This window comes from Allobosea sp. BE125, from assembly GCF_031456075.1.
Lineage (GTDB): Bacteria > Pseudomonadota > Alphaproteobacteria > Rhizobiales > Beijerinckiaceae > Allobosea.
The window spans coordinates 279493-336878 of sequence record NZ_JAVDTY010000007.1; the positions used below are offsets into that span (position 1 = coordinate 279493).

The 57386-nt window shown below is 66.2% G+C and carries 45 protein-coding genes and 2 pseudogenes (2 of these 47 only partly in view); 30 read left to right on the forward strand and 17 right to left on the reverse strand.

The annotated features are described in order from the left end of the window. The 3 genes in view from J2Y55_RS17700 to J2Y55_RS17710 are tightly spaced (at most 28 nt apart) and all read left to right on the forward strand, a layout consistent with a single transcriptional unit that may run on beyond the window. Positions 1–1290 carry the 3' portion of a CpaF family protein gene (locus J2Y55_RS17700; protein WP_310156094.1) on the forward strand. 162 nt of this gene lie to the left of the window's left edge, so only the last 1290 of its 1452 coding nucleotides appear in the window; its start codon lies beyond the left edge, outside the window; the stop codon is at positions 1288–1290. Between the two features lie 28 nt (positions 1291–1318). Continuing rightward, complete coding sequence (locus J2Y55_RS17705) at positions 1319–2296, forward strand: type II secretion system F family protein (protein ID WP_103721174.1); 978 nt, start codon at positions 1319–1321, stop codon at positions 2294–2296. 10 nt (positions 2297–2306) lie between these two features. Next, positions 2307–3284, forward strand: a complete 978-nt coding sequence (locus tag J2Y55_RS17710; RefSeq protein ID WP_103721175.1) for a type II secretion system F family protein — start codon at positions 2307–2309, stop codon at positions 3282–3284. Positions 3285–3373: 89 nt separating this feature from the next. On the opposite strand, the gene J2Y55_RS17715 is transcribed toward J2Y55_RS17710, so the two are convergent. Further along, positions 3374–4243, reverse strand: a complete 870-nt coding sequence (locus J2Y55_RS17715; protein WP_310156104.1) for a tetratricopeptide repeat protein — start codon at positions 4241–4243, stop codon at positions 3374–3376. 126 nt (positions 4244–4369) lie between these two features. Here J2Y55_RS17715 and J2Y55_RS17720 point away from each other — a divergent pair, with 126 nt between their 5' ends. The 3 genes from J2Y55_RS17720 (at position 4370) to J2Y55_RS17730 (ending at position 7111) form a co-directional block, all read left to right on the forward strand. After that, positions 4370–5755: a leucyl aminopeptidase family protein gene (locus tag J2Y55_RS17720; protein WP_310156107.1), complete on the forward strand. Its 1386-nt coding sequence runs from the start codon at positions 4370–4372 to the stop codon at positions 5753–5755. A gap of 98 nt (positions 5756–5853) precedes the next feature. Next, positions 5854–6207, forward strand: coding sequence for a MarR family transcriptional regulator (locus J2Y55_RS17725; RefSeq protein ID WP_310156110.1), 354 nt, complete (start codon positions 5854–5856; stop codon positions 6205–6207). A gap of 46 nt (positions 6208–6253) precedes the next feature. Next, the gene (locus J2Y55_RS17730) at positions 6254–7111 is read left to right on the forward strand and encodes a C40 family peptidase (protein WP_310156112.1); all 858 of its coding nucleotides are present in this window, start codon (positions 6254–6256) and stop codon (positions 7109–7111) included. A gap of 3 nt (positions 7112–7114) precedes the next feature. On the opposite strand, the gene mutS is transcribed toward J2Y55_RS17730, so the two are convergent. Next, complete coding sequence (gene mutS, locus J2Y55_RS17735) at positions 7115–9859, reverse strand: DNA mismatch repair protein MutS (RefSeq protein ID WP_310156116.1); 2745 nt, start codon at positions 9857–9859, stop codon at positions 7115–7117. A gap of 192 nt (positions 9860–10051) precedes the next feature. On the opposite strand from mutS, the gene J2Y55_RS17740 reads away from it, so the two are divergent. Then, on the forward strand, positions 10052–11887 hold the full coding sequence (locus J2Y55_RS17740) for a methyl-accepting chemotaxis protein (RefSeq protein WP_310156120.1): 1836 nt from the start codon (positions 10052–10054) through the stop codon (positions 11885–11887). A 135-nt stretch (positions 11888–12022) separates the two neighbouring features. Next, positions 12023–14308 (forward strand): NADP-dependent malic enzyme, encoded by a 2286-nt coding sequence (locus J2Y55_RS17745; protein WP_310156122.1) that lies wholly within the window; start codon positions 12023–12025, stop codon positions 14306–14308. 91 nt (positions 14309–14399) lie between these two features. Here the strand turns inward: J2Y55_RS17745 and J2Y55_RS17750 are convergent, their stop codons facing one another. The 6 genes from J2Y55_RS17750 to J2Y55_RS17775 all read right to left on the reverse strand — a co-directional run bounded on the left by J2Y55_RS17750 (position 14400) and on the right by J2Y55_RS17775 (position 21241). After that, entirely contained in the window at positions 14400–14606 is a 207-nt protein-coding gene (locus tag J2Y55_RS17750; protein WP_310156125.1) for a hypothetical protein, read from the reverse strand. 138 nt (positions 14607–14744) lie between these two features. Next, a complete protein-coding gene (locus tag J2Y55_RS17755) occupies positions 14745–15809 on the reverse strand; it encodes an HlyD family secretion protein (RefSeq protein ID WP_310156127.1) in 1065 nt (354 codons plus the stop codon). A 119-nt stretch (positions 15810–15928) separates the two neighbouring features. Then, positions 15929–17569 (reverse strand): MFS transporter, encoded by a 1641-nt coding sequence (locus J2Y55_RS17760; RefSeq protein WP_310156130.1) that lies wholly within the window; start codon positions 17567–17569, stop codon positions 15929–15931. Then, positions 17566–18027, reverse strand: coding sequence for a MarR family winged helix-turn-helix transcriptional regulator (locus tag J2Y55_RS17765; protein WP_310156134.1), 462 nt, complete (start codon positions 18025–18027; stop codon positions 17566–17568). The genes J2Y55_RS17760 and J2Y55_RS17765 overlap by 4 nt, the downstream gene beginning before the upstream one ends. 110 nt (positions 18028–18137) lie before the next feature. Then, positions 18138–19715, reverse strand: coding sequence for an ABC transporter substrate-binding protein (locus J2Y55_RS17770; RefSeq protein ID WP_310156137.1), 1578 nt, complete (start codon positions 19713–19715; stop codon positions 18138–18140). After that, positions 19712–21241, reverse strand: coding sequence for a serine hydrolase domain-containing protein (locus J2Y55_RS17775; protein ID WP_310156140.1), 1530 nt, complete (start codon positions 21239–21241; stop codon positions 19712–19714). The genes J2Y55_RS17770 and J2Y55_RS17775 overlap by 4 nt, the downstream gene beginning before the upstream one ends. 265 nt (positions 21242–21506) lie before the next feature. On the opposite strand from J2Y55_RS17775, the gene dctP reads away from it, so the two are divergent. The 8 genes and pseudogenes from dctP (at position 21507) to J2Y55_RS17815 (ending at position 29943) form a co-directional block, all read left to right on the forward strand. Beyond that, positions 21507–22532 (forward strand): TRAP transporter substrate-binding protein DctP, encoded by a 1026-nt coding sequence (dctP, locus tag J2Y55_RS17780; RefSeq protein ID WP_310156143.1) that lies wholly within the window; start codon positions 21507–21509, stop codon positions 22530–22532. A gap of 1 nt (position 22533) precedes the next feature. After that, a pseudogene (locus J2Y55_RS17785) lies at positions 22534–23046 on the forward strand (TRAP transporter small permease); the annotation flags it as partial. Between the two features lie 66 nt (positions 23047–23112). Next, the gene (locus tag J2Y55_RS17790; protein ID WP_244546504.1) at positions 23113–24492 is read left to right on the forward strand and encodes a TRAP transporter large permease; all 1380 of its coding nucleotides are present in this window, start codon (positions 23113–23115) and stop codon (positions 24490–24492) included. 81 nt (positions 24493–24573) lie between these two features. Then, a complete protein-coding gene (locus J2Y55_RS17795; RefSeq protein ID WP_310156146.1) occupies positions 24574–25554 on the forward strand; it encodes a ketopantoate reductase family protein in 981 nt (326 codons plus the stop codon). Positions 25555–25673: 119 nt separating this feature from the next. Continuing rightward, a complete protein-coding gene (locus J2Y55_RS17800; RefSeq protein WP_310156148.1) occupies positions 25674–26615 on the forward strand; it encodes an ABC transporter permease in 942 nt (313 codons plus the stop codon). Further along, positions 26612–27502 (forward strand): ABC transporter permease, encoded by an 891-nt coding sequence (locus J2Y55_RS17805; protein ID WP_310156152.1) that lies wholly within the window; start codon positions 26612–26614, stop codon positions 27500–27502. Before J2Y55_RS17800 ends, J2Y55_RS17805 begins: the two co-directional genes overlap by 4 nt. Before the next feature lie 10 nt (positions 27503–27512). Then, positions 27513–28292 (forward strand): glycerophosphodiester phosphodiesterase, encoded by a 780-nt coding sequence (locus J2Y55_RS17810; RefSeq protein ID WP_310156157.1) that lies wholly within the window; start codon positions 27513–27515, stop codon positions 28290–28292. A gap of 88 nt (positions 28293–28380) precedes the next feature. Continuing rightward, complete coding sequence (locus J2Y55_RS17815; protein ID WP_310156160.1) at positions 28381–29943, forward strand: ABC transporter substrate-binding protein; 1563 nt, start codon at positions 28381–28383, stop codon at positions 29941–29943. Between the two features lie 26 nt (positions 29944–29969). On the opposite strand, the gene J2Y55_RS17820 is transcribed toward J2Y55_RS17815, so the two are convergent. The 3 genes from J2Y55_RS17820 to J2Y55_RS17830 are packed head-to-tail and all read right to left on the reverse strand — an operon-like array spanning position 29970 to position 33584. Beyond that, complete coding sequence (locus tag J2Y55_RS17820) at positions 29970–31442, reverse strand: alkaline phosphatase family protein (RefSeq protein ID WP_310156163.1); 1473 nt, start codon at positions 31440–31442, stop codon at positions 29970–29972. A gap of 40 nt (positions 31443–31482) precedes the next feature. Continuing rightward, positions 31483–32472, reverse strand: coding sequence for an ABC transporter ATP-binding protein (locus J2Y55_RS17825; RefSeq protein ID WP_310156167.1), 990 nt, complete (start codon positions 32470–32472; stop codon positions 31483–31485). Continuing rightward, positions 32469–33584, reverse strand: coding sequence for an ABC transporter ATP-binding protein (locus J2Y55_RS17830; RefSeq protein WP_310156170.1), 1116 nt, complete (start codon positions 33582–33584; stop codon positions 32469–32471). Before J2Y55_RS17830 ends, J2Y55_RS17825 begins: the two co-directional genes overlap by 4 nt. A gap of 403 nt (positions 33585–33987) precedes the next feature. Between J2Y55_RS17830 and J2Y55_RS17835 the strand changes: the two genes are divergently transcribed. Beyond that, positions 33988–35988, forward strand: coding sequence for a methyl-accepting chemotaxis protein (locus tag J2Y55_RS17835; RefSeq protein ID WP_310156174.1), 2001 nt, complete (start codon positions 33988–33990; stop codon positions 35986–35988). A 142-nt stretch (positions 35989–36130) separates the two neighbouring features. Here J2Y55_RS17835 and J2Y55_RS17840 read toward each other — a convergent pair whose 3' ends face one another. The 4 genes from J2Y55_RS17840 to J2Y55_RS17855 form a co-directional block, all read right to left on the reverse strand. Continuing rightward, complete coding sequence (locus J2Y55_RS17840) at positions 36131–37663, reverse strand: SpoVR family protein (RefSeq protein ID WP_310156175.1); 1533 nt, start codon at positions 37661–37663, stop codon at positions 36131–36133. Between the two features lie 11 nt (positions 37664–37674). After that, positions 37675–38949 (reverse strand): YeaH/YhbH family protein, encoded by a 1275-nt coding sequence (locus tag J2Y55_RS17845; protein ID WP_310156178.1) that lies wholly within the window; start codon positions 38947–38949, stop codon positions 37675–37677. 19 nt (positions 38950–38968) lie between these two features. Beyond that, positions 38969–40912: a PrkA family serine protein kinase gene (locus tag J2Y55_RS17850; protein WP_310156181.1), complete on the reverse strand. Its 1944-nt coding sequence runs from the start codon at positions 40910–40912 to the stop codon at positions 38969–38971. A gap of 372 nt (positions 40913–41284) precedes the next feature. Beyond that, positions 41285–42196, reverse strand: coding sequence for a LysR family transcriptional regulator (locus tag J2Y55_RS17855; RefSeq protein WP_310156184.1), 912 nt, complete (start codon positions 42194–42196; stop codon positions 41285–41287). An 87-nt stretch (positions 42197–42283) separates the two neighbouring features. On the opposite strand from J2Y55_RS17855, the gene J2Y55_RS17860 reads away from it, so the two are divergent. The 11 genes and pseudogenes from J2Y55_RS17860 (at position 42284) to J2Y55_RS17910 (ending at position 54918) form a co-directional block, all read left to right on the forward strand. Then, positions 42284–43630 (forward strand): acyclic terpene utilization AtuA family protein, encoded by a 1347-nt coding sequence (locus tag J2Y55_RS17860; protein ID WP_310156186.1) that lies wholly within the window; start codon positions 42284–42286, stop codon positions 43628–43630. 1 nt (position 43631) lies between these two features. Further along, positions 43632–43979: an AtuA-related protein gene (locus J2Y55_RS17865; RefSeq protein ID WP_310156188.1), complete on the forward strand. Its 348-nt coding sequence runs from the start codon at positions 43632–43634 to the stop codon at positions 43977–43979. A 19-nt stretch (positions 43980–43998) separates the two neighbouring features. Next, positions 43999–44970 (forward strand): Bug family tripartite tricarboxylate transporter substrate binding protein, encoded by a 972-nt coding sequence (locus J2Y55_RS17870; RefSeq protein WP_310156191.1) that lies wholly within the window; start codon positions 43999–44001, stop codon positions 44968–44970. Positions 44971–45098: 128 nt separating this feature from the next. Next, complete coding sequence (locus J2Y55_RS17875; RefSeq protein ID WP_310156194.1) at positions 45099–45872, forward strand: ABC transporter ATP-binding protein; 774 nt, start codon at positions 45099–45101, stop codon at positions 45870–45872. Then, positions 45865–46566, forward strand: coding sequence for an ABC transporter ATP-binding protein (locus tag J2Y55_RS17880; RefSeq protein ID WP_310156199.1), 702 nt, complete (start codon positions 45865–45867; stop codon positions 46564–46566). Before J2Y55_RS17875 ends, J2Y55_RS17880 begins: the two co-directional genes overlap by 8 nt. Positions 46567–46594: 28 nt before the next feature. Then, positions 46595–47470 (forward strand): annotated as a pseudogene (locus J2Y55_RS17885) (branched-chain amino acid ABC transporter permease); the annotation flags it as partial. A gap of 141 nt (positions 47471–47611) precedes the next feature. Next, positions 47612–48508: a branched-chain amino acid ABC transporter permease gene (locus J2Y55_RS17890; RefSeq protein WP_310156322.1), complete on the forward strand. Its 897-nt coding sequence runs from the start codon at positions 47612–47614 to the stop codon at positions 48506–48508. A gap of 98 nt (positions 48509–48606) precedes the next feature. Continuing rightward, a complete protein-coding gene (locus tag J2Y55_RS17895; RefSeq protein ID WP_310156201.1) occupies positions 48607–49836 on the forward strand; it encodes an ABC transporter substrate-binding protein in 1230 nt (409 codons plus the stop codon). Between the two features lie 69 nt (positions 49837–49905). Continuing rightward, positions 49906–50586, forward strand: a complete 681-nt coding sequence (locus tag J2Y55_RS17900; protein ID WP_310156204.1) for a helix-turn-helix domain-containing protein — start codon at positions 49906–49908, stop codon at positions 50584–50586. 7 nt (positions 50587–50593) lie between these two features. Next, a complete protein-coding gene (lhpI, locus tag J2Y55_RS17905; protein ID WP_310156209.1) occupies positions 50594–51574 on the forward strand; it encodes a bifunctional Delta(1)-pyrroline-2-carboxylate/Delta(1)-piperideine-2-carboxylate reductase in 981 nt (326 codons plus the stop codon). Between the two features lie 26 nt (positions 51575–51600). Next, a complete protein-coding gene (locus J2Y55_RS17910) occupies positions 51601–54918 on the forward strand; it encodes a molybdopterin-dependent oxidoreductase (protein WP_310156212.1) in 3318 nt (1105 codons plus the stop codon). Positions 54919–54941: 23 nt separating this feature from the next. Here J2Y55_RS17910 and J2Y55_RS17915 read toward each other — a convergent pair whose 3' ends face one another. After that, positions 54942–55679: an alpha/beta fold hydrolase gene (locus tag J2Y55_RS17915; RefSeq protein WP_310156215.1), complete on the reverse strand. Its 738-nt coding sequence runs from the start codon at positions 55677–55679 to the stop codon at positions 54942–54944. Between the two features lie 235 nt (positions 55680–55914). On the opposite strand from J2Y55_RS17915, the gene J2Y55_RS17920 reads away from it, so the two are divergent. After that, positions 55915–56511 (forward strand): PadR family transcriptional regulator, encoded by a 597-nt coding sequence (locus tag J2Y55_RS17920; RefSeq protein WP_310156217.1) that lies wholly within the window; start codon positions 55915–55917, stop codon positions 56509–56511. Between the two features lie 40 nt (positions 56512–56551). Further along, positions 56552–56869, forward strand: a complete 318-nt coding sequence (locus J2Y55_RS17925) for a DUF2218 domain-containing protein (RefSeq protein WP_310156220.1) — start codon at positions 56552–56554, stop codon at positions 56867–56869. 57 nt (positions 56870–56926) lie between these two features. Here J2Y55_RS17925 and J2Y55_RS17930 read toward each other — a convergent pair whose 3' ends face one another. Next, positions 56927–57386, reverse strand: the 3' portion of a protein-coding gene (locus J2Y55_RS17930) for an O-methyltransferase (protein ID WP_310156223.1). Its footprint extends 161 nt past the window's final position; the window shows 460 of its 621 coding nt (coding positions 162–621); the start codon falls outside the window, past its right edge; it ends in the stop codon at positions 56927–56929.

Genomic DNA, 57386 nt, shown 5'->3' on the forward strand with positions numbered 1-57386 from the left:
GAATATTACCAGATGAAGAGCATGATCTTCGGGGCGTTGATCGAAGCGATCGACCTCTCGCAGCTCGCCAAGCTCGATGGTGAATCGGCGCGGGAGGAAATCCGCGACATCATCAACGAGATCATCTCGCTGAAGAACGTGGTCCTCTCCATCGCCGAGCAGGAGGAGTTGCTCGACGATATCTGCAACGACGTTCTCGGCTATGGCCCGCTCGAGCCCTTGCTGGCGCGCGACGACATCGCCGACATCATGGTCAATGGCGCGACCCGCACCTTCATCGAAGTTGCCGGCAAGATCACGCTGACCAATATCCGTTTCCGCGACAACGCGCAGCTGATGAACATCTGCCAGCGCATCGTCAGCCAGGTCGGCCGGCGCGTCGATGAATCCTCGCCGATCTGCGACGCGCGCCTGGCCGACGGCTCGCGCGTCAACGTCATCGCGCCGCCTTTGGCGATCGACGGGCCGGCGCTCACGATCCGCAAGTTCAAGAAGGACAAGCTGACGCTCGACCAGCTCGTGCGGTTCGGCGCGATCTCGCCGCCTGGAGCCGAGATCCTGAAGATCATCGGCAAGGTCCGCTGCAACATCGTCATCTCGGGCGGCACCGGTTCGGGCAAGACGACGCTGCTCAACTGTCTGACCAACTACATCGATCTCGATGAGCGGGTGATCACCTGCGAGGACGCTGCCGAATTGCAACTGCAGCAGCCCCATGTCGTGCGCCTCGAAACGCGTCCGCCCAATATCGAGGGCACCGGCGCCGTTACCATGCGTGACCTCGTCAAGAACTGCCTGCGCATGCGGCCCGAGCGGATCATCGTCGGCGAGGTGCGTGGACCGGAAGCTTTCGACCTGCTCCAGGCCATGAATACGGGCCATGACGGCTCGATGGGAACGTTGCACGCCAACACGCCGCGTGAATGCCTGAGCCGTATCGAATCGATGATCACCATGGGCGGCTTCAGCCTGCCGTCGAAGACGCTGCGCGAGATGATCTGCTCATCGGTCGACGTCATCATCCAGGCCCAGCGCCTGCGCGACGGCTCGCGCCGCATCACCCACATCACCGAGGTGATGGGGATGGAAGGCGAGGTCATCATCACCCAGGATCTGATGACCTACGAGATTCTGGGCGAGGACGCGGCCGGTAGGCTCACCGGCCGCCACCGCGCCACCGGCATCGGCCGGCCGCGTTTCTGGGAGCGGGCGCGATATTATGGCGAGGAGCAGCGCCTCGCGGCGGCGATCGACATGCTGGAAAGGCAAGGCGAGGCCGATGCGGCCTGACAGCGCGATCTGAGCGGAGCAACACGCCGTGGACAAGAGCGTCATCGCCGTCATCGTGCTCGCGACCCTCGCTGCGGGGGGCGTCGTCTATGCGCTGTTCTATCCGCTGCTCAGCGGGCAGGCCCGGGCGGAAAAGCGCCGCAAGGAGTTCGCAAGCCCGGTCGCAGCGCGCGGCATCGACCGCGAGACGCAGATGCGGGCCAAGCGCGGTCAGGTGGCTCAAAGCCTCAAGGAGATCGAGAAGCGCGAGAGCTCACGCAACAAGCTTTCCCTCGAAACACGCCTGCAGCAAGGTGGGCTGAACTGGACGCGCAAGAAATATTACATCGTCAGTGCGGTCATGGCCGTGGTGACCGCGCTGGCCCTGCTGCTGGCGAGCGACAAGCCGCTCCTTGCGGTCATCGGCCTGTTCGTCGGCGGGCTCGGCCTGCCCGCCTGGTACATCAAGCGCTGCAAGACGAAACGGTTGAAGAAATTCGGGACAGAATTCCCCAATGCGATCGACGTCATCGTCCGTGGCATCAAGGCGGGTTTGCCGCTGAACGACTGCCTGCGGATCATCGCGCATGAAGCTGCCGAGCCCGTCGCTGGCGAGTTCAAGCAGATCATCGAGAGCCAGGCGCTGGGCCTGCCGCTGACGGAAGCCACGGCGAAGCTCTATGATCGCATGCCCTGCGCCGAAACGAACTTCTTCGGCATTGTGTTGGCGATTCAACAGAAGACCGGTGGCAACCTCGCCGAGACGCTTGGAAACCTCTCGCGCGTCATCCGTGAGCGTCGCAAGATGCGCGACAAGATTCAGGCGGTCTCGATGGAGGCCAAGGCTTCTGCCGGCATCATCGGCTCATTGCCGCCTGTCGTCGCGATCCTGGTCTACCTGACCAGCCCGCGCTACATCGAACTGCTCTGGCTCACACAGACCGGCAAGGTCGCAATGGTTGTCGGCGGCATCTGGATGCTGATCGGCTGCCTCGTGATGCGCAAGATGATCAACTTCAACATTTGAGGCGGCGCGGATGATTGCTCTCATCGCAGACAAGCTCGCCGACGGACAATTTCTGTTGTCGATCATCGTCGCGGTCGCCGCCGCCGCGACCGTGTTGACGTTGGCGATCCCGCTGACGGAAGGCAACAGCCTGCAAAAGCGCATGAAGGGCGTTGCCAGCGAACGCGAGAAGATCCGCGCCCGCGAGCGCGACAGGCTCAACCGGCAGAAGGACAAGGTCACGCTTCGCCAGGAGCCGAAACAGTATATGCGCCGGATCGTCGACCAATTTAAGCTTGGCGACTGGCTTGGCACAGAGACGGCGAAGCAGCGGCTCTTGATGGCCGGCTATCGCGGTCCCCAGGCTGAAGTCGGCTTCCTGTTCTTCCGCCTGGTGGCGCCGATCGGGCTCTTCCTGTTCACGCTGTTCTACGTTTTCGCCCTGAACGATTTCGGCCAACCTTTCATGGTCAAGGTCGGGATTGCGATTGCCGCTGCCTATCTCGGCATCAAGGCGCCGGAAGTCTTTCTGTCCAACCAGATCGGCAAGCGCCAGGCTTCGATGAGGTTGGCCTTTCCCGACGCTCTCGATCTGCTGTTGATCTGCGTCGAGTCCGGCATGTCGATGGAGCACGCCTGTCGCAAGGTCGCCGGCGAGATCGGCACGCAGTCCGTACCGCTCGCTGAAGAGTTTGCGCTATGCACGGCTGAGCTCGCCTATCTGGCGGAGCGGCGGCAGGCCTATGAGAATCTGGCCCAACGGACGGGGCTTGAAAGCGTCAAATCGGTCTCGACCGCTCTGATCCAGGCCGAGCGCTACGGCACCCCGCTGGGTACCGCTCTGCGCACCCTGGCTCAAGAGAGCCGTGACCAGCGCATGATGATGGCGGAGAAGAAGGCGGCTTCGCTGCCGCCCATGCTGACCGTGCCGATGATCCTGTTCTTCCTGCCGGTGCTGTTCGTCGTCATCCTGACGCCGGCGATGATCCAGGTCTTCAAATGGCAATGAGGAGGCTTTCGGCGCGAGCCGAAGTCCTTACGTCCGCGACCGGAAGCATGGTTGCCTCAGCCTAGGTCGTCTTTCCGGGGGGGGCGGCGTCAGACCTTGGGCGCTTCGCCCGCTGGCGCTTCTGGCTTGCGGGCAGTGGCCTTGCCCTTACCGCCGGCCCTCAGAACGTCCCAGCTATTCGTCTGACTGACGCTGCGCTTGAGATAAGCGATCGTGGCAGCGGCTTCCGTGGGGCTCTGGTCCTGCCGGGCCAGCGTTTCCGCTTCGCCGAAGCGGCCCTGCAGGCCGAGCACGAGGACGAGGTTTTGCCGCACGCGCACATCGCTGCGGTTGGAGGTGGCCGCCTCGCGCAAGACCCGTTCGGCTTCGGGCAAATGCTTCGAGAGCGCCAAGGAGAGGCCGAGATTGGACATCACGGTCGGCTCGCCGGGCGCGAGCTTGAGCGCCGCCTGGTAGAGCTGCTGCGCGCGTTCGGGCTCGCCGAGCTGGTCAGCCACCGTGCCCTGCGCCGAGAGGATGCGCCAATCCGGCCGTTCCGGCGAATGCGCGCGGGAGAGCACTTCGTCCGCCTCTTTCAACCGGCCATTATCGGCGAGAGAACGGCCATAGGCCCCCAGCATTTCGAGATCATTGGTATGGACCAGGACTGCGCCCTGCAGCACCGCCAGCGCCTGGGCGTTCTGGTCGAGCGCGCGCAAGGCGCGGGCATAGTAGAAGGCGGCGTCGCGCTCCTTGGGATTGGCGTCGTAGCGCTTGCCCCAGCGCTGGCTCTCCGCTTGCCAATCGGCTGGATTGCGCGGCTGGGCCTCGCTGCGGCCGATCGAGCCTGTGATATCGCCGAGCCCGCTGCGGCTCTGGCAGCCGGCAGCGGCAAGTGCGGCGAGGCCGATGGCAGCCAGAAGGCCGGTGCGGGCAAGCTTGCGAGAGGCCATCAGGGGCGCTGGAAGACTGGCGGACATGGCGGGATCGCCTCGCAACAATGGAAAATCTGGTCCCGCCGGTGATAAAGCGTTAACCCTAATGCATTCTTAACCACCGCCTCGCGACCGGTCCCCGGCCTCGCTTCCGATCAGGTGTCCATCTCCGTGCACAGCCTTCTCGTTTCCGCCTCGCCTTCGGCCATTCCGGTTCATGTCGTCTCGAAAGCCGGGCTACCCACACTGCTCGAAGCCCTGGCGCCGGAAGGCCGGCGCTTTGCGCAGGCTCAGGGCTTCGCCGCCCGGCCGGGCCAGCATCTTGCCTTGCCGGATGCTTCGGGAGCGGTGGCAGCCGTGCTGCTCGGCGTCGAGCCGCCCGAATCGCGTCGCCGCGATCCGTTCGCGCCCGGCCGGCTCGCGGCGATCCTGCCGGCTGGGGACTATGTGCTGTCGGGCGAGATCGGCGATGCCGGTTTGGCTGCGTTGGCTTGGCTGCTGCAGGGATACCGCTTCGACCGCTACCGCAATCCCGCTTCCGTCACGGCTCGCCTCGTACTGCCCGACGGAGTCGATGGCGAGGAGCTGAGCGCGGTGGCGACGTCAGCCATGCTCGCGCGTGATCTCGTCAATACGCCGGCCAATGACATGGGCCCGGCCGAGATTGAGGCGGCGATTCGCGCGCTCGGCGAGGAATGCGGCGCCACCGTCACCAGCATCGTCGGCGACGACCTGCTGGCCAGGAATTTCCCGATGATCCATGCGGTCGGCCGCGCTTCGCCGCGCGCGCCGCGTCTGGTCGATCTGGTCTGGGGCGATCCCAGCCAGCCCAAGGTCACACTTGTGGGCAAGGGGGTCGCCTTCGACACTGGCGGCCTCGATCTCAAGCCGTCGGCGGGCATGCTGCTGATGAAGAAGGATATGGGCGGGGCTGCCGCGGCGATCGCCGCTGCGCGCATGATCATGCTGGCGAAGCTTCCGGTCCGGCTGCGTCTGCTTGTACCGGCGGTGGAGAATGCGGTTTCGGGCTCAGCCTTCCGGCCGGGCGACGTGCTGCAGAGCCGCAAGGGCATCACGGTCGAGATCGGCAATACCGACGCGGAAGGTCGGCTCATCCTCGCCGATGCGCTGGCGCTCGCCGACGAGGAGGCGCCGGAGCTGCTGATCGACTACGCCACGCTGACGGGTGCGGCCCGCGTCGCGCTTGGACCGGAATTGCCGCCCTTCTATACGCATGACGACGGGTTGGCCGCCGAGATCGCCCGCCTCGGCAATGCGGTGAATGATCCGGTCTGGCGGCTGCCGCTTTGGCCGCCTTATGACGGGCTGCTCGATTCCAAGATCGCCGACGTCAATCATGTCTCGGGCGGCAGCTTCGCCGGCTCGGTCACGGCCGCCCTGTTCCTGAACCGCTTCGTCGAAAAGAGTGCGTCATACGCTCATTTCGACATCTATGGCTGGACGCCCTCGGCCAAGCCCGGCCGGCCGGAGGGGGGCGAGTGCCAGGCCGCCCGTCTGACCTATGCGCTGCTGAAGCAGCTTCACCCGGTCGGTTAAGCCTCTTCTGTCGGTTAAGCTTCTTGCACGACAGCGATTGCACCCGGGCCGAAGGCGCATAATGATACGGGTCCGTAACGATCGGGATCCGCGTATTCATGCCCTTGGAGATCAGGCCCTCGCAGGCGCTCAGACTGTGGCGGCAGGTGCATCTCGATCTGGTGCGCGACGGGCAGGCCGATCTTTCGGCCCGCCAGACCGCGATCCTGCTGACGATCTATCTCGAATTGCCGCCCCATACCGTGCGCGGGCTCGCCGCGCAGCTCGGCGTCACCAAGCCGGTGATCACGCGGGCGCTCGACACCATGGGCAAGCTCGGCCTCGTCAGCCGGCGGCGGGATGAGTTCGACCGCCGCAATGTCATCATCCAGCGCACCGTGGCAGGCGCGCTCGCGGTCGAGAAATTGGCTGATCTGGTGACGGAGCGGGCGAGGGAGCTTGGCGGTAGCTGAAACCCGGAGTCTTCGCGCGTTAACCGGTAGTGGCTAGATTGCAGCCATGAGCCTGATTCTCGACCGCCGCCTCACGCCTGCCCGCCCCGATCTCGCCGCCAGCCGCTTGCGGGGACAGGTCGAGGCGCGCGCTTTCGTCGATCCCGAGCCGATGCGCGTCGTCGCGGCTTCTGCGCCTGTGCGCCGCGAGCCGCGCCCCGACGCGCCCCTCGATACGGAAGCGTTGTCGGGCGAGTTGGTCGACGTCTATGAGAGCCATGAAGGCTGGGCCTGGGTCCAGCTCGCCTCCGACGGCTATGTCGGCTACGTGCCCGACGACGCGTTGCGATTGGATGCTCCCGTGCCGACGCACCGCGTCCAAGCGCTTCGGACCCTCATCTATCCCGGCGCATCGATGAAATTGCCGCCGCTGGCGGCCTTGTCGCTCGGCGCAGGCGTCACGGTCGCGGGAGAGGCCGGCGACTTCCTCGTGCTTGCCGATGGCGGGCACGTATTCGCCGCCCATCTCTCCGCCGCCGATGCCTATGAACCCGATTTCGTTGCCGTCGCCGAGCGCTTCCTGCATGTGCCCTATCTCTGGGGCGGCAAGACCAGCCTCGGACTCGATTGCTCGGGGCTGACGCAGCTCTCGCTGGCGGCGGCGGGCGTCGCTTCGCCGCGCGATTCCGACATGCTGGAGGCATCGCTCGGCCAACCCGTCGTCTTCGACGACAGCCTTCAGGGTCTGCAACGCGGCGATCTCGTCTTCTGGAAGGGCCATGTCGGCATCCTGACCGACCCGGAGACGCTGCTGCACGCCACCGCCTATACGATGACGGTCTATAGCGAGCCGCTGCGCACGGCCCGCGACCGCATCCAGGCCAAGAGCTTCGGCGCGATCACGAGCATCAGGCGTCTCGGCTGAGGCTCATCCCAGCCCTTTCAGCCGGTACAGCGCCTCCAGCGCCGCGCGTGGCGTCATTTCGTCGAGGTCGAGCTCGTTCAGCGCCTCGCGTAACGCATCGACCGCAGCGACGGCCATGACCGGTACAGTCCGCCTGACCGGCGCGGCGAATAGGGGCAGGTCGTCGACCAGCGAGGCGACCGGCTTCTCGCGCTCGGTCTTCTCCAATTCACTGAGGATCGCGCGGGCCCGTTCGACCACGGCGAGCGGCAGGCCTGCGAGCTTGGCGACCTGGATGCCGTAGGAGCGGTCGGCCGCGCCTGCCACCACCTCGTGCAGGAAGATCACCTCTCCGTTCCATTCGGTGACGCGAACGGTCGCGTTGGAGACGCGCTCCAGCCGGTCTCCGAGCGCGGTGAGCTCGTGATAATGCGTCGCAAACAGCGAGCGGCAGCGATTGACTTCGTGCAGATGCTCGATCGCTGCCCAGGCGATCGAGAGCCCGTCGAAGGTCGCGGTGCCGCGCCCGATCTCGTCGAGGATAACCAGCGCGCGCGGCCCGGCCTGGTTCAGGATCGCGGCGGTTTCGACCATCTCGACCATGAAGGTCGAGCGTCCGCGCGCAAGATCGTCGGCCGCACCCACGCGCGAGAACAGCCGGTCGACTATGCCGAGATGGGCGCTGGCTGCGGGCACGAAGGAGCCCATCTGCGCCAGCACCGCGATCAGCGCATTCTGGCGCAGAAAGGTCGATTTACCCGCCATGTTCGGACCGGTGATCAGGCAGATGCGCCCGCCGCCGCTGCTTTCGCCAGGCGGCGAGAGTTCGCTGTCATTGGCGACGAAGGGCTTGCCGTCCCGCTTGAGCGCGGCTTCCACGACCGGGTGGCGTCCGCCTGTGATGGTGAAGGCGGCGCTGTCGTCGATGATCGGACGGCTCCAGCCTTCGCGGCTGGCGAGTTCCGCGAGCCCGGCGAAGACGTCGATCTCGGCGAGCGCGGCGGCTGCGGCCTTGATCGGCTCGGCCTGAGCCAGCACCGCCTCGCACAAGGCCGCGAAGACGCCGAGCTCGAGCTTCAAGGCGCGATCGGCGGCCGAGGCGATCTTGGCCTCGAGTTCGCCAAGCTCGATCGAGGAAAAGCGCATCGCATCCGACATCGTCTGCCGGTGCACGAAGGTTGCCCGCCAGGGCTCCTTCAGGAAATCCTCGCCGACGGCTTGGGGTACTTCGACGAAGTAGCCGAGCATGGAATTATGCTTGATCCGCAGCGTCCGGCAGCCAGTCTCGGCGCTGTAGCGCGCTTGCAGTTGCGCGATGACCTTGCGGGAATCGACCTGCAGCAGCCGCAATTCGTCGAGGGCGGCGTCGAAACCCTCGCGGACGAAGCGGCCGTCGCGGCGGTTGAGCGGGAGTTCTTCGGCCAGCGTATCGGTCAACCGGGTCGGGAGAGCCGGATCGGTCGCCGCAAGCGCGCTGGCGGCGTTGGCGAGATCCTGCGGCAGCGTCGTCTGGCGGGCGAGCAGGGCTGCGATCTCGCGCGCGGCGGTGAGACCGGCCCCAAGCGCGGCGAGGTCGCGCGGACCGCCACGGTCGAGCGAGAGGCGGGCAAGTGCACGCGCCACATCGGGAACGCGGGTGAGCGCGCGCTGAAGATCCTCGCGCAGGGCGCTGTCGGCGACGAGCGCCGCGATGGCGTCGTGCCGATTGGCGATGGCCGCCGTATCCGTCAGCGGTCCAGCCAATCGCTCGGCGAGCAGGCGCGCGCCGCCCGGTGTCGCCGTCCGGTCGATTGTGGCGAGCAGGCTTCCCGTCCGCTCGCCCGATAGGGTCCGCGTCAATTCGAGATTGGTCCGCGTCGCGGCGTCGATCAGCATGGTGCCGGCGCCGGCGTCGCGCACCGGCGGCGACAAGGGCGGTCGCGCGCCGAACTGCGTGCGCTCGACATAGGCGAGCGCGGCGCCCGCCGCCGCGATCTCCGCGCGTGTGAAGGCGCCGAAGGCGTCCAGCGTGGCGACGCCGAAGAACTCCTTGAGCCTGCGCTCGGCCGAGGCCGCGTCCAGACCCTCGCGCGCCAGCGGCGTCACCGGCACATTGACCTCGCGCCAGAACGCCTTCATCGCCGGATCGTCGTAGATCGCGTCGGGGCAGACGATCTCGCGCGGTTCGAGGCGCGCGAACTCGATTGCGAGCCGCTCCTGCGGCGCCTCCATCACGCTGAAGCGCCCGGTCGAGATGTCGATGGCCGCAAGCCCATAGAGCGCCCCGTCATCGCTGAGCTTGCGGCGCGCGACCGCGACCAGCAGGCTCGCGCGGCCGGGTTCCAGCAGGCGCTCCTCGGTGATGGTGCCGGGCGTGACGAGCCGCACCACATCGCGCCGCACCACCGATTTGGGGCCGCGCTTCTTGGCCTCGGCGGGATCCTCGACCTGCTCGCAGACGGCGACGCGATGGCCAGCCGCGATCAGCCTCTGCAGGTAGTCGTCGGCGCGCTCGACCGGGACGCCGCACATCGCGATGTCATGGCCTTGATGCTTGCCGCGCTTGGTCAGCACGATGCCGAGCGTGCGCGAGGCGATCTCGGCATCGCTGAAGAACAATTCGTAGAAATCGCCCATCCGGTAGAACAGCATGCAGTCGGGATTGGCGGCTTTGATCTCGACATATTGCGCCATCATCGGCGTGACGCGGGCGGTCTCGTCCTTCGGCACGGCCGATGGGGCGGGGTGGGTGTCGATTCGATCGGAAAGGGGATCATTCAGGTGACGCATGGCGCGGCGAACGCTAGCGATTCGGCTCCGGCTTGGGAACCTCTCGGATGCGCGCCATCCCCGTCAAAAGGGGGCTTCGATGTGGGGCTCGCTCGGCGGCCGAGCGTCCTACGGTTTATAGTTTATCAACGGCGCTCGGCGTAAGTAACGAGCTGGAAGCCCCCTCCGCCCGTCCTGGTTGTGCGTACCGCCATGCTGTTCGAACTGCTCAGAGGCCTCAGCTACCTTCTGATCGCGGCGGTCTTCGTGCCGCTGGCGATGCAGCGGCTGGGCGAGAGGCACTTGCTGCGCCAAATCATCGTCGGGATCGTCTTCGCCGCGGCAGGCTGTGCCAGCATGCTCGACCCGGTCGTGGTCAAGCCCGGTATCCTGCTCGACTTCCGAAATGTCGTCGCCGGTCTTTCCGGCCCCCTGGGTGGGCCGATCTCGGCCGTGATCTCGACCGTCGTGATCAGCGGCGTGCGCCTCTATCTGGGGGGCGAAGGCGCGGTACCGGGCTTTGTCGGCATCCTGCTCTGCGGCGGCATCGGCGGTATTTACGGATGGCGCCTGCGGCGCGCGAGCCGGGGCGCGGCGATGCGGGACCTGATCTTCATCGGGCTCGTCGCAGCCTGGATGCCGGTGCTGATCATCTCGATCTTCGTGCCGTTTCCGGAGGCCTGGGAGCTGATCCCGTCCTTCTCCGGCCTGGGTCCGACGGCCATCAACCTGCTCGCCGCCTGCCTCATCGGCTATGTCATGACCAGCGACCAGCAGCGTGTCGAGACCCTGCGCCAGCTCGAGGCCTTCACCGCGAACACGCCGGGCGTGCTCTACCAGAAGATCATCAAGCCCGACGGCGTGGTCAGCTACAAATTCGCCAGCACCGGCATCGAGAAGCTGCTCGACGTCACGCGTGAGCAGGTCGAGCGCGAGCCGACGAGCTGGCTGCGGTGGATGGCACCCGAGGACCGCGAGGTGCTGGCCAGGGAGAACGCCAGGAGCGTCGCTGAGCATGCTCTCGCACCTTGGCGCTTCGAGGCTCGCCACCAGAAGGATGACGGTTCGATCGTTTGGCTGCGCACCGACGCGGCGGCGCGCCGCCTGGCGGACGGCTCGATCTGCTGGGATGGCATCCTGACCGATGTCACGGCGGAGCGCACGCTGGAGCGCCGTCGCCTGGACATCGAGAACAGCCGCAAGGCGGCGCTAGAGGATCTCGCCGTCCAGCTGGAAGTCACCGTCGGCAAGGCCCTTCAGGGTATGGGGCAGTCAGTGCGCAGCATGCATGAAGCCGCCAGCGAAATGGCGAGCAGCGCCAACAAGACGGCGCAGCGCGCGGCCGACGTCACGCAGCAGGCCGAGGGCGCCTCGCAGCGTGTCGGCAGCGTTGCCGTCGCTGCCGAGGAGATCGAGGCTTCGATCCGCGAGCTGACGCGCCAGACCGCCCATGCCGACCAGACCGCGCGCGATGCGGCGAGCTATGTGCGCTCGACGCGCCGCGACGTCGCCGGCCTCGCCGAGGCGGCCGACAAGGTCAGCGCGGTGCTCGATTTCATCGAGGACATCGCCGCCCGCACCAATCTGCTCGCCTTGAACGCGACCATCGAGGCGGCACGTGCAGGCGCGGCCGGGCGTGGCTTTGCGGTCGTTGCCGGCGAGGTCAAGAACCTGGCCGAGCAGACCCAGAAGGCGACGCGCGACATCGCCGAGACGCTGCAGGAGATTCGCGGCGCGGCCGCCACGGCGTCGGATGCCGTCGCGCATATCGAGGGCACGATGACCTCGATCGAGCAGACCTCCGGCATCCTCGCCGATGTCGTCAGCCGACAGGCCGACATCGCCTCGAACATCGCCGCCGACGCCCAGGCCGTCGCCGGAAGCACCAGCGTCGTCACCGCCAGCGTCGGCACGGTCGGCGACGAGGCGCGTATCACTGGCGATGCAGCTGTGCGCGTGGTCGCGGCGGCCCGAAAAGTCGATGAGCAGACCGTCGCGCTCGACCGCTATGTCGGCGATTTCGTGCAGAGCGTGCGCGGCAGGCTCTGACGGGGCTGAGCGCCTCGCCGCGCGATTTTCGCTTTGCAGGCATGAGCGTTGATCGTTGCGCGTATCTTGTGGGCGGGCGGGGGCTTGCCTATGGTCCGCCTCCTTCAGGAAACGCTCACAAAAAAGAATACGTTCATGAACGACCAGCCGCCGATCAAACGCGCCCGCCCGACCTTCACCGATCAGGAGGCGCTGCTGTTCCATTCGGAAGGGCGACCGGGCAAGCTCGAGATCGTCCCGACCGTGCCGATGGCGACGCAGCGCGATCTCTCGCTGGCCTATTCGCCCGGCGTCGCCGTACCGGTGCTGGCGATCGCGGAAGACCCCTCCAAGGCCTATGACTACACCGCGCGGGCCAATCTCGTCGCCGTGATCTCCAACGGCACCGCGATCCTCGGCCTCGGCAATCTCGGCGCGCTCGCCTCGAAGCCGGTGATGGAAGGCAAGGCGGTCCTGTTCAAGCGCTTCGCCGACGTTGATTCGATCGATCTGGAGGTCGACACCGAGGACGCCGACACTTTTATCAACGCGGTGCGCTATCTCGGTCCGTCCTTCGGCGGCATCAATCTGGAGGATATCAAGGCGCCGGAATGCTTCATCATCGAGCAGCGCCTGCGCGAATTGATGGACATCCCGGTCTTCCATGACGACCAGCACGGCACCGCGATCATCGCTGCCGCGGGCCTGATCAATGCGCTCGACCTGACGGGCCGCGACGTCAAATCGACCCGCCTCGTCATCAACGGCGCCGGCGCAGCCTCGATCGCCTGTACGGAACTGCTCAAGGCGATGGGCTTCAAGCCCGACAACGTCATCCTCTGCGACACCAAGGGCGTGATCTACCAGGGCCGCACCGAGGGCATGAACCAGTGGAAATCGGCCCATGCGGCGATTACCGACCGGCGCACCCTGGCCCAGGCGATGGAGGGCGCCGATGCCTTCTTCGGCCTCAGCCAGAAGGGCGCCGTGACACCGGAGATGGTGGCCTCGATGGCGCCCAACCCGATCATCTTCGCCATGGCAAACCCTGATCCGGAGATCACGCCCGAGGAGGTCCACGCCATCCGCGACGACGCGATCATGGCGACGGGCCGCTCGGACTATCCCAACCAGGTCAACAACGTCCTCGGCTTCCCCTTCATCTTCCGCGGGGCGCTCGATGTCCGCGCCACGACGATCAATATGGAGATGAAGATCGCCGCGGCCGAGGCGCTGGCCTCGCTCGCTCGCGAGGACGTGCCCGACGAGGTCGCTGCAGCCTATCAGGGTTCGCGGCCGCGCTATGGCAAGGAATACATCATCCCGGTGCCGTTCGACCCGCGGTTGATCCATGTCGTGCCCGTCGCCGTCGCCAAGGCTGCGATGGAGACCGGCGTCGCCGGCAAGCCGATCGTCGATATTCCCGCCTATAAGGCGCAGCTTTCGGCGCGGCGCGATCCCGTCGCCGGCACGCTGAACCGCATCTTCGAGCGCGTCCGGCGCTATCCCAAGCGCGTCGTCTTCGCCGAGGGCGAGGAGGAACAGGTCATCCGCGCGGCGGTGTCCTTCGTCAACCAGGGGCTCGGCCACGCCATCCTGGTCGGGCGTGAGGAGCGCGTCTACGAGACCGCGACCTTCCTCGGCATCGACCTCGAGGCCAAGGGCATCTCGGTCCAGAACGCCCGCCTCTCGCGCCGCAACAGCGCCTATGCGCAATATCTCTATGAGCGGCTGCAGCGGCAGGGCTATCTCTTCCGCGACTGCCAGCGCCTGATCAATCAGGACCGCAACCACTTCGCCGCCGCGATGGTGGCGCTTGGTGATGCCGATGCGCTCGTCACGGGCGTGACCCGCAACTACTCGATCGCGCTGGAGGAGGTTCGCCGCGTCATTGACGATCGGCCCGGCCACAGGCTGATCGGCGTCTCGATCGTGCTCTCGCGCGAGCGCACGGTGCTTGTCGCCGATACGGCGATCACCGAGATGCCGACGGCGCAGCAGCTTGCCGAGATCGCGATCGAGGCTGCCGGCGTCGCCCGTCGTCTTGGCTACGAGCCCAAGGTCGCCATGCTCGCCTTCTCGACCTTCGGCCATCCGGCCGGCGAGCGCTCGGAGAAGGTGCGCGAAGCGGTGAAGCTGCTCGACGGCCAGCGCGTCGATTTCGAGTATGACGGTGAGATGGCTGCCGACGTCGCGCTGAATCGCGAGTTGATGAGCCAGTATCCGTTCTGCCGCCTGAGCGGTCCGGCCAATGTGCTGGTCATGCCGGCGTTCCACTCGGCCTCGATCTCGACCAAGATGCTGCAGGAGCTCGGCGGCTCGACCGTGATCGGCCCGCTGATCGTCGGCCTCGACAAGCCCGTGCAGATCGTGCCGCTGGGCGCCAAGGATAGCGACATCGTCAATATGGCGGCGCTCGCGGCCTTCAATATCGGCGGCTGAGCCGGCAGCGTTTCCGTCATTGCGAGCGGAGCGAAGCAATCCAGCGTCGTAGCGCGCTACGGCTCCTGGATTGCTTCAATGCTCTACGCTTTCAGCGGGGCTCGACGGCAGCGTCGAAGCAGGCCTGGAGCATCTCGCGGCAGGCCGCGAGCTGGGCGCGCGCCGAAGCGAGCGTGACATGGGGCGCGATATCGGCGAGGTCGCGCAAGGCGACGTCGACCGCCGTGATCAGATCGATGTCGGGGAGGGCCTCGCTGGCATCGGCAAGCGGGAGGCGGAACTGCAGGACTTGACCCATGAGCAACTGACGGCTTGAGCGAATCGGGTCATTAGAATCGCCCGGGAACGTCAAAAAACCCGTTAACGGTAATCGCAATTGTACCGGCCCAGTTGCGAAGCACGACAAAAGGGCTCGAACCGCAGGACGGAACTCTCGTCAGCGCAGGGCCGGCACGTTCTCCGCGGCTGCCGCCGTATCGATCTTGACGACGACGGACATGCCCGGCGCCAGCTGCGCGGCTAGGGGCTGATTGTCGTCGATCGCGATGCGGACCGGCAGGCGCTGGGCGATCTTGGTGAAGTTGCCGGTCGCGTTGTCGGCCTTCAGCACGCTGAATTCGGAGCCGGTCGCGGGCGAGAATTCCTGGATATGCCCTGTCAGCGTCTGGTGGCGCAGGGCATCGACGGTGAAGCTGACAGGCTGGCCGAGCTTCATGCCGTAGAGCTGGGTTTCCTTGAAGTTCGCGATCACCCATTTGCGTGCCGGCACGAGCGCGGCGAGCTGCGTTCCAGCCGAAACATACTGTCCGAGACGCACGCCGATCTCGCCGAGCCGGCCATCCTGAGGCGCCAGGACGCGGGTGTTCTGCAGGTCGATCTCGGCGAGCTGGACTGTGGCCTCGGCGTTCTGCACCGCCGCTTCCAATGATTGCCGGTTGACGACGATCGATTGCAGATCCTGTCGCGACACTTCGAGCGCGGCCTGTGCCTGCCGCAGGCCCGCGCGCGCCTGGTCGAGTGCCTGGGTCGCCTGGTCGGCAGTGGCCTGGGTCGAGATGTGCTTTTCCAGCAGCGCGCTGACGCGGTCGTCCGTGGCTTCTGCCGTCCGCAGCGCCGCCTGCGCGCTGGCGATTTGCGCCTCGCTCGAGCCGATCTTGGCCTGGGCCGAACGGACGCTCTGGTCGGCATTGGCCAGATTGGCCTTTTGGCCGGCGAGCAGCGCCTGCGCCTGCTGGACCTTCTGGTCATAGATCCGGTCGTCGATCTGGACGATCAGGTCACCGGCCTTGACGAGCTGGTAGTCCTGCACCGCCACCGTCTTCACATAGCCGGCGAGCTGCGGGCTGATGATCGTGACCTGGCCTTTCACATAGGCGTTCTCGGTCGTCTCCACCGCGTTGTGGAAGGGCGGCAGCTTCCAGGCATAGAGCACGAGCAGCGCCCCACAGAGGGCGACGAGAAGGGCGAGCAGGGTCGCGGGCGAGCGGAGCGATTTCAACATGGCAGGTTCGGTTCTAGATCACGTCGCATTCGGGCGAAGCCGTCCGAATGCGACGTGATCGATTCCAGGAGTTGAGAGCATTGCGCGAAAAACCGGTGCCCACTTTTTCGCGCAATGCTCTAGGCGACAGTAAGAGACCGCCGGTCGGCGATCGCCTGCCGGAGGTTCAGATAAAGCAGATGCGCGATCAGGGCGCAGAGTGCGAAGCCGGAGATCCAGCAGATCAGCAGGAAGATGTCGTTATAGGCAAGGATATTGGCCTCCCGCGTCGCCTGTTGCGCGAGCAGAGCAAGCCCCTCCGCGTTCAACAACTGGCTGTCGGTCAGCACCTTGCCATAGGAGCTTGCGAGCTGGCGGACGCGCTCGACGACCAGCGGGTCGCTCAGCGTCAATCGCTCGACCAGATAGCTGGAGTGGAACTGTTCGCGCAGCACGACGAAGCTGGTGAAGAAGGCTGAGCCCATCAGCCCGCCAATGCTTTGCGTGAACAGGAAGGTGACGATGAAGCTGGTGATGTATTCCGGCCCGCGTTTCATCGCCACCGTCAAGCCGGTGGACAAGGACGGCGGCAGGAACAACGCTCCGCCGAAGGCGATCAGCGCCTGGCTGAAATACATGTTCGCCGGGCGCGTCAGGTTGGTGGCCTGGCTGTCGAGATAGGCGCCGACGCAGACGCAGGTCAGCGCAAGGCCGTGCAGCGCCGGAATGCGCTCCGGCTTCAGTAGGGCGCCGCAAGCGAGCCCGCCCGCCACGGAGGCGAACAGGATCACGCCATAAAGCCCGGCGCTTTGCTCGTTGAGCAGGCCGACCGTCTGGAACAGCCCGATCGCGCCGGCGGTCTGCTCGGACAGGACGAGGCGGAAGAGCAGCATGATCGCGGCCAGATGCAGGATCTCGCGGCTCATCAGCCAGCGCACATTCAAGAGCGGCGCCTCGCGCTGCGCCTCGATCGCGACTGCGAGGCCCAGCGACAGGAGCGAGGCTGCCAGGCACCAACCGAGCCATGGCGCCTCGAGCCACCAATAATAGCGCCCGAGCGCGAGCACGACGGCGAGCAGGCCGAAGCTCAGCGCGATCAGCGGATAGCTGACGAAATCGAGCTTGCGCAGCACTTTGGTGTGCACGATCGGCGTCAATGGCAGGAGATAGACGACTGCCGCCGCGAGCAGCGCCAGCCCCATATCCATCGTGTAGAGTTCCTGCCATTGGCCGAGATCGAGCAGCGCCGGTGCGAGCAGGCGTGCCAGTGTCGGCGTCGCCGCCGTGCAGGTCAGCGCCAGGCTCAGGCCCCAGCTCATCTTCTTTGACGCCGGAAAGGCCTCGAGCATGTAGAGGAAGCCCAGCGTCGATACCGGCGAGCTCGCGATGCCGGCCAGGAAGCGGATGGCCACGGCCGCGCGCAGATCATGCACGAACAGGTGCAGGATCGAGGCGAAGACGAAGACGCCCAGGCTCAGCAGCGCGAAGCGGCGCAAGCCGAACTGGATGCGGATCTTGGTCAGGATCAGGGTCAGGCTGACATTGGGCGCCATATAGGCGGCGATGAGCCAGTTCGTCTCGGTCAGCGTCGCGCCGAGCGATCCCTGGATCTGGGCCGTGTTCCCGGCGACGAAATTCATGCCCAGCCCTTGCGTCGTCCAAAGCAGGACGGAGGCGCCGATGCAGGCGATGCTCCGTTGCAGGGTCGGGTCGGGCGGTGGGGCCGCAATCGCGGCGGTAGGCGCTGGCGCGGACGATGTGCCTTCGGCTGCGTTCGTCATGATGCGTCATGCCCGTCCATCGCTGCCTCGATGTTCTCGAAGACGTGGCGGAGCACGCGAGTGGCCACCGCCAGATCCTCCTCATCGACGCCGCGCAGCATGAAGGCGCCGATGATCTGCGAGAGCTCCTCGACCTGCCGGAGTTCGCCTTGCGCGGACTCGGTCAACGACAATTGCTTGGCCCGCCGGTCCCCTTCGACGGCGCTACGCAGAATGAAGCCCTGATTTTCCATGGCGTCCAGCAGCCGGACCAGGGTCGGGCTTTCGATCACGAGGAATTTCGCCAGCTCGCTCTGGTTCACGCCGGGGTTGCGGGCAATGTGAAGCAGCGCCCGCGCCCGCGCCAGCGTCAGCCCCTTTTGCCGGAGCAGGCCGTCGAACGTCGTCTGCATCTTGCGGCTGGCGGTCGAGAGGCTGGTCGCGAATGCGAGTTCGGAAGCGGAGCGGTTCGTGGTCATGGGAAATTACATAGCATGCTAATTACTCGCATGCATATAAAGCCGTGAAGCCTGCCCTGCAAGGGCCGGAAGATGCCCCGGCTCTTGCAGGGCGCGCCTCGAGAGCCGTTTCAGTTCTTCTCGATGTTCCAGAACAGCATCACGGGCGCGCTCAGCACGCCCATGACATTGCTGCGCCGGGCATAGGGCTGGTCGAATTGGCCGAGCACCCGATAGGGCTGCACCTCGGCCAGCCGGCGATGAAGGATTTCGATCGCGAGCTTGCGGCTGGCGTCGTCGGGCGCATCGACGACCGCGCCACGCAGTCGCTCGGCTTGCGCGTCGCAGGGCCAGCCGGCCCAGGCCTTCTCGCAGGCCATGTTGGTGCCGATATTGGTCAGCGGCGATTGCATGGTCGCGCCCGAGGCCGTGGTCACGAACAGGTTCCAGCCGCCCTGATCGGTGGTGCCGCGATTCTGCTGGCGCGTCGTGACCGTGCCCCAATCGGAGAACTGCAGGTCGATGTTGAAGCCTGCCTTCTTCAAGCTGTCGGCGGCGACTTCGGCCATGCGGCCGATCGCTGGAATGTCCATGCTCGAAGTGAGCACGAGCTTCTCGCCCTTGTAGCCGCTTTCCGCCAGAAGCTGCCTGGCCTTGGCGAGGTCGGGCTTGCCGAAGATTTCAGCGCCGGCCTCGGTGCCGTCGGGGCTGCCGCAGATGAAATAGGAGTTGCAGCGTTTCCACCACGCCTCGTCGCCATAGCCGCCAGCCATGAACTCGGCCTGATCGGTGGCGTAGGCGAGCGCGAGGCGGGCCTTGGGATTGTCGAAGGGCGGATGCAGCTGGTTGGGTCGCAATAGCGCCTGGGTCGCCAGGTTGTTGTAGCGCTCGATCTTGACATTCTTGTCGCGCGAAATGACCGGGACGAGATCCTGACTGGGCTGCTCCCAGATGTCGATCTCACCAGTCTGCAGCGCGGCGGCCGCAGTCGCCGGGTCGGGCATGATCATCCACTCGACCCTGTCGACCTTGACGATGCGTCCGCCCGAAAGCCCGTCCGCCGGTTCGGAGCGCGGCACGTAGTCGGGGTTGCGGTCATAGACGACCTTGGCGCCGCTACGCCATTCCGCCCTGTTGAAGCGGAACGGCCCGCTGCCGATGGTCTCCGAGATCGGCTTCATCGGGTCGCTGGTAGCGTCGCTCTCGCGCATGATCGCCGGGATCTGGCCGACAGCGGAGCCGAGCGCGAACGGTACCAGCGCCATCGGCCGCTTCAGCTTGAGCGTGAAGCTCCTGTCGTCGATGGCCTGCATGCCCTCGGTGTATTCGCCGAGCTTGCCGCCGATCGTGTCGCGCGCCATCCAGCGCTTCAGTGAAGGAATCACATCGCGCGTCGTCACCGGCTGGCCGTCATGGAATTTCAGGCTCGGGCGCAGAGTAAAGCTCCAGGTCAGTTTATCGTCGGAGGTCGAAAAGCTCTCGACCATCTGCGGCTTGGGATTGAGGCTGGCGTCCCAGGCAAACAGCGTCTCGTAGATCATCAAGCCATGCATGCGCGTGATCACGATCGAGGATGCGACCGGGTCGAGGTTCTTGAGGTCGGAATGAGGGACGACGCGCAGGATTTTTCCGGGCGCCCGCTGCGCCTGAGCGGGGAAGGCGAGACAGGCCGCCGAGATGGCCAGGGCGGCGAGACGCGAGACTTTCATGACCGGGCTCCTTGTTCGGCAATGCGGTCGAATTGCAGGACGCGGGCGCGGTGGCTGGCGAGATGAAGCGACCCATCCACCTGCAAGCAAAGACAAGGCCGATGCCGCCACGGGCCATGGCTCAGATCGGCGAGTGCCCGGCCGCCGGGCAGGGCGGTGAGCACGGTTTCGATTCCGGCGTCTCCGGTCCAGGGCATCACCGCCGTACCGTCCGGGCGGATCAGGATCTCGGCGCCGAAGATGCGCTCGCGCCAGCGCCCAGGCAGTCCCGGGTCGAGAGCCGTTTCCGCGGGAACGCGTACGAGTCGGCGCCGGACGCCGCCTATCGTGCCTTCGAGCGTGTCAGCGCCGGTTTGCCTGAGCCTGATGTCGAGATAGGCGGGCAGGCTGCGCAGGCCATTGTCGCCGTCGCTGACGAGGCGCTCATAGCCGCCCATGAAGCTGATCGAATCCGGCGCCAGCTCCGCCCAGAACGGGCCGCTCTCGGTGGCGAACAGGCCGGTGGGCACTTCGTTTGCGGGGTTGGGCAAGTCTCGGCCCAGCAGCGCGGCAAGCACGCGCAGGCTCAGCCAGAGCGCGTCTTCCTCGCGATTGCTCAGCACGACGACGCCGACGCCATGGGCGGGCGCCATCAGGACATGGTTGCGATAGCCGGGCAGCGAGCCGCCATGGCCGACGAGTGCGACATCCTCCAGCGCGCTGCAGACCAGCCCGAGCCGATAGACGCTGGCGCTGCCATCAGCGAAGGCGCGCGGCGCGGTCAGGCGCTCCAGCATGCCGGCCAGCGTGCCGCGCCCGGCGAGCAGGGCGGAGGCCCAGCGCGCCAGCCCCGCCGCACTGCCGGCGATCCCGCCCGAGGCGGAAAAATGAAAGCCGTAGCGGCCGCGCCGCCAGCTTTCGCCGTCACGCCAATACCCGGTCGCGAGACCGGGCACGATCTCGGTCTCATCCTGCGGAAATCGGATCGGCAGGTCGAATTCCGCCATCAGCCGGTCCACGGCCCGGGCATAGTCGATCCCAAGCCGCTTCTGCAGCACGAGCTGGCCGAGGCGCCAGCCGGTGTTGGAATAGGCCATCTCCAGCCCGGGTTCGCCATTCAGGGACGGCAGGCGTTGCGCAACGGCGAGGATTTCGCTGGCGCTCAGGCTGGCGGTGTAGGGCACACCGCGCTGCCAGAACACCTCCATCATATCCGGCAAGGCGCCGGTCATGTCGAGCGCGCGGCCAAGCGGCAGCCGGGCGAAAGCCTCGGGCAGATCCGCAAGCCATGTCCCGAGCGGGGCGTCGAAGGGCACATCCGCCTGCAGCAGCAGGGTCGCCAGAATATGCTTGCTGATCGAGGCGAAGCGGTTCGTCGTGTCCGGGGTGAAGGCGAGCCCATGCTCGATCACCGCGAAGCCGCCGCTCAGCGCCTCGCGCACGCCGGTGGTGTCGAAGATCACGACCGCTCCGCCGGGGCCGCCTTCCTGTCGCCAGCTCTCGGTGATGCTTGCAGCCTCGGCCCTGGCGCGCGCCCAATCCAGCATTCCGGCCTCTCCTCATCCATCGAGCGATCGCTGGCCGCGAGTGTCGGGGAATTTCGGTGGCCGGCGCAATCGCCGCGCCATGCAGTGGGAGCAGGCCCGTGCGGCGATCGCCGTCGCCGAACCGGAAAGCAGATAGACCGTCAGCTGCTCATGTTGGCATCGGTCTCTGAAGCATGCTCTATGTGTGGGAACGCACGCCCGTATAAAACGAGCGAAAACAGCAGGCGGGGAGCCTCCCGCCCAGGCTCTTCCATGGGAGGAAGACATGCAGTTCGACCGACGCCACGTCCTGTCCGGCTTGATCGCGGCTCCCGCCGTCCTGACCTTCAGCCGGCCGGGTTCCGCCCAGAGCGCGACGACGCTGAAGATTTCGCACCAGTTTCCCGGCGGCAGCATCGACCAGGGCGATTTCCGCGATCGGCTGTGCCGGATCATGGCGCGCGAGGTCGAGAAGCGGACGGCAGGGTCGCTCAAATTCGAGGTCTACGCCAACTCGTCGCTGATGAAGACGAACGCGCAGTTCTCGGCGCTGCGCAAGGGCGCGCTCGACATGTCGCTCTATCCGATCGCCTATGCCGGCGGCGAGCTGCATGCCTGCAATCTCGGACTGATGCCCTGCCTGGTCACGAGCTATGAGCAGGGCGCGAAATGGAAGACCTCGGAGGTCGGCAAGGCGCTGACCAAGATCGTCGAGGACAAGGGCATCAAGATCATCTCCTGGATCTGGCAGGCCGGTGGTGTCGCCTCGCGCAAGGGCACGATCGGCGGCCCCGATGACGTCAAGGGCATCAAGATCCGCGGCGGCAGCCGCGAGATGGATCTGATGTTCACCGCCGCAGGCGCCCAGGTTTCGACCATGCCGTCGAACGAGGTCTATATCGGCATGCAGACCGGCGCGCTCGACGCCGCCGTGACCTCCTCGACCAGCCTGATCTCGTTCCGCCTGGAAGAATTGTCGAAATCGCTGACGGCGGCTCGCAAGGGCTCGTTCTGGTTCATGCTCGAACCGATGCTGATGTCCAAGGCGATCTTCGACAGCCTGAAGCCCGAGCAGCAGAAGGCGCTGCTCGATGTCGGCGCCGAGATGGAAGCCTGGGGCACGGCCGAGGCCAAGAAGGACGATGAGGAGGTCGCCAAGGTCTATGCCGCCAAGGGCGTGCAGGTCGTCGACCAGACCGACGCCAACCTCGCGGCCTGGCGCAAGATCTCCGAGGAGAGCGCCTGGAAGGATTATGCGGCGAAATCGACCGAAGCCGCGGAACTCCTGAAGCTCGCCCGCGCGGTTTCCTGAGATGGCGGGCGGCCTGCAGCACGACGCCATCCTCGCCAGCGACATCAGGAGCTCGACACCGGTGACGGGCGGCATCGCCGCCGTCATCGGTGCGGTCAACGAGACGCTGTTCAAGCTCTCGGCCGTTGCGCTGCTCGCAGCCGCGCTGGTCCTGACCTTCGGCGTCATCGCCGGCCATCTTTATGGTCGCGGCGTCGAGTGGCAGGACGAGGTCACGATCTTCCTGGTCGCCGGCGCGATGTTCCTCTCGGCCGGCGCCGTGCAGCAGCGGCGTGGCCATATCGGCATCGACTTCCTCGACCATATGCTCTCGCCGCGATTGAACGCGGCCCGGCGCGCCACGGTCGACGCCGTGGTGCTGGCCTTCTGCCTGTTCTTCGCCTGGAAGGCCGGCGGCTTGCTGCAGGAGGCGTTGCATGAGGGCCAGACCTCGCATTCGGCCTGGGGGCCGCCGCTCTGGATTCCCTATTCGCTGCTGACCTTCGGCATGGCCCTGCTGGCCGTGCAGGTCGCGCTGCAGGTCGGCCAGCGCTCGCTGCTGGTTCTCGCCGTCGTCATCCTGGCTGTGGTGGCGCTGTTGATGTGGGAGAGGCCGGTCAGGCCGCTGGTCACGAGCCTCTCGCAGGCGCAGGTCGGCATCGCCTATTTCGTGGCGACGCTCGTCGTGATGTTCTCCGGCATGCCGATCGCCTTTGCGCTCGGCGTCGTCGCGCTCGTCTTCATGCTGCTGTTCATGCCGTCGGCTTCGGTCGATACCATTGCGCAGAATTTCTACGAGGAGCTCGCCAACGTCATCATCCTGGCGATCCCGCTCTTCATCCTGAAGGGGGCGGCGATCGGGCGTTCCAACGCCGGCAAGGACCTCTATTCGGCCCTGCATGCCTGGCTGCACCGGATTCCCGGCGGGCTCGGCGTCGCCAACACCATCGCCTGCGGTCTCTTTGCCGCCATGGCCGGTTCGTCGCCGGCGACCTGTTCGGCGATCGGCTCGGCCGGCATCCCGGAGATGCGCCAGCGCGGTTATTCCGGCGGTTTCGCTGCCGGCATCATCGCGGCCGGCGGCACGCTCGGCATCCTGCTGCCGCCTTCGGTCACCATGCTGCTCTACGCGGTCGCGGCCGAGGTCTCGCTCGGCAAGCTCTTCCTCGCCGGCATCGGCCCGGGGCTGCTGCTGATCACGCTGTTCGCGCTCTATTCGGTGCTGCGCTACCGCAAGGAATTCGCGGTGGCTCAGACGATTGCAGCCGAGACCGGGGTCCGCTCGGCGCTGCTGACCGAAGAGCATTACACGCTTGGCCAGAAGCTCAGGATGATCGCCTGGGTCGCGCCCTTCGTCTCGATCCTGGCCGGCGTCATGGTCGTGCTCTATGCCGGCTGGGCGACGCCCTCGGAGACGGCCGGCGTTGGCGCGGTGCTGGCGCTGATCGTCATCGGCGCGATGTACGGTATCTGGCGGCCGTCCAAGCTGATGCCGATCGTCACCGGCACGCTGCGCGAATCGACCATGCTGCTTATGATCATCGGCATGTCGCTGCTCTATGCCTATGTGATGAGCTATCTCCATATCAGCCAGGCGATGGCCGCCTGGGTGATCGGGCTGTCGCTGTCGAAATGGGTTCTGCTGGCGGCGATCCTGCTCTTCGTCATCGTGCTCGGCTTCTTCCTGCCGCCGGTCTCGATCATCCTGATGACCGCTCCGATCGTGCTGCCGCCGCTCAAGGCCGCGGGCTTCGACCTGATCTGGTTCGGCGTCGTCATGACCATCGTGATGGAGATGGGGCTGATCCACCCGCCGGTGGGCCTCAATATCTTCGTCATCAAGAACATCGCGCCCGACATCCCGCTCTCCGACATCATCTGGGGCACGATGCCCTTCGTCGTGCTGATGTTCCTGGCGGTGATCATCTGCTGCCTGTTCCCGGGGCTCGTGACCTGGCTGCCCTCCGTGATGATCAAGTAGGCAACCTGTCCGGGATCGAGACTGTCCCATCCGCTTCTGCGCATTATAGTCCGCTCTCGATTCACAAAGCGGGAGCGGACCATGCGGGTGGCGATTGTTGGCGCCGGAGCGATCGGGGGCGTCATCGCCTGGCATATGGCCAAGGCGGGGCAGAGCCCTCTCATCGTGGCGCGTCCGGCGACGGCAGCCCTGCTCGCCTCCGATGGCCTGATCCTCGAGACCGCGTCATCCGCCGAAACACTGTCCGTCAACGCGACCGCCGATCCGTCCTCGGCCGGGGTGCAGGATCTCGTTCTGGTCGGCTACAAGGCGCATGACTGGCCGACGGGCCTGGATCTGGTGACGCCTCTGCTCGGGCCCGGGACGATCGTGCTGCCGATGCTGAACGGCATTCCATGGTGGTACCTGGATGGGCTGGACGAGGGATTCGGCGATCGGAAACTGACCTCCGTGGACCCCGAAGGCGCGATCGCGGCGGCGCTTCCGACCACCCAGGTTCTCGGCTGCGTCGTCTATGTCGGCGCCAATCGCCCGGCGCCGAACCGCATCGCCTGGAACGGCCGCAAGCGCCTGGTCATCGGCGAGCCGCTGGCGCCGGCGAGCGCGAGGCTTGCCGATGTCGTGGCCTTCCTGAAGGCGGGTGGCATCGACGCCGAGCCGAGCGCGGACATCCGAAGCGCGGTCTGGCACAAGCTCCTCGGCAATGCCGCCTATAATCCGATTTCGGCCGTGACCGGGGCGACGATCGACGCCATCATCGGCGACCCCGCGCTCCGGAGCGTCGCCAAGTCGATCATGGCGGAATGCGTTGCCGTGGCAGCCGCGCTCGGCATCGAGGATAGACCCGATCTCGAGGTGCGCCTGGAGCTTCCTCCGACCCTGGTCGGCGTCAAGACCTCGATGCTGCAGGATATGGAGGCTGGCCGGCCGCTGGAATTGGGCGCGATCGCAGGCGCGGTCGCCGAGCTCGGCCGAAGGGCCGGGGTTCCCACCCCGCTGATCGACTGCGTCGCGGCGCTGGCGGGGAATGCCTGGCGGCAGCGATGGGGGGCAGCGGGCTGATCGGAGCGCGCCTGCTTTTCGCCTGATCGAGGCGGAAAGCACCAGGCTGTCATCAATCTGTCGTCGCCGGCTTTGCAGATGCGCCGCTTGTCACGAGGTCGTGTCGATCGGTTTTACGCATGTTTCGGTTCCTGGCCCTGCGCGCGGGGCGCGCCATCCTCACACTCCTCATCTGCGTCTCGGCGGTCTTCATCGCGCTGCGCCTGGCGGGCGACCCCGCCGACATCATGCTCTCGATCGACACGCCCCCGGACGTGCGCGCCTATTACCGCGATCTCTGGGGCCTCGATCAGCCGCTCCACCAGCAATATCTGCGCTATCTGCTCAGCGCGGCCAGGGGTGATTTCGGCGCCTCCTTCGCCGATGACCGGCCGGCTTTCGCTGCTGTTCTCGAGGCCCTGCCGAAGACGGCGCTGCTCGGGACATCCGCGCTCCTGCTGGCCTTGCTGGTCGGCCTGCCGCTCGGCGTGCTGGCGGCGCTGAGGCACAACAGCGCCATCGACAGGCTGGCGATGGCCTCGGCCGTGTTCGGCTATGCCATTCCGATCTTCTTCCTCGGCATCCTGCTGATCCTGCTGTTCGCGCTGAAACTGCGCGTCTTGCCATCGGCGGGATCGGACACTCCTGCCCATCTCATCCTGCCGATGGTGACGCTCGGATTGCCGCTGGCGGGGCGGCTCGCCCGTTTCGCGCGGACCGCGACGCTGGAGGTGCTCGGCAAGCCCTTCATTCGCGCGGCACGTGGGCGTGGCGTGATGCCCTTCAGTGTCATCATCCGCCACGCGTTGCCGAATGCGTCGGTGCCGCTCCTGATGTTCCTCGGCATCGAGATCGGCGGGATTCTCGCCGGCAGTGCGGTGGTGGAGACGATCTTCGCCTGGCCCGGCGTCGGCCGCTTGCTGGTCGATTCGGTGGCAACGCGTGATCTTGCCGTGGTGCAGGCCGTGATCCTCACCATCACGGTGATCATGATCTCAGCCAATCTGCTCGTCGACATCCTGCATATCCTGATCGACCCCCGGCTGGGCGGCTTCCGGCAGGCTGGGGGAGCACGGGCATGACGGCGGGGCTCGACAGCGCGGCTCTCGCGTCGCCACCGCTGCGCTCCCGCCCGGCGCGGGCGGCGATGTCGCCCCTCGTCAAGCTGTCTGCGGCGTTTCTCCTGCTCACCGTGCTCGTCGCGCTGCTCGCCGACTGGCTGGCGCCGATCCACTTCACCACCCAGAACCTCGCGGCGCGTTTGCGCCCGCCTTTGTCCGAGGGCGGCGGCATGACCTATTGGCTCGGCACCGACCAGCTCGGGCGCGATATCTTGAGCCGGTTGATCTTCGCCATCCGCACCTCGATCCTGATCGCGGTGCTTGGCACCTTGATCGGGGCGGTCTTCGGCACGCTGCTCGGCTTCGTCGCGGCGCGGTTCAAGGGGCTCGTCGACCAGGGCATCATGATGCTGGTCGATGCGCAGGCGGCGATCCCGGCGCTGTTCCTGGCGCTGACGATGCTGGCCTTCTTCGGCAACAACATCCTGCTCTTCATCATCCTGGTCAGCATCGACGGCTGGGACCGCTATACCCGGCTGGCGCGGGGCCTCGTCGTCTCCGAGCAGGAGAGCGAGTACATCAATGCGGTGGAGGCTCTCGGCGCGCGGCCAGCGCGGGTGATCATGCGCCATCTCCTGCCCAATATCGTCGCGGCGCTGGTGGTACAGGCGACGTTGAATTTTCCGGGCACGATCCTGCTCGAAACCTCGCTCTCCTTCCTCGGCCTGGGCGTGCAGCCGCCGGGCACCTCGCTCGGCCTGATGCTGGGCGAGGGGCGGCGCTATCTGCTCAACGCCTGGTGGATCGCCGTCTTCCCCGGGCTGACGATCCTCCTGACGACCCTGTCGATGAGCCTGTTCGGCGACTGGTTGCGCGACAGGTTCGATCCCACGGTCGATCGCAGGTAAGGGCGGGATGATGGTATCCGCACAATCGCCGGCTTCGGGACGCCCGCTCGTCATCGCGCATCGCGGCGGGGCGTTGCTCGCGCCCGAGAATACGGCAGAGGCCTTTCGGGCAGCAGAGGCTACTGGTGCCGACATGGTCGAGACGGATCTGCGGCTGACAGTCGACGGCATCCTCGTCTGCCTGCACGACGCCGATCTGAAACGCCTCTGCGACGACCCCCGTGCGGTGGCTGAGATCGATCTCGCCACCATCCGCCGCCTGCTGCCGTCGGTGATGACGCTGCAGGACGCCATCGCGGCCTCGGCTCCGCTCGGGCTGCTGCTCGACGTGAAGCTGACCGAGCGCGCCGTCGTTTCGCGCGTTCTGGCGGAGCTCAGCGAAGCCGGCGCGGTTGGGCGCATAGTGCTCGGTCTGCGCGATCTCGATCTCATCGCCATGGCGCGCGCTCAGGCGCGCGAGGTCGCGTTGCTCGCCTTCGCTGCCGATCCGGACTCGGCAGCCATGGCTCGCGCTGCCGGCGCAGACTGGTTCCGGCTATGGCAAGGCGATGCTACGGCCGAACGCGCGGCTGCCGTCCGGGCCGAGGGCTTGAAGCTTGCGGTCATGGTCGGCCAGCCGCGTTCGGTGGCCTTGCCGGACTATCCGCCTTTCCCGGTCGGGCGTGTCGATCGTGACGGGCTCGACCGGCTGCTTGCCCTGTCGCCGGACGCGATCCTGCTCGACGATCCACGCCTGCTGGTCGAAGCCATCGCCGGGCGCCCCAATGTCACCGGATTGTCGCCTGGCTGAGGCAAGCCACGCATTCATCGTTCCACTGGTGCCGGTCGCCGTGCCGACCTTGTCGGCTTGGCGGCACCGGCTGCTCCAAGGATCCACAATGGCTACGATTTCCCGCCGCCGCTTCCTGGAAGGCGCGATCGCCACCCCCATCGCGCTGAACGCCCAGCCGGGCTTCGCTGCCAGCGAGACCCGCCCGAATTTCACCGTGGCGGTCGCTGATCTGCCGGCGACGCTGGAGCCGGCCCGCGAACTCTCCAATGTCGGCACGCGCATCACCTATTCGATCTTCGACACGTTGATCCGGCGTGATTTCCTCGGAACGGCCGATGGCGGCGGCTCGGAGCTCAAGCCGCATCTCGCCACAAAATGGGAGCGTGTCTCGCCGCTGGAATTGATCGTCACGCTGCGCCAGGGGGTGAAGTTCCATAATGGCGACGAGCTCACCTCCGAGGATGTCGCCTATACCTTCCGCGACGGCCGGCTCTGGGGCGACAAGGCCCAGATCCCGGGCGGCAAGGCTTATTTCGGCGTGCTGGCCAGCGTCGAGCCGATCGACCGCTACAGCGTGCGTTTCCGCACCAGGACGCCCGACGTCCTGCTGGAGCAGCGGCTCGCCTCCTGGTGCGCCTGGATCGTCAACAAGCGTGCCTATGAGGCGATGGGCTTCGAGGCCTATTCGAGGAAGCCCGTCGCGACCGGCCCCTACCGTGTGGTGTCGCACAGCGCCGCCGACGCGACCGTGCTCGAGGCCTTCGACGATTATTTCATGGCCAAGCCCTCGGCCAAGCGCGTCATCTTCAAGCGCGTGCCGGAACTGGCCGCCAGGGTCGCCGGCCTTGTGGCGGGTGACTACGACCTCATCACCAATATTCCGCCGGACCAGATGAGCATCGTCGGCGGCTACAAGGACATCGACGTGCGCTCGGTCGTGCTGGCGAACGTGCATGTGCTCGCCTTCAACGACCAGGACAAGCTGCTGTCCGACAAGCGCATCCGCCAGGCGCTGGTCTGCTCCATCGACCGCCAGAAGCTCGTCGACACGCTGTGGCAGGGCACGGCCCTGGTGCCGGCCAGCCACAACTTCCCCGAATACGGCCAGATGTTCGTCGAGGGCCGCAAGCTGCCCTACGACCCGGCCAGGGCGAAGGCGCTGCTGAAGCAGGCGGGCTACAAGGGCGAGCCGATCGTCTATCGGACGATGGCCAATTACTACACCAACGCGCTCGAAGCCGCGCAGGTTCTGGTCGAGCAATGGAAGGCGGTCGGCCTCAACGCCTCGCTGCAGGTCGTCGAGAACTCGGCGCAATTGCGCGGCGCCGGCTCGCAGATCTTCAACTGGTCGAACTCGACCCGCCTGCCCGATCCGCTCGGCTCGATCTGGGTGGCTTGGGGGCCTGCCGGCGAGATCCAGGTCTCGAAGTTCTGGACCTCGGCGGGGGCCTTCAACAAGGCAGGCAATGCGCTCGAGGCGGAGGTCGATCCGGGCAAGCGCAAGGCCCTCTTTACCGAGATGCTCGACATCTGGGAGGACGAAGCGCCAGCCACGATCCTTTACCAGCCGAGCGAGGCCTACGCGATCAAGAAGTCGATCGCCTGGCGGCCGACCACCTTCTATTTCATGGATCTGCGGCCCGACAACCTGTCCTTCGGCCGCAACTGACGGCGTGGGTTCAATAAGCCTCGCGCCTACTGCCCGCCGCCCAGGATGAAGCGGCGGCCATCCTGCTCGACGATGTCGACATGCTGGCCGAAAGCGCCGCGACCGGCCGAATGGCGCGTGACGCGCGCCTCCTCGCGGGCTGGGCGGGCGAGGTTTCGGCCCTGCATGGTCTGCCCCAGTGCTATCCCGAGCAGGCCGAGCACGGTCGGGCCGATATCGATGATGCCGGCCGGCGCTGAGGACAGGGAGCCGCGCCCCTCCGCCGTCTCGGCAGCGATGATAAGCACGGTGTTGAGCTCGTGCGGATTGATGCCGCCATGCATGCCGCCGCCGAGCGGCACGTCGCCCGGCGTCATCGTGCCCAGGCCCGGCAGGCCGTATTGGTCGGTCGCGAGATCCGATTTCAGGATGAACATGAGGTCCGGCTGGCGCTCATGCCCATTGCCCATCAGGGCGAGGGACAAGGTGCCGTCCACCACGCCCTCGACCTCGTTGCGGGCGGGCGAGAAGACATGCCCGACGGCCGGCTGCTGCATCAGCCAATGGGCGATCCGCTCGATGCCGTCGCGGTCGCCATTGAGGCGGCGGATCTCGCCGCTGATGCCGCCGGTGGCGACGAAGGCCGCGCCATCGAGCGCGTCGCGCTGGGCGACCGCAAAGCCCGCCTGGCGGGCGTCGTCGAAGAGCGGGTGGGTGGCGCGGGTCGAGATCTGGCCGTGATCGGAGGCGACGATCACGGCGATGCGCTCCGCATCCGGCTGGGCGTCGACCCAGTCCAGAATGGCGCCGAAGGCCTTGTCGGCTTCCTGCAGCCCGGCCTTGGCCTCGGGCGAGCCGAGGCCCTTGTAGTGGAAGGTCGTGTCGGGCTCGTTGAACCAGACCAGCGCGACATCCGGAGCCAGCACCGGCAAGACATGCTCCACCATCAGCCGCGCGGCGTAGCGCAATTCGCCCAGGCGCGGCATCTCGCGCTCCGGCAGCGGACCGACCGTCTCCAGCGCCTCGGTCACGGCATGGGGTGTCTGGGTGCCGTCGACGCCATGCATCGAGAAGGTCCAGTGGCCGTTGTCGCGGGCGCGCGGGTTGATGAAATGCGCCGAGCCGGGCGAACCCGTATGCACCACGCAGAGCCGTCGCCCGGCGCGAGCGAGAACGTCGCCAAAGGTGTCCACGTCGATGAGGCGCCCGCCATGGTGGGCTTCGATCCGGCGAAGATGGTCGATACGGCCGGTGTCGAAGACATGCTCGGGCATGGCGGCCGCATGGTAGAAGGCGTTGCCGACGATGCCATGCGCGGTTGGCGGCGCGCCGGTGGCGATCGCGCTCGTGCAGACGCGCGTCAGCGAGGGGAAGACGCTGCGCGCCTGCCGAAACCAGGTGCCGCGCGCCGCCAGGCGCAGGATGTTCGGCGTCAGCTCGGGCGTCACCATATCGGGTCGGAGACCGTCGAACACCGCCACGATCACCCGCCCGGCAGTGGCCTGCTCATTCTGCGCCATCGTCTGTCTCCGAAGGATATGGAAGCGGTTCCTGCCGCACTCAGGCGGCTACGGCAACCGGGCTGTCGATGGCCGGCGCGAGATGGCAGGCGGCGAGCCGCCCATCCGCCACGCGGCGCAGGGCTGGAGCCTCCGTCGCGCACAGCGCCATGGCGCGCGGGCAGCGCGGATGAAAGGCGCAGCCGCTGGGCCGATCGACCGGGTTGGGCGGATCGCCCGACAGCACGATGCGCTCGCGCATGCGCCGCCAGGGTGTCGGCACCGCCGAGACCAGCGCCTCGGTATAGGGATGGGCGGGTGCATGGAACAATGCGTCGGGCGGACCCTGCTCGACGATGCGGCCGAGATACATCACCGCGACTTCGTCGGCGATCTGGCGCACCACCTTGAGGTCGTGGCTGATGAAGAGATAGGCCATGCCGAAGCGCTCCTGCAGATCCTGCAGCAGGTTGATGACCTGCGCCGCGACGGAGACGTCGAGCGCCGAGATCGGCTCGTCGCAGACCACGAGCCTGGGGTCGAGCACCAGTGCGCGCGCCAGCACCACGCGCTGGCGCTGGCCGCCTGACAATTCATGCGGATAGCGGTCGAACAGGTCGGGACGCAGGCCCACAGCCTCGAACAGCGAAAGCGCCCGCTCCTGCCGCGCCCCAGGGCCGGCTTCGAGATTGTGGATCTGCAGCGGCTCGACGACCTGCTCGCCGACCGTCAGGCGCCGGTCGAGCGCCGCCAACGGGTCCTGGGGGACCATCTGCATGGAACGGCGCATGGCGCGCCATCTGGCATCGCGCACCGCCGTGACCGGCTCGCCGGCAAAATCGATCCGGCCGGAGGAGGCCGCGAGCAGGCCCAGCACCAGCTTGGCCGTCGTCGACTTGCCGCAGCCCGACTCGCCGACGACACCAAGCGTGCGGCGGGCGTCGAGCGAGAAGCTCACCCCATCGACGGCGTGCAGCAGGCGCCGCTCACCGCGCGCGCCAGCGACGGGATAGTGCCGCGCCAGATCCTTCACCGTGAGAAGCGCGCTCATGACGACATCCCGACAAGCTCTTCCAGGCGCGGCTCACGCTGGCCCAAAGCCCGCTGCTCCGGGCTTCCTTGCCAGGGCGGCAAGGCATCGAGCCGCAGGCAGGCGGATTGGCGGACGCCGCCCGCCGGGGCGAGCGGCGGCGGCGCGACCTGGCAGATGGCGGCAGCCGAGGTGCAGCGCGGCGCGAAGGCGCAGCCTGGCGGCATCGCATCGGGCGCGGGCACCGTGCCGGGCACCGGCGTCAAGCGCAGGCGTGGCCCCTCCAGCTCCGGCAGGGCGGCCAGCAGCCCGCGCGTATAAGGGTGGTGCGGCTGATGCAGCAGCGCCGAGGTCGCTGCGGTCTCCACGACGCGGCCGGCATACATCACGGCGACACGGTCGCAGAGATCGGCCACGACGCCGAGATCATGCGAGATCAGCACGAGGCCCATGCCGGTGTCGCGGCGGATGTCGCGGATGAGATCGAGGATCTGGGCCTGGATGGTGGCGTCGAGCGCGGTCGTCGGCTCGTCGGCGACCAGCACGTCGGGCTCGCCGGCCAGCGCGACCGCGATCATCACGCGCTGGTTCATGCCGCCGGACAATTCATGTGGGTATTGCCGCAGCCGGCGCGGCGCGTCGGCGATGCCGACACGGTCGAGCAGGCGCAGCGCCTCCGTCTGCCCGGCCGCGCCGGAGAGGCCGCGATGCAAGCGCAGCGCCTCGCCGATCTGCGTGCCGATGCGATGCACCGGATTGAGCGAACTCGTCGGGTCCTGGAAGATCAGGCCGATCCGGCCGCCGCGAATGCGCGCGATCTCACGCTCGCCGAGATGCGTGATGTCCTGGCCCGAGAGCAGAACCTTGCCCGAGGTCGCGACGCCCCTGCCGAGAAGCCGCAAGGCCGCAAGCCAGGTGACGCTCTTGCCGCAGCCGGATTCGCCGACGATGCCGAGCGCTTCCCCAGGCGCGAGCATGAGATCGACGCCATGCACGACCCGGGTCGCGCCATGGCCGTTGCGGAACGAGACGGTGAAGGCCTCCAGCGCCAGCAGCGGGGGAGAAGGCGGTGTCGTGCCCCCCGCGGGCGAGACATCCTGCGCGGTCAAGTGATGTGTGGGAGCGTCGCTCATGGCGGCCGAACTACGCATCGGCCGATGACCGTCCGATGACATTATCGTCACAGAAGACTGATCAGGCCACGCTGCTCCGATGGTTCGGCTGAAAACCTCGCTGAGCCTCCATTCTGAGAAGCCGCGCCGCTTCGTTTCGAAGGATGAAATCCGCGTTCCGATGTGCGTCTTTGGTAGTTTATAGTAAAATGCACAGATCGAAGAAATACTGATTGCTGCATAAAGTTATATTCCGATGTATTCATTTATGAGGGCTCCCCCTTGCGCATCTCTACGCCGAAAATTTCGAACCTATGCGTTGAGAGAGGTAAGAACCCTAAAATTAAGCAGCTTTTCATTATTATAGACAAAGCTGAGGTGTTCCTGGGTGTGTCACGCCGCCCATTCAACAATGAGCCGCCTCATGAAGAAGCTCTTTCTATTTCGGCTGCCGATCGCGACTCGCCTGGCTATCGTCGGGGTCCTCATCGTGGGGGCGGCTGTCGCCGCATCCGTCCTGGTGTCGATCCATGCCGCCGACAAGGCGATGCGCGAACGGGCGCAGTCCAGCCTCTCCGTCAACATCAACCTGCTGCGCGATATTCTCGTCGCCAAGGGGGAGCCGAAGCTGGAGGGCGACAAGCTCTACTTCGGCAATGAGCCGGTGAACGGCAATTTCGCTGCCGTCGACAAGGTCAAGGCGCTGGCCGGCAGCGTGGCGACGGTCTTCATGGGCGATGTGCGCGTTGCCACCAACGTGCAGAAGCCCGATGGCTCGCGCGCCGTCGGCACCAAGCTGGCCGCCGGGCCTGCCTATGACGCTGTGTTCAAGGATCGAAAGACCTATTCCGGCGCGGCCGACATTCTGGGCCTGCCTTACTTCACGATCTATGAGCCGATCATCCAGTCATCGAACAACCAGGTCATCGGCATCCTGTTCGTCGGCATCAGGCAGGCCGATTTCCTGGTCGTGATCGATGAGATGATCTGGGGTAACGTGATCGCCGGATTGCTGATCGCTCTGGTGGGCGGCGCCGTGCTGCTGCTGGTCCTGCGCCGCATGATGAAGCCGCTCGGCAGCCTGAAGGCGGCGATGCACCGGCTTGCCTCGGGCGATATCGAGGCGGCGATCCCCGTCATCCGCAGCCGCGACGAGATCGCGGCGATGGCTGATGCGGTCGGCGTCCTGCGCAGCGCTGCGATCGAGAAGGCGGAGCTCGAAACCGCCGCCATCGCGCAAGCGCGCCTGATCGAAGACACCCGACACACCACTGAGGCCGAGCGCCTGGCGGGAGCGCAGCAGCAGCTCGAGCAGGCGAAGGAGCTGGAAAAGGTCGTCACGGAGCTGGCCCGCGGCCTTGCGGAATTGTCCTATGGCAACCTGACACATCGCATCGAGATCGCCGTTCCGGCGGCCTATGAGCAGCTTCGTGACGACTTCAACACCACTGTCGACCGCCTGTCCACGACGGTGCGCACGATCCAGACGACCTCTGCGGATGTCGGCTTGGCCGCGCGCGAGATCACCATGGGCGCCGACGACCTCTCGAAGCGCACGGAGGAGCAGGCCTCGTCGCTGGAGGAGACCGCGGCCACGACCGAGGAGCTCGCAGCCTCGGTGAAGGCCTCGGCCCAGGCTTCGAAGCAGGCAGCCGCGATCGCGACCGAAGCGATGCAGGCAGCGCAGTCGGGCGGCACGATCGCGACCGAGGCCGTGGCTGCGATGGCGCGCATCGAGAGCGCCTCGCAGAAGATCTCCGACATCATCCGGGTGATCGACGACATCGCCTTCCAGACCAATCTGCTGGCGCTGAACGCGGCGGTGGAAGCCGCGCGTGCCGGCGATGCCGGCAAGGGCTTTGCCGTGGTGGCCTCCGAGGTCCGCACGCTGGCGCAGCGCTCGAGCGCCGCCGCCAAGGACATTTCGGGGCTGATCTCCTCGTCCAACAGCGAGGTCGGCGAGGGCGTCAAGCTGGTGCGCCAGGCCGGCGACGCGCTGACCCAGATCCTGGCGGCTTCGCAAAAGGTCGCGGCCACCATCGCCGAGATCTCGGCGGCCTCGGGCGAGCAGGCCAACGGCATCGACGAGATGAGCCAGGCTGTCGCCCATCTCGACGAGATGACGCAGGCCAATGCGGCGCTCGCCGAACAGAGCGCGGCCTCGGCCGGGTCGCTCTCGGGCCGCATCGGTGAGCTCAACGACCTCGTCGCGGCCTTCAGGACGGGCTCTGAGGGTGCGACAGCCTCACCGGCCAGCCACGGCTCGGAGCCCGCGCGCCTGCGCAAGCTCGCCGAGGCCGCCTTCAGGCAAACCAAAGTGCCGGCACCGGCACCTCGGACCCAGGCGGCTGCGCCAGCGTCGCACGCGCCGGCCAAGAAGGTCGCCAACAGTCGCGCCGGCGATGCCGGGTGGGAAGAGTTCTGAGCAGCGAAACCACGCCCTCAGGCCGTCAAGGAACCCAGGGCTGGGAGGGCGGGAAGGGCATGCGCTCACCGGCGCTCGCGCCCGAGCGGCTCGACCTTCCAAGCGTGGCATCCTAGGGCAGGCTTGTCCCGGGCCGCGCCGCTCAGGCCGCGCGGGTCATGCCGCGCGGGCTGGCCACATGTTCCTTCAGGACCGTGCCTGTGGGGTCGACCTCCTGGAGCCGGACATCATAGCTCCAGAGATCGGCGATGTGCTGGAGCACATGCGTAGCGGCCTTGTCCTGAAGCAGGCATCTGTTCACGACGGTATGGCGCAGAAGCAGGCGCCGGTCGCCGGCGAGGTCGACATCGACGACCTCGATATTAGGATCGGTCCAGCTGATGTCGTATTCGCGGGCGAGCTGGCGGCGGATCCGGCGATAGCCGGCCTCGTCATGGATCGCCTCGACCGTCACGCCTTCGCTCCGCGCCGGGTCGTCGCAAATGTGGAACATGCGCATCTGCCGCATCAGGCGCGGGCTGAGGAACTGGCTGATGAAGCTCTCGTCGCGGTAATTGGCCCAGATGTCGCGCAGGACGGCCATCGCGTCCCCGGTGCCGGCGATATCGGGAAACCACTCGCGGTCTTCCGCCTCGGGCGCGGTGACGATCCGTTCCAGGTCCTGCATCATCGCGAAGCCGAGCGCATAGGGGTTGAAGCCGGGAAACCGCGGATGGTCAAAGGCGGGCTGAAACACGACATTGGAGTGCGAGGTGAGAAATTCGAGGAAGTTGCCGTCGCTGATCGCCTGCTTCTCGTGCAGCCGCGTCATGATGCGGTAATGGACATAGGTCGCGGTGCCCTCGTTCATCACCTTGGTCTGCCGCTGCGGATGAAAATACTGCGCGACATGGCGCACGATGCGCAGGATCTCGCGCTGCCAGGCCTGCAGGCGGGGCGCGGATTTCTCCAGGAAATACAGCAGATTGTCCTGCGGTAGCCCAAGGACCGTGCGCCGCCGCTCGGCGCCGAGATCCAGGGCGCTCTTGCTGGGGCCGGCCGGCACGGTGCGCCAGAGGTCGTTGAAGATCTGCTCCTCATGTGCGCGGCGATCGCGCTCGCGCCTTTCCTCCTGGCGCAGGTCGAGCTTGCTCTTGCCGGGATAGCGGTGGACGCCGTGGGACATCAGGGCGTGCGCCGCGTCCAGCGTCCGCTCGACGGCCGCCTGGCCGTGGCGCTCCTCGCAGCGCGCGATATAGCCCTTGGCGAAGTCGAGATAGTCGAGGATGCCTTCCGCGTCGGTCCAGGTCTTGAACAGATAGTTGTTCTTGAAGAAATGGTTATGGCCGAAGGCGGCATGCGCGATGACCAGCGTCTGCATCGTCGCCGTGTTCTCCTCCATGAGGTAGGACACGCAGGGCGAGCTGTTGATGACGATCTCGTAGGCCAGATCCCTCAGGCCCTTGCGGTAGAACGCCTCGTGATGGGCGAAATGCTTGCCGAAGGACCAATGCTTGTAGAACAGCGGCATGCCGGTGGAGGAGTAGGCGTCGAGCATCTGCTCGGCCGTGATGACCTCGATCTGGTTGGGATAGACGTCCAGGCCGAGTTCGGAGAGCGCGATCTCCTGGCAGGCGTCATGGATCCGCTGGAGTGTGGTGAAGCTCCAATCGGCTCCCTCGAAAAGCGGTTCCATTGCGGCTCCCGTCATGATGCGGCCTTCTCATGGCCCTGGCGGCGCTGGAACAGCTCGCGGAAGACCGGGAAGATCTCGTTGCGATGGCTGACCTTGCGGATCGAGAGCGGGGCTCCCTCCGAGCGTAATCTTTCATAGAGCCGCCACAGGGCGGAGTGGGACATCGATTCGCGCCCGGATTCGCCGACTTCGAGATAGGCGAAATACTGGCTGGCCGGCAGGATCGCCTCCTTGAGCAGGCGTTCCGTCACGCCCTCGTCCGAATAGGAGTTGTCCCCGTCCGAGGCCTGGGCGGCGTAGATGTTCCAATCCTCGGGAGAATAGCGCTTCGCGATGACCGATCGCATCGCCTCGAGCGCGCTCGAAACCAGCGTCCCGCCGGTCGCGGGGCTGTGGAAGAAGGTGTCCTCATCGACCTCCTCGGCCCGGTCCGTGTGACGGATGAAGACGAGTTCGACATGGCGGTAGCGCTGCGACAGGAAAATATAGAGCAGCATGTAGAACCGCTTGGCGAGGTCCTTCATGTGCTCCGTCATCGAGCTGGACACATCCATGAGGCAAAACATCACCGCCTGTGCGACCGGCTTCGGCTCGTTCTCATAGCGGCGATAGCGGACATCGACGGGGTCGATATAGGGAATGCGGCGCACCTTGGCTTCGAGCGCCTTGACCTTGTCTTCGAGCACCAGGCGTAAGCCATCCTCTTCGCAGGCGGCGATTTCCGCCTGAAGCAGCGCGATCGTCTCGGGATTGGGACGGCGAAGCGCCATCCGGCGCATCATCGCAAGCCGCGTCGTGCGGTTGACCGCGATGTTGGCCGGCGAGCCCGAGACCGAATAGCCGGCGCGGACGGGGCTTTCATGCTCGGTCTCGGTGAGCCGCCGCTTGGCGAGGTCTGGAAGCTCCAGATCGTCGAGGAAGACGTTGAGAAACTCCTCGCGGGTCAGGACGAAGCGGAACGCGTCTTCGCCGGCTCCCTCGCCGGCCTTGTCGGGCTTGCCGCTGCCGCCTCCTCCTGAGCGCGGCAGCACATCGCCTTCAATGAAGGTCTTGTTGCCGGGCAGCACGTGGTCGTGCGTGCCCCCACTCCCCCGGCGAAGGCTGGGCTCCTCCATCCCGTCCATCGGAATGCTGACTTCCCCGCCCTCCAGCACGTCCCGGATATTGCGGCTCTGCAGGGACTGCTTCACCGCCTGTTGTACGACGCCCTTGGCCCGGCGCAGAAAACGCTGACGATTCTCGAGAGCCTTGCCGCGTGGGTTCAGGCGTCGGTCGACAATGTTCATGATGGCTCCCGCGCCTGGCTCAGCCAGCCTGCTTCACGCGCATGTACCATTCGATCAAACGCCGGACCTGGCGTTCGGTATAACCACGCTCCACCATGCGCGAGACGAACTCGCCATGCTTCTTCTCGCTCTCGCCATCCTTCTTCGAGCCGAAGGAGATGACCGGCAGCAGGTCCTCGACCTGTGAGAACATCCGCTTCTCGATGACTTCGCGGATCTTCTCGTAGCCGGTCCAGGACGGGTTCTTGCCGCCATTGCTCGCCCGCGAGCGCAGGCAGAACTTGACGATCTCGTTGCGGAAATCCTTCGGATTGGCGATTCCCGCCGGTTTCTCGATCTTGGTCAGCTCCTGATTGAGGAGTTCGCGATCGAGCAATTGGCCGGTGTCGGCATCCTTGAAGTCGACATCCTCGATCCAGGCGTCGGCGTAGTCGACATAGCGGTCGAACAGGTTCTGCCCATAATCCGCATAGGATTCGAGATAGGCCTTCTGGACTTCGTGGCCGATAAACTCCGCATAGCGCGGGGCAAGGTCGGCCTTGATGAATTCGAGATAGCGCTTCTCGGTCTCATCAGGGAGCTGCTCGCGGCGGATGGCCTGTTCCAGCACATACATCAGATGCACCGGATCGGCGCCGAGCTCGATCGTGTCGTGGTTGAAGGTTGCCGCTAGGACCTTGAAGGCAAAGCGCGTTGAGATGCCGTCCATGCCTTCGTCCATGCCGGCGGCGTCACGATATTCCTGGACGCTGCGGGCTTTTGGGTCGGTTTCCCGCAGGCTGTCGCCGTCATAGGCGCGCATCTTGGCGAACAAGGTCGAGTTCTCGTGGTTGCGCAGCCGCGAGAGAACCGAGAACCGCGCCAGCATCGACAGGGTTCCTGGCGCGCAAGCGGCACTGCTGAGCGCCGAGCCCTCGATCAGCTTGTCATAGATCCTCTGCTCTTCGGTCGCCCTCAGGCAGTAGGGCACCTTGATGACGCAGATCCGGTCGATGAAGGCCTCGTTGTTCTTGTTGCTCTTGAAGCTCTGCCATTCCGCCTCGTTGGAGTGCGCGAGGATGACGCCGGAAAAGGGGATGGCGCCGATGTTCTCGGTGCCGTTGTAGTTACCTTCCTGCGTCGCCGTCAGCAGCGGATGCAGCATCTTGATCGGCGCCTTGAACATCTCGACGAATTCGAGGACGCCCTGGTTGGCGCGGTTGAGGCCGCCCGAATAGCTGTAGGCGTCGGGGTCGTTCTGGGAGAAGTTTTCGAGCTTGCGGATGTCGACCTTGCCGACGAGCGATGAGATATCCTGGTTGTTCTCATCGCCGGGTTCGGTCTTGGCGATGGCGATCTGGCGCAGGCGCGAGGGCTGCAGCTTGACGACCTGGAAGCGGGAAATGTCGCCTCCGAACGTCTCGAGCCGCTTGAGGCACCAGGGGCTCATCAGGCCCGTCAGCCGCCGCTGCGGGATGCCGTAGCGCTGCTCGAGGATGGGGCCCATCGTCCCGGGATCGAAGAGGTTCAGCGGATTCTCGAAGACCGGGCTGATCTCGTCGCCGGCCTTCAGCACATAGATGGGGTGGACCTCCATCAACGATTTGAGCCGTTCGGCGAGGGACGACTTACCACCACCGACCGGGCCGAGCAGGTAGAGGATCTGCTTGCGCTCCTCCAGGCCCTGGGCGGCGTGACGGAAGAAGGAGACGATGCGCTCGATCGTCTCTTCCATGCCGTAGAAGCCGGCAAAGGCCGGATAGGTCCGGACGGTCCGGTTCAAAAAAATACGGCCAAGGCGAGGATCCTTGGCCGTGTCGATCATCTGAGGCTCGCCGATGGCCGCCAGCAGCCGTTCGGCTGCATTAGCGTATAGCATCGGGTCGCCTCTGCAGGCCTCCAAGTAGTCGGAGATCGGCATATCCGTTTCGCGGCGTGCCTCATAGGAGCGAGCGAAAGCGTTGAACAAAGAGTCGTTGTACATGAGCCCTCTGCATATGGTTATGCCGCGGCTCGACGCAGGCAAACGAGAATCAGCTACGCCCCTGGTCGAAACACGGCGCACGTCAACTGCGAATCAGCATCTGCTATCGAACGCCAGAATCGCTCTCAAGCGCCGGGCTGGCAATGCGCAAAAGTGAGCACTTCCCCTTTTGTGCTATCCATCTGCGAATAAATTGTGCTCAACCCCTGCCGGTTCCCTCATCTCCTTGCGTCATCTCGCCGCGGTTCGGCCCCATGCGCGCGGGTTGGGATGGATCGGCGATTGGAACGGAGGAAGGCGGGGCAAGCAGTCATTGAAGAGTCGATATGAGGCCGCAACCGCGTTCTGGCTCTCGGCGTAGCCTCGCTTGCTTCAAGCCGTGTCCCCGCCTTGCGCGGCCGGCAATTCCTTCATCAGCATCAGCGCAAAACTCCCGCTCACTGGGGGCAATGTCCGGCCGCTGCGCTTGATGAGCGCGACCTGGCGCGCGAAATTTGCGGCGTTCAGGGGCCGGGAGCGCAAGGTCTGCTCGGCGCGCACCTCCATCGCAGAGCCCGGCAGGATCGCGACTCCCAGCCCCGCGCGCACCATCCCGACCGCGGTCGACATATAGGTCGCTTCCGCGCCGACGATCGGCTGATGGCCCGCGGCCAGGAAGGCGGCATCGACGATCGCCCTGACGCTGGTCGCGGGGTCCATCAGGACCAGCGGAAGAGGTGCGATGTCGTCGATGGTGACGGAATCGAAATTGCCTAATTTGTGACCATCGGGAAAAACCACGTGCATGTGATCCTGTGTCCGGTGCAGCACTTCGAGGTCGGGGTCGCTCAGCGCCCCGCCCATGATGCCGAGGTCGACCTGCTCCTGCCGGGTCAGTTCGGCGACGCGGCTTGCGATCACGTCGCGGATGACGAAGCTGACCTGCGGGTTCGTCCGGCGGAAGGTCGCGATGATCTCCGGCAGGATGCCTGAGGCATAGGACGGCAGCACCGCCAGCCGCACCACGCCCTGCTGGCCTTGCGCGAGCTGGCGCGTATCCTCGACGACCGCGTCGAGATCACTGAGGATACGCCCGAGCTGAGGCGCCAATTCGCGGCCGATCCGGGTCAGCGATACGCTGCGGGTGTTGCGGTCGAACAGACGGACGCCGAGTCCGTCCTCGAGCTTCTGAATCTGAACCGTCAGCGCCGGCTGCGACAGGTTCAGGCAATTGGCCGCCCGCGTGAAGCTGCCGAATTGCGCCACGGTGACGAAAGCGCGCAGCTGCCGAACGTCGATATTCATAATGAATGACTATCACTCTGATAGATTCATTTCAATTGTGTGATCAATCAGCCGATGCTGCTATGCCGCCGGTTGTCGGAGGCGGTGGTGAAGCAGGTTCGGATCGGCGCAGGCGCGGGCTATTCCGGCGACAGGATCGAGCCGGCGATCGAACTCGCCGAAAAAGGCGGGCTCGACTACCTGGTCTTCGAATGCCTGGCCGAGCGCACCATCGCGCTGGCCCAGCAGGCGAAGCTCAAGGATCCGAAAGCCGGTTATGACCCGCTGCTGGCGGAGCGGTTTCGGGCGGTGCTGCGGCCGTGCCGGCAGTCCGGCACGCGCATCGTCACCAATATGGGCGCGGCAAACCCCGTGGCCGGCGCCGAGCGTATCAGGACCATCGCCGGCGAACTGGGCCTGACCGGGCTGAAGATCGCGGCCGTGACGGGCGACGACGTCCTGTCGTCCGTGGCAGGCAGCGATTACCGCGTCGACGAGACTGGCGTCTCCGTTGCCGATCTCGGCGGCAGCCTGATCTCGGCGAATGCCTATATCGGGGCGCAAGCCATTGCTGAAGCGCTGGCTGATGGCGCCGACATCGTCATCACCGGCCGCGCGGCCGATCCGTCCTTGTTCGTCGGCCCGCTCGTGCATGCCTTCGGTTGGGCTAGGGATGATTGGCATCGGCTCGGCCAGGCCACGCTGATCGGGCATCTCCTGGAATGCGCGGGCCAGGTCACGGGCGGGTATTTCGCCGATCCCGGCTACAAATCGGTGCCCGATCTCGCCCGGCTCGGCTTCCCCATCGCTGAGGTTGGCGAGGATGGCTCCGTCGTCGTCACCAAGGCCGCGGGCTCCGGTGGGCAGGTCACGCCCGCGACCTGCAAGGAGCAGATCCTCTACGAGATCCATGATCCGGCGCGCTATCTCACTCCCGATGTCGTGGCCGACTTCTCCTGCGTCACAGTCGAGGAGATCGGCTTCGATCGCGTCCGCGTCCAGGGCGCCACCGGCCATCCCCGGACCGGGACGCTGAAAGTGTCGCTCGGGACGGTCGAAGGCTTTGTCGGCGAAGGCCAGATCTCCTATGCGGGTCCTGGCGCGCGGGCGCGCGGCGCTCTGGCATTGGAGATCGTCCGCGAGCGCCTGGCGCTGACCGGGGTGCGCACGAGCGAATTGCGCTTCGACCTGATCGGCGCGAATGCGCTGCATGGCGAGAGGCTCTCGAACCATGGCGGTGGCCATGAACCCTATGAAGTGCGCGTTCGCGTCGCAGGGCGCACGGACAGCCTCATTGAGGCTCTGCGCATCGGCAACGAGGTCGAGACGCTCTACACCAACGGTCCGGCGGGCGGGGGCGGCGTCACGAAATCCGCCCGCGAGGTGGTCGGCATTCTCTCGACCCTGATCCCGCGTGAGCGCGTCGCGACAGCCATCCATTACGTGGAGAGCTGAGATGAAGCTGCGCGAGATCGCTCATTCCCGCACCGGCGACAAGGGCAACACCTCGAGCATCTCGGTGATCGCTTATGAGGCCGCCGACTATGCCCTGCTGCTGCGCCAGGTCACGGCCGAGCGCGTCAAGGCGCATTTCGGCGAGCTCGTGGCCGGCGAGGTGGTGCGATACGAGATTCCCAGCCTCAGTGCCCTCAATTTCGTCCTGCGCCAGGCGCTTGGCGGTGGCGTGACCCGTTCGCTCACCCTCGACACCCATGGCAAGGGCCTGAGCTCGGCCCTGCTCGATCTCGACATCCCCGACGAAAGCCATTCCCGCACGACGCCGCGACAAGACGGCGATCGCTAACCGCCCGGAGAAAACGACCATGACATCGAAGAGCTGGAGCTTGGCCGCCCTGGCGCTCGGCGGCGCATTGCTGGCAGGCCTGCCTGCCGCGGCGCAGGGCTATCCGACGCAGAACATCAAATTCATCGTGCCTTTCGCGGCCGGCAGCGCCACCGACGTGCTGGCGCGCATCCTCGGCGACCACGCATCGAAGACGTTGGGTCGACCGATCATCGTCGAGAACAAGGGTGGCGCAAACGGCATCATCGCGGCCCAGGCCGTGGCGGGGGCAGAGCCTGACGGGCACACCGTGCTGATCACGACGAATACGACGCATGGCGCCAATCAGAGCCTGCTGAAGAGCGTGCCCTATGACGCCGAGAAGAGCTTCGAGCCCGTGACCAAGCTCGGCACCATCACGCTCGCGCTGGCGACCAACCCATCGGTACCGGCCAAGACCGTGCAGGAGCTGATCACCCATGCCAAGGCCAATCCGGGCAAGCTCACTTTCGGGGCGGGGTCGAGCTCCTCTCGGATCGCCGGCGAGATGCTCAAGACGCTTGGGGGCATCGACCTCACCTATGTGCCCTATCGCAGCAATCCGCAGGCGATCACCGATCTTCTCGGCGGCCAGATCAACATCGTCTTCGCCGACATCTCGACGACGCTGCCGCAGATCAAGGCCGGCAAGGTGAATGGCCTCGGCGTTTCCACCGCCAAGCGCAGCGCCCTGGCGCCCGAGCTGCCGACGATGGCGGAGTCGGGCGTCGCCGGATACGACCTCGCTGCCTGGTTCGCGGCCTTCGTTCCCGCGAAGACGCCGCAGCCGGTCATCGACAAGCTGCGCCAGGCGCTGGTCGTCGCGATCAACGACAAGGCCACACAGGAGAAGCTGCTCGCCGCCGGCATCGAGCCGGAGACCAGCACATCCCAGGAGCTCAGGGCCTTCGTCGGAACCGAGATCAGGAAATGGGCCGATATCGTCAAGGCCGCCGGCATTCAGCCGGAATGAGCTGCCGCTCGCTTGACCATGCCGCTCAAAATCAAGGCGGTCGACATAGTGGAATTTGTTGACGATAGGAAATTTTGGTTCCACGTTCCCCTTCGTAGGCTGGTTCTTTGCGAAGGTGGACGTGGGGAATGGACGGCACTGGCAACGCATTGGAGGCCCATGGCCTGAGCCGCGAATTCGGCGGCTTCTTCGCCGTGCGGGATGTGAATTTCCGGCTTGCTAAGGACAGCATGCACGCCGTCATCGGCCCCAATGGCGCGGGCAAGACGACGCTGTTCAATCTCCTGACGAAATATCTCATGCCGTCCGCAGGCGCGATCCTGCATGACGGTGAGGACGTCACGCGTTTGGCCATGCCGGCGATGGCCAAACGCGGCGTGGTGCGCTCCTTCCAGATCTCGGCGGTGTTCGCGGGGCTGACGGTGCGCGAGAATGTCGAGCTCGCCTTGCTGCGCGCGAGCGGCCTCGCCTGGAACCTGCTCGGGCGGATTTCCAGCCGGCGCGGCGTCTCGGAACAGGCGGACGCGCTGGTGGAGCGCTTCGGCCTTGCCGACCAGGCGCAGACCATGGCCGGCAACCTCTCCTATGGCCGCAAGCGCGTGCTGGAGCTCGCCACGACGCTGGCGCTGGAGCCGAAGGTCTTGCTCCTCGACGAGCCGATGGCCGGGCTCGGGCGCGAGGATATCGGGCGGGTGACGCAATTGATCCGCGAGGCCGGACAGGGCCGCACGGTTTTGCTCGTCGAGCACAACATGAACGTGGTCGCAGAGCTCGCCGACAGGATCACCGTGATGGTGCGCGGCGAGATCCTGGCCGAAGGCAGCTATGCCGAGGTCTCGGCGCGGCCCGATGTGATGGCGGCCTATACGGGGCAGGCGCATCCGGGGCAGGCACATGGCTGAGACCCTCACTGTCAATAGCCTCGAAGGCTGGTACGGCGAATCGCAGGTCCTGCACGGCATGGACTTCACCGTCCGGGCCGGCGAGGTGGTGACGCTGCTCGGCCGCAACGGCGCCGGCAAGACGACGACGCTCAAGGCGATCATGGGTTTGCTCGACAAGCGGGCGGGCTCGATCAGGCTCGATGGCGGCGAGATCATCGCGGCCGCGCCCTACGACATCGCCCGCAAGGGGATAGCCTTCTGCCCGGAGGAACGCGGCATCTTCTCCAGCCTCAGCGTGCGCGAGAACCTGCTGCTGCCGCCCAAGGTCGCCAATGGCGGCATGACGATCGACCAGATCCTGACCCTGTTCCCCAATCTGGAGGAGCGGCTCGACAGCCAGGGCACCAAGCTCTCGGGCGGCGAGCAGCAGATGCTGGCGCTGGGGCGCATCCTGCACACCGGCGCGCGCATCCTCCTGTTGGACGAACCGACCGAGGGGCTGGCGCCGGTCATCATCCAGCAGATCGGCCGCACCATCGTCGAGCTCAAGAGGCTGGGCTTCACCATCCTGCTGGTCGAGCAGAATGTCGGCTTCGCCTCGCAGCTCGCCGACAGGCACTACGTCGTCGAGCTCGGCCGCGTCGTCGAGGAAATCCCGGGCGGCGAGCTGGAGAACCGGCTCGGCGCGCTCAAGGGCTATCTCGGCCTTTGAGCGGCCGTCGACAGGAACAAGAGGCGCCATGACCACGATCTTCGGCATCCCTTCCGCGGTCCTCTACGGCCAGCTCCTGCTCGGCCTGATCAACGGCGCCTTCTACGCCATGCTGAGCCTCGGCCTGGCGGTGATCTTCGGGATGATGAACATCGTGAACTTCGCCCATGGCGCGCAGTACATGATGGGCGCGCTCGTGGCGTGGCTGCTGCTGAACTTTCTCGGCATCGGCTATTGGTGGGCGCTCCTGCTTGCGCCATTGGCGGTTGGGCTCACCGGCGTCGTGATCGAGCGCCTGCTGCTTCGGCGCCTCTACAAGCTCGACCATCTCTACGGCATGCTGCTGACCTTCGGCCTCGCCTTGATGGTGCAAGGCGCCTTCAGCAACTGGTTCGGCTCCTCGGGCCAGCCCTATGCGATCCCTGCCGAGCTGACCGGCGGGCGCAATCTCGGCTTCATGTTCCTGCCGAATTACCGGGCCTGGGTCATCCTGGTCTCGCTCGTCGTCTGCCTCTCCACCTGGTACGTGATCGAGCGCACCAAGCTCGGCGCCTATCTGCGCGCGGCGACCGAGAACCCGATGCTGGTCCAGGCCTTCGGCATCCGCGTGCCGCGCATGATCATGCTGACCTATGGCGCCGGCGTCGCTTTGGCGGCCCTGGCCGGCGTGCTCGCGGCGCCGATCTACCAGGTCAGCCCGACCATGGGCGCGGATCTCCTGATCGTCGTCTTCGCGGTCGTGGTGATCGGCGGCATGGGCTCGATCATGGGCTCGATCGTGACCGGCTTCCTCGTCGGCCTGATCGAGGGCCTGACCAAGGCGTTCTATCCGGAATTGTCGAGCACGGTCGTCTTCGTCGTCATGGCGGTGGTGCTGCTGATCCGCCCGGCCGGGCTGTTCGGCTCGAAGCCGGAAGCCGCTGCGGGCCATCAGCAGGCCTCGCTTTCGGCGCCTGCGCCCTCGGCCCGCACGCAGACGCTCGTCTTCCTGACCGTCGCCGCCTGCCTCGCGGCAGCGCCGCTGGTGATCTATCCCGGCTTCATGATGAAGGCGATGATCTTCGCGCTCTTCGCCTGCGCCTTCAACCTGATCGCCGGCTACGGCAAGCTCGTCTCCTTCGGCCATGCGATGTTCCTTGGCTCGGCCGGCTATGTCTGCGGCCATGCCGCCAAGATCTGGGGGCTGACGCCGGAACTCGCGATCCTGGCTGGAACCACAACGGCGGCGCTGCTCGGGCTCGCCTCGGGCTGGCTCGCGATCCGCCGCAGCGGCATCTATTTCGCCATGGTGACGCTCGCCTTCGCGCAGATGATCTATTTCGTTGCGCTGCAGGCGCCCTTCACCGGCGGCGAGGATGGCTTGCAAGGCGTGCCGCGCGGCCTGCTGTTCGGCCTCGTCGACCTCTCCAGACCGGCCAATCTCTACGCCTTCGTGCTGGCGATCTTCCTCGGCGGTTTCTTCCTGATCATGCGGCTCGTCGGCTCGCCCTTCGGCCGGGTGCTGAAGGCGATCAGCGATCACGAACCGCGGGCGCAGTCGCTCGGCTTCGAGACCAGCCGCTACAAGCTCGTCGCCTTCACATTATCGGCGGCGCTCTCGGGCCTCGCCGGTTCGACCAAGGCGATCGTCAGCCAGATCGCGAGCCTGACCGATGCGCATTGGTCGATGTCGGGTGAGATCCTGCTGATGACCTTCCTCGGCGGCGTGGGCACGCTCTACGGCCCGGTCGTCGGCGCCTTCATCGTGGTCGCCATGCAGAACTATCTGGCTGCGCTCGGGCAATGGGTCACCGTCATCCACGGGCTGATCTTCGTGCTCTGCGTGCTCGCCTTCCGGCGCGGCGTCGTCGGTGAGCTGATCGAGTTCTGGCATCGCCGGCGCCCGGCGTCGCCGCCAGCGGACACGGCGCGGCAAACTCCGGCAGCGGCACCCGCCGAATGAGACATGACGTCCGAAAGGAAACCGGGCTGCTCAGCTGGCCCTGGCGAAGGTTCAAGCAAAACCCGGCCGAACAGGACCGGACAACAAGGGGATCGACGATGCAACTGACCGCTTTCAATCTCATGCGCGGGCTTGCGGCCGCGCTCTGCCTCGGCTCGCTCGGCATGGCGGGGCAAGCCTCGGCGCAGATCAGCGACGATGTCGTCAAGATCGGCGTGCTGACCGACATGTCCGGCCAATGGTCCGACATGAACGGGCCGGGCTCCTTGCTCGCAGCGCAGATGGCCGCGGCCGATTTCGGCGGCACGGTGCTGGGCAAGCCGATCGAGATCATCGGCGCCGACCATCTCCACAAGGCCGATGTCGGCGTCGGCATCGCGCGGCGCTGGATCGAGAACGAGAAGGTCGACGCGATCTCCGACGTCACCAACAGCGCGATTGCGCTCGCCGTGCAGCAATTGACCCGCGAGACCAACCGCGTTGCGCTGTTCTCCTCGCCCGGCACCACCGATCTCACCGGCAAGCAGTGCTCGCCGACCGGCGTCCAGTGGGTCTACGACAATTATTCCAACGCGGTCGGCCCGGTGAAGGCCCTGATCGACAAGGGCAACGACACCTTCTTCATCATCACGGCCGACTTCGCCTTCGGTCATTCCTTGGAGAAGATCGCGACCGAAGCGATCAAGGCCAATGGCGGCAAGGTCGTCGGCACCATCCGCCATCCCTTCGGCGCGACCGATCTCTCGGCCTTCCTGCTGCCGGCCCAGGCCTCGAAGGCCAAGGTCATCATGCTGGCGACCGCCGGCAAGGACATGACCACCGCGATCAAGCAGGCCAATGAGTTCGGCGTTACCGCCGGCGGGCAGATCCTCACCGCCCCGGTGATGTTCATCTCCGACGTGCATGCGCTCGGCCTGCCGACCGCGCAGGGCATCTCCTTCATCGAAGGCTTCTACTGGAACCAGAACGACGAGACGCGGGCCTTCGCCAAGCGCTTCTTCGAAGCGCGCAAGGCGATGCCGACGGCGCTGCAGGCGGGCGTCTACTCCTCGGTCATGCATTATCTCAAGGCGATCCAGGCTGCCGGAACCGACGAGGCGAAGGCTGTCTCCGCCAAGATGCGGGAATTGCCGGTGAATGATTTCTTCGCCAAGAACGGCAAGCTCCGCGAGGATGGCCGCATGGTGCACGACATGCTGCTCGTCCAGGTCAAGAAGCCTTCCGAATCGAAGGCGCCCTGGGACTATTATGACGTGCTGGCGACCGTTCCTGGCGAGCAGGCCTTCCTGCCTCTCGCTCAAAGCGAATGCGCGCTTGTGAAGAAGTGAACTCTCGTCGGGCGGCGCAAGCGCCGCCCGCGACCGCCTCGGCAAGGACATGCCAGTGACGAAAAGAACATGCCTGTGACGAAGAAGAATGCGATCCGGTCCGGCCTCAGCGACGCGGCCACTCTGGCGGCGACCGTGATGCCGGCCCGGTTCTCGGCGGCCGAGGCCAGGGCCGAGGACAGCCCGGTCGATCTCGGCCTGCGGTTGAAGCGCATGCGCGTCGACAATGGCTGGACGCTCGAGGATGTCAGCCAGCGCACCGGCGTGGCGCGCTCGACGCTCTCGAAGATCGAGAACGGCCAGATGTCGCCGACCTATGACGTCTTGCAGAAGATCACGCGCGGCACCGGGCTCGACATCGTCGAACTGTTCGATGCGCGTCGCCAGAACGCGCCCTTTGGACGGCGCAGCGTCACAAAACGCGGCGAGGGCAAGCCGCATCTCACCGGGGCCTATCGCTACGAGGTGCTGGCGACCGATCTCTCGCAGAAGCAGATCCTGCCCTTCAAGGCGCGGGTGACGGCGCGCAGCCTCGACGATTTTCCCGGCTGGGTGCGCCATGAGGGCGAGGAGTTCCTCTGCGTGCTCTCGGGCCGCGTCCAGGTCTTCACCGAATTCTATTCGCCGGTCGTGCTCGAGGTCGGCGACAGCACCTATTTCGACAGCAAGATGGGCCACGCCGTCGTCTCGCTGAGCGATGAGGATGCCGAGATCCTCTGGATCTGCACCGGCATCACCGCGCTTGAATGACCAGACCATGAGGACACCTGCCGTGTTGCGCCACTATTCCGCTTCGGACGTCGAGGCCGCGCTCGATTATCCCCGGCTGATCGAAGCCCTGGGCGAGGCCTTCCGCCGCGGCGGCGAGGCGATGCCGGTTCGCCAGAGCTACGAGGTCGGCCTGGCTGGCCAGCCGAGCCATCTGCTGACCATGCCGGCTTGGGAGCGCGGCAAGGCGCTCGGCGTCAAGCTCGTGACGGTGTTTCCGCAGAACGCCTCGCACGGTCTCGGCGCGGTCTCCTCGCTCTATGTCCTGTTCGATGGCGAAACGGGCCAGCCCCGGGCGCTGGTCGATGGCGAAGCGCTGACCAACCGGCGCACGGCTGCGGCCTCCGCGCTCGCCTCGCGCTATCTTTCGCGCCCCGACAGTCGCACGCTGCTCCTGGTCGGAACCGGCCATGTCGCGGCGCATCTGCCGGCGGCGCACCGCGCCGTGCGGCCGATCGACAAGGTCCTGATCTGGGGTCGCCATCCGCAGCGTGCGCTGGCGCTTGCCGGGGTGCTCGCTCGCCAGGGCTTCGATGCCGCCCCCGTCACCGATCTGCCGGCGGCGCTCGCCCAGGCGGACATCGTCAGCTGCGCCACCACCTCGCGCGAGCCATTGGTCATGGGGCGGGATCTCCGGCCGGGCACACACCTCGATCTCGTCGGCGCCTTCACGCCGCAGATGCGCGAGAGCGACGACGAGGCGCTCTCGCGCAGCCGCGTCTTCGTCGACACCTATGCCGGCGCGCTCGCCGAGGCCGGCGATCTGCTGCAGCCGATCGCGTCCGGTCGCTGGCAGGCCGAGGCGATCTGCGGCGATCTGCAGGAATTGACTCGTGGCACGAAGCCCGGCCGCCTCACCGCGGACGAGATCACGCTGTTCAAATCCGTGGGCGCCGCGATCGAGGATCTCGCGGCGGCGACCTTGCTTGCGGACGAACCGACGCCGGAGATGGCCCGCGCGGCATCCTGAACCGCGAAGGCCGAGGGGAGATGGCGATGGCGACGCTTGAGAAACCCGGCTTCTGCACGCTCTGCCGCTCGCGCTGCGGCACGATCAATGTTGTCGAGAATGATCGCCTCGTCGCCGTCAGGCCCAACCCGTCCCATCCCACCGGCAAGGCGATGTGCCCCAAGGGCCGCGCCGCGCCGGAGATCGCCCATTCCGCCCGCCGCCTGAAGACGCCATTGCGCCGCACCGCGCCCAGGGGTGCGGCCGATCCGGGCTTCGTGCCAATCTCCTGGGACGAGGCTTTGACCGAGATCGCCGGGAAGCTCGGCCGCTACCGTGCCGAGACCGGTCCGGAATCGATCGCCTTCGCCATCACCTCGGGCTCCTCCTCCTCGACCTCCGACAGCATCGACTGGCTGCAACGCTTCGTGCGCGGCTTCGGCAGTCCCAACACCGTGTTCTCGACCGAGATCTGCAACTGGCACAAGGACCACGCTCACGCCTTCACCTTCGGCTGCGGGCTGCCGACGGCGGATTATCGCAACTCCGACCTGATCCTGCTCTGGGGCCACAACCCTGCCAATGTCTGGCTCGCCCAGGCCGAGGCGATCGGCGCGGCGCGGGCGAGGGGCGCGCGGCTCGCCGTGATCGATCCGCGCCGGGCGGGTTCGGCGCGCGACGCCGATCTCTGGCTGCGCATCCAGCCCGGCACCGATGCGGTGCTGGCGCTCGGGCTGGCGCGCTGGCTCATCGTCAACCACGCCTATGACGCCGACTTCGTGCGGCACTGGACCAACGCCGCCTTTCTGGTGCGTGAGGACACAGGTCTCTTCCTGCGCCCGGTCGATCTCGGCTTGGAAGGCGACGGCTTTCTGGTCTGGGACGCAGGGGCGGAAGAGGCGGTTTCCGCCGAAAGTGGGCTCGCGGCGGCTGCGCTTGAGGGGCGTTTCGAGATAGCTGCGCCTACAGGTTCGATCGCTTGTCGCACCGGCTTCGACCATTACGTCGCCGCGACGGCCGACTACGATCCCGAGACCGTGGAGCGCATCACCGGCATCCCCGCCGCCCAGGTCGAGGAGCTGGCGAGCGCGATCGCTGCCGCCGGCTCGATCAGCTATCACGGCTGGACCGGCATCGGGCAGCATACCAATGCCACGCAGACCGAGCGCGCGATCGCGACGCTCTACGCCCTGACCGGCCATTTCGATGCGCCGGGCGGCAATGTCCGGATGCCGGCCCTGCCGGTGCCGGCTTTGCATGCGATGGCCATGATCCCGCCGCAGACCAGGGCGAAGACGCTCGGCCTCGGCGAGCGCCCGATCGGCCCGCCGGCCGATGGCTGGATCACCTCCAGCGATTTCTACGACGCCGCCCTCTCGGCGAAGCCCTATCGCATTCGTGCGCTCCTCACCTTCGGCTCCAACCTGCTGGTTTCGCATCCGGCGCCGGAGCGTGGCCGCGAGGCGCTGAAGGCGCTCGACTTCCAGGTCCATTGCGACCTCTTCCTCAATCCCACCGCCGAGATGGCCGATATCGTGCTGCCGGTCTCGAGCCCATGGGAGCATGAGGCGCTCAGGCTCGGCTTCGAGATCTCGCCGGAGGCGCAGGAACTGGTCCAGCTTCGCCCGCAGATGATTCCGCGCCAGGGCGAGGCGCGCTCCGACATGTGGATCGTCTTCCAGCTCGCCAAGCGCTTGGGCATGGGTGAATTGTTCTTCGACGGCGATGTCGAGAAGGGCTTTGCCCATCTCCTGGCTCCGCTCGGCCTCGATCTCGCGGCCTTGCGCGCCAAGCCAGAGGGCATCCGCATCCCGCTGCCGCATAGCCACCGGAAATACCGCAAGACCGGTTTCGCGACGCAGACCGGCAAGGCGGAACTCTATTCGGAGCTGCTGCATCGCCATGGCTATCCGGCGGTCCCGCGTTTCGTCGCGCCGGCCGAGCAGCGCAGCGAGGCGTTTCCGCTCACGCTCTTCTCCGCCAATAGTGGCTATTTCTGCCATAGCCAGCATCGCGGCATCACGGCGCTCCGGCGCAAGCGCCAGGAGCCGACAGCCGAGATCCATCCCGAACTCGCGCGCCGCAAGGGCATTGGTGAGGGCGACTGGATGCTGGTGCGCACGCGCAAGGGCGCGATCAGGCTGCGCGTGGCGCTGAATGACGCGCTCGCCGAGGATGTGGTCGCCAGCGACTATGGCTGGTGGCAGCCGGCGCCCGATCTCGGCCTGCCCGGCTATCTGCCGGATGCGGCGAGCCCGATCGGCGGGAGCTTCAATGCGATCATTTCCGAGAGCGAGCGCGACCCGCTCAGCGGCTCGCTGGCGCTGCGCTCCTTCGCCTGCGATGTCGAGCGCCACGAGGCCGCGCCTTGGTCGGGATGGCGGTCCTTCGTCGTCACCGGGCGTCGCGAGGAGGCCGGTGAGGTCATGGCGCTGACGCTTAGCCCTGCCGATGCCCGCTCTTTACTTGGCTTCCGGCCTGGCCAATATGTCGGGCTGCGCTTCGCCGGGGCGATACGATCCTATTCCCTGATCGGACCGGCCGTGGCGGAGCCGGAGGTTTATCGGATCGCGGTCCGCCATATCGAGAGCGGGCAGGTTTCAGGGGCGATCCGGCGCGAGCTCACGCCGGGCGATACGGTCGAGCTGCAGGCGCCGAAGGGCGGCTTCGTCTTGCCCCTGCGCAACGAGTTCCCGATCGTGCTGATCGCCGGCGGCATCGGCATCACGCCGTTCCTGTCCTATCTCGAAACGCTGGAAGGCGGGGCGGACGAGCCGCAGATCACGCTGCATTACGGTTGCCGCGATGGCGACAGCCAGCCCTTCCGGGAGCGATTGGAGGTGCTGCGGCAGCGTCTGCCGAACCTGAAGCTGATCACGCATCTCAGCCGACCGGTGGGTGGCGACCGTTTCGATCGGCAAGGCCGCTTCACCGCAGCCGATATCGATGCGGAGCTGCTGCGGCAGCGGGCGCGAGTCTATATCTGCGCGTCCGATGCGATGATGGCGGAGGTCGGTGCCGGGCTGAAGGCCCGCGGCGTCCCCGCCTTCGAGATCTTCACCGAGCGCTTCCGCTCTCCCGAGCCGCCGGCCCTGGACGGGCTGATGCCGCGGAACATCGCCTTCGCCCGCTCGGGCAAGACCGTGACCTGGTCGCCGGATGCGCCGCTCGGCAGCATCCTGGCGCTGGCCGAGGGGGCCGGCCTGACCGTGCCGAGCGGTTGCCGCGTCGGGCAATGCGAGAGCTGTCTCGTGCTGATCAAGCAGGGCCAGGTCCGCCATCTCGTCGACTGTCCGGATCTGGAAGACGGCCAGTGCCTGACCTGCCAGGCGGTGCCATTGACCGATCTTGTCCTCGACGCCTGAGGGCGAAATCTCGCGGTCTGCCCTCAGTTCTGAGCGACCGGCATCTCCAGCCAGCTCCGCAAGGCCTGCGTCACCGCCTCTGGGTTTTCCAGCGGCGTCATATGGCCGCTATCGGGCACGATGACGAGCCTCGCATGCGCAGCGAGCGCCGCCATGGCCCGATGGTCCGCGACCGGCGTCAGGCTGTCGTGCTCGCCGCACAGGATCAGGAGCGGGCATGGCAGCGCGCGCAGCACGGCGACCCCGTCCTTTCGCTCGATCCCGTTCTGCCGCAGGAAGGTTTCCGCGCCGAGCCTTGCGGTCATGGCCCGGATGCGGCCGATGATCTCATCGTCCTTCAGATGCGAGGGCGCGAGATAGGCTCCCAGCAGCCGGTCGCCGAAACCGTGGAATTTGCCCGGCAGGATCGCGGTCTTGTCGAGGGCGCGTCGCGCCGCGAGGCGCTCGGGCGTGTCGGCGCGCAGCGAGGTGTCGAGCAGCGCAAGCCGGACGACCCGGTCGGGCGCGCGGCGCATGATCTCCTGGGCGACATAGCCGCCCATCGAAAATCCGGCCAGTGAGAAGCGCGGCGGCGCCGTCGCCAGCACGCTTTCGGCCAGGGCCTCCAGCGTCTCACCCTGGGAAATATCCGCCACCTGGCACGCGGCGACATTGCCAAGCGCCGCGATCTGATCGCGCCAGAGGTCGGCGTCGTTGAGGAGGCCGGGGATCAGGACCAGCGGCTGACGCTCGCGCGTAGGCGGGGCGGCATCGTCATCCATGGCGCGTGGCCTTGCCTTTCACGGGGCTTGCTCTTGGGACAATCGCCATGCGGCTGCGAATGCGTTCGCCTGGCGCAGGCTGAAAGCCTGACACCGAAATCAACCGAACGCCGCGCCCCATACCATTCCGCTTTGCTGCTCGGGAAGCCGTCTTCGTTCGCGATGAAGCGAGCCTCTTGTAATTCAGATATTCTGCGATATATCGTAGACGCATCTTAAAATGGAGAACCTCAAGATGGATTTCACTCGTCACTCACATCGAAGCCACCGCGGGCATCCGCATTCCCGTGAATTCGCCCAGCACCGCTCGCGCGATTCCCATCATTTCGGCCATGAATGGGGCCGGGAGCGCGGAGAACGCGGCGGCGGCCGCAGGCGCGTCTTCGATTCCGGCGATCTGCGTCTCGTCCTGCTCAAGCTGATCGCCGATCAACCGCGCCATGGCTACGACCTGATCCGCGCGATCGAGGAAGCCTCGGGCGGCAGCTATGTCCCCAGCCCAGGCGTCATCTATCCCGCGCTGTCGATGCTGCAGGATCTCGGACATATCGGCGAGGTCGCCTCGGAAGGCGCGCGCAAGGCCTTTGCCGTCACCGAGACGGGCAAGGCCGATCTCGCCGTCAATGCGGACAAGGTCGAGTCCCAAATGGCTCGCCTCGCCGCGATCGCCACCATGCGCGAGCGCACCGATGGCGGGCCGGTTCGCCGCGCCATGGAGAACCTTAAGGTCGCGCTACGGGGCCGTCTCGGCGGCAGCGATTCCGACCAGGCCATCGTTCACGACATCGCCGCGATCCTCGACGAGGCTGCGCAGCGGATCGAACGGCTTTGAAGAGAACAGGCCGGGCGGGCTACCCCACTCAGGAGAGACCATGACCGTTTCCAGCATCGCGCGCGTGCCAACCGAAAATGGCAGCCGCTATCTCCAGCAGCTTTGCAAGCATTGGAGCCATAATCTCGAGGTCACGTTCACGCCCCGGGTGGGGCGGGTGACCTTTCCGCGGGATGTGCGCGGCGCGGATTGGCCCGGCGACGCCACGCTCGACCTGCAAGCCCATGACGACAATCTCGAATGCCGCATCGAGGCCAGCGTTCCCGAGCAGCTCGCTGCGCTGAAAGGCGTCGTCGCCAGCCATCTCGACCGCTTCGCCTTCCGCGAGGCGCCGCTGCACTTCGAGTGGCAGGATTGAGGGCCAAGGTTGAGGGGCAGCCGGCGCGTCGCCCGATCATCGACGCGTGACTGGCGGCTACGGCCTGTCGAAGCGGCTGACCTCCAGCCCCGCTCCGACCGGCAGCAGGATGCTGCTCATGCCGGGCTTGGCGCGCACAGCCTCGACATAGCGCAGGGCGCCGTCCTTGCCCGGCCGGATAATGTTGTCGGCGACGATGATCGCGCCCGAATTGAGCTTGGGATAGAACACCTCCAGGCAGGGCAGGTAGAACTCCTTCCAGAGATCGATCAGCACGAAATCGATCCCGTCTGGAAGCTCGGTGATCATCCGGACCGCATCGCCGATTTTGAAGTCGACATGCTCAGCCAGCCCAGCCTGTCCCGCCATGTCGCGCGCATGGGCTGCTTTGTAGTCGTGCAGCTCCATCGTCGTCAGCCGCCCACCGGCTGAGCGCGCAGCTTCCGCCAGCCAGATGGTCGAATAGCCGTAGGATGTCCCCAGTTCGAGGATGTTCGGCGCCCTCAGGCTGCGCGCC

What these genes read in the sequence shown, in the direction of transcription:
- J2Y55_RS17710 (WP_103721175.1), top strand. Translation starts at nt 2,307, where the DNA reads ATGATTGCTCTCATCGCAGACAAGCTCGCCGACGGACAATTTCTGTTG.
- J2Y55_RS17715 (WP_310156104.1), bottom strand. Translation starts at nt 4,243, where the DNA reads ATGTCCGCCAGTCTTCCAGCGCCCCTGATGGCCTCTCGCAAGCTTGCC.
- J2Y55_RS17725 (WP_310156110.1), top strand. Translation starts at nt 5,854, where the DNA reads ATGCCCTTGGAGATCAGGCCCTCGCAGGCGCTCAGACTGTGGCGGCAG.
- J2Y55_RS17730 (WP_310156112.1), top strand. Translation starts at nt 6,254, where the DNA reads ATGAGCCTGATTCTCGACCGCCGCCTCACGCCTGCCCGCCCCGATCTC.
- mutS (WP_310156116.1), bottom strand. Translation starts at nt 9,859, where the DNA reads ATGCGTCACCTGAATGATCCCCTTTCCGATCGAATCGACACCCACCCC.
- J2Y55_RS17740 (WP_310156120.1), top strand. Translation starts at nt 10,052, where the DNA reads ATGCTGTTCGAACTGCTCAGAGGCCTCAGCTACCTTCTGATCGCGGCG.
- J2Y55_RS17745 (WP_310156122.1), top strand. Translation starts at nt 12,023, where the DNA reads ATGAACGACCAGCCGCCGATCAAACGCGCCCGCCCGACCTTCACCGAT.
- J2Y55_RS17750 (WP_310156125.1), bottom strand. Translation starts at nt 14,606, where the DNA reads ATGGGTCAAGTCCTGCAGTTCCGCCTCCCGCTTGCCGATGCCAGCGAG.
- J2Y55_RS17755 (WP_310156127.1), bottom strand. Translation starts at nt 15,809, where the DNA reads ATGTTGAAATCGCTCCGCTCGCCCGCGACCCTGCTCGCCCTTCTCGTC.
- J2Y55_RS17760 (WP_310156130.1), bottom strand. Translation starts at nt 17,569, where the DNA reads ATGACGAACGCAGCCGAAGGCACATCGTCCGCGCCAGCGCCTACCGCC.
- J2Y55_RS17765 (WP_310156134.1), bottom strand. Translation starts at nt 18,027, where the DNA reads ATGACCACGAACCGCTCCGCTTCCGAACTCGCATTCGCGACCAGCCTC.
- J2Y55_RS17770 (WP_310156137.1), bottom strand. Translation starts at nt 19,715, where the DNA reads ATGAAAGTCTCGCGTCTCGCCGCCCTGGCCATCTCGGCGGCCTGTCTC.
- J2Y55_RS17775 (WP_310156140.1), bottom strand. Translation starts at nt 21,241, where the DNA reads ATGCTGGATTGGGCGCGCGCCAGGGCCGAGGCTGCAAGCATCACCGAG.
- dctP (WP_310156143.1), top strand. Translation starts at nt 21,507, where the DNA reads ATGCAGTTCGACCGACGCCACGTCCTGTCCGGCTTGATCGCGGCTCCC.
- J2Y55_RS17790 (WP_244546504.1), top strand. Translation starts at nt 23,113, where the DNA reads ATGTGGGAGAGGCCGGTCAGGCCGCTGGTCACGAGCCTCTCGCAGGCG.
- J2Y55_RS17795 (WP_310156146.1), top strand. Translation starts at nt 24,574, where the DNA reads ATGCGGGTGGCGATTGTTGGCGCCGGAGCGATCGGGGGCGTCATCGCC.
- J2Y55_RS17800 (WP_310156148.1), top strand. Translation starts at nt 25,674, where the DNA reads ATGTTTCGGTTCCTGGCCCTGCGCGCGGGGCGCGCCATCCTCACACTC.
- J2Y55_RS17805 (WP_310156152.1), top strand. Translation starts at nt 26,612, where the DNA reads ATGACGGCGGGGCTCGACAGCGCGGCTCTCGCGTCGCCACCGCTGCGC.
- J2Y55_RS17810 (WP_310156157.1), top strand. Translation starts at nt 27,513, where the DNA reads ATGGTATCCGCACAATCGCCGGCTTCGGGACGCCCGCTCGTCATCGCG.
- J2Y55_RS17815 (WP_310156160.1), top strand. Translation starts at nt 28,381, where the DNA reads ATGGCTACGATTTCCCGCCGCCGCTTCCTGGAAGGCGCGATCGCCACC.
- J2Y55_RS17820 (WP_310156163.1), bottom strand. Translation starts at nt 31,442, where the DNA reads ATGGCGCAGAATGAGCAGGCCACTGCCGGGCGGGTGATCGTGGCGGTG.
- J2Y55_RS17825 (WP_310156167.1), bottom strand. Translation starts at nt 32,472, where the DNA reads ATGAGCGCGCTTCTCACGGTGAAGGATCTGGCGCGGCACTATCCCGTC.
- J2Y55_RS17830 (WP_310156170.1), bottom strand. Translation starts at nt 33,584, where the DNA reads ATGAGCGACGCTCCCACACATCACTTGACCGCGCAGGATGTCTCGCCC.
- J2Y55_RS17835 (WP_310156174.1), top strand. Translation starts at nt 33,988, where the DNA reads ATGAAGAAGCTCTTTCTATTTCGGCTGCCGATCGCGACTCGCCTGGCT.
- J2Y55_RS17840 (WP_310156175.1), bottom strand. Translation starts at nt 37,663, where the DNA reads ATGGAACCGCTTTTCGAGGGAGCCGATTGGAGCTTCACCACACTCCAG.
- J2Y55_RS17845 (WP_310156178.1), bottom strand. Translation starts at nt 38,949, where the DNA reads ATGAACATTGTCGACCGACGCCTGAACCCACGCGGCAAGGCTCTCGAG.
- J2Y55_RS17850 (WP_310156181.1), bottom strand. Translation starts at nt 40,912, where the DNA reads ATGTACAACGACTCTTTGTTCAACGCTTTCGCTCGCTCCTATGAGGCA.
- J2Y55_RS17855 (WP_310156184.1), bottom strand. Translation starts at nt 42,196, where the DNA reads ATGAATATCGACGTTCGGCAGCTGCGCGCTTTCGTCACCGTGGCGCAA.
- J2Y55_RS17865 (WP_310156188.1), top strand. Translation starts at nt 43,632, where the DNA reads ATGAAGCTGCGCGAGATCGCTCATTCCCGCACCGGCGACAAGGGCAAC.
- J2Y55_RS17870 (WP_310156191.1), top strand. Translation starts at nt 43,999, where the DNA reads ATGACATCGAAGAGCTGGAGCTTGGCCGCCCTGGCGCTCGGCGGCGCA.
- J2Y55_RS17875 (WP_310156194.1), top strand. Translation starts at nt 45,099, where the DNA reads ATGGACGGCACTGGCAACGCATTGGAGGCCCATGGCCTGAGCCGCGAA.
- J2Y55_RS17880 (WP_310156199.1), top strand. Translation starts at nt 45,865, where the DNA reads ATGGCTGAGACCCTCACTGTCAATAGCCTCGAAGGCTGGTACGGCGAA.
- J2Y55_RS17890 (WP_310156322.1), top strand. Translation starts at nt 47,612, where the DNA reads ATGAAGGCGATGATCTTCGCGCTCTTCGCCTGCGCCTTCAACCTGATC.
- J2Y55_RS17895 (WP_310156201.1), top strand. Translation starts at nt 48,607, where the DNA reads ATGCAACTGACCGCTTTCAATCTCATGCGCGGGCTTGCGGCCGCGCTC.
- J2Y55_RS17900 (WP_310156204.1), top strand. Translation starts at nt 49,906, where the DNA reads ATGCCTGTGACGAAGAAGAATGCGATCCGGTCCGGCCTCAGCGACGCG.
- lhpI (WP_310156209.1), top strand. Translation starts at nt 50,594, where the DNA reads ATGAGGACACCTGCCGTGTTGCGCCACTATTCCGCTTCGGACGTCGAG.
- J2Y55_RS17910 (WP_310156212.1), top strand. Translation starts at nt 51,601, where the DNA reads ATGGCGACGCTTGAGAAACCCGGCTTCTGCACGCTCTGCCGCTCGCGC.
- J2Y55_RS17915 (WP_310156215.1), bottom strand. Translation starts at nt 55,679, where the DNA reads ATGGATGACGATGCCGCCCCGCCTACGCGCGAGCGTCAGCCGCTGGTC.
- J2Y55_RS17920 (WP_310156217.1), top strand. Translation starts at nt 55,915, where the DNA reads ATGGATTTCACTCGTCACTCACATCGAAGCCACCGCGGGCATCCGCAT.
- J2Y55_RS17925 (WP_310156220.1), top strand. Translation starts at nt 56,552, where the DNA reads ATGACCGTTTCCAGCATCGCGCGCGTGCCAACCGAAAATGGCAGCCGC.